General features: G+C 71.7%; 50 protein-coding genes and 1 tRNA gene (1 of these 51 cut by a window edge). 15 read left to right on the forward strand and 36 right to left on the reverse strand.

Annotated elements, in window-relative coordinates; genetic code table 11:
• Positions 1–24 precede the first annotated feature (24 nt).
• A complete protein-coding gene (locus ACFO0B_RS17485) occupies positions 25–231 on the reverse strand; it encodes a hypothetical protein (RefSeq protein ID WP_378613526.1) in 207 nt (68 codons plus the stop codon).
• A gap of 120 nt (positions 232–351) precedes the next feature.
• Here ACFO0B_RS17485 and ACFO0B_RS17490 point away from each other — a divergent pair, with 120 nt between their 5' ends.
• Entirely contained in the window at positions 352–1,218 is an 867-nt protein-coding gene (locus ACFO0B_RS17490) for a rhomboid family intramembrane serine protease (protein WP_378613527.1), read from the forward strand.
• On the opposite strand, the gene ACFO0B_RS17495 is transcribed toward ACFO0B_RS17490, so the two are convergent.
• Together ACFO0B_RS17495 and crgA are read right to left on the reverse strand one after the other, a co-directional pair.
• Complete coding sequence (locus tag ACFO0B_RS17495; RefSeq protein WP_378613528.1) at positions 1,219–1,677, reverse strand: PH domain-containing protein; 459 nt, start codon at positions 1,675–1,677, stop codon at positions 1,219–1,221.
• Positions 1,678–1,768: 91 nt separating this feature from the next.
• Positions 1,769–2,035 carry a cell division protein CrgA gene (crgA, locus tag ACFO0B_RS17500; protein WP_233015383.1) on the reverse strand — a complete coding sequence of 89 codons (267 nt, stop codon included), beginning with the start codon at positions 2,033–2,035 and terminating at the stop codon, positions 1,769–1,771.
• A 120-nt stretch (positions 2,036–2,155) separates the two neighbouring features.
• Between crgA and ACFO0B_RS17505 the strand changes: the two genes are divergently transcribed.
• A complete protein-coding gene (locus ACFO0B_RS17505) occupies positions 2,156–2,800 on the forward strand; it encodes an aminodeoxychorismate/anthranilate synthase component II (RefSeq protein WP_378613529.1) in 645 nt (214 codons plus the stop codon).
• Positions 2,797–3,483, forward strand: a complete 687-nt coding sequence (locus ACFO0B_RS17510) for a RibD family protein (RefSeq protein ID WP_378613530.1) — start codon at positions 2,797–2,799, stop codon at positions 3,481–3,483. Before ACFO0B_RS17505 ends, ACFO0B_RS17510 begins: the two co-directional genes overlap by 4 nt.
• A 257-nt stretch (positions 3,484–3,740) precedes the next feature.
• Here the strand turns inward: ACFO0B_RS17510 and pknB are convergent, their stop codons facing one another.
• The 7 genes from pknB to ACFO0B_RS17545 all read right to left on the reverse strand — a co-directional run bounded on the left by pknB (position 3,741) and on the right by ACFO0B_RS17545 (position 13,919).
• On the reverse strand, positions 3,741–5,648 hold the full coding sequence (pknB, locus tag ACFO0B_RS17515) for a Stk1 family PASTA domain-containing Ser/Thr kinase (RefSeq protein WP_378613531.1): 1,908 nt from the start codon (positions 5,646–5,648) through the stop codon (positions 3,741–3,743).
• On the reverse strand, positions 5,645–7,144 hold the full coding sequence (locus ACFO0B_RS17520) for a protein kinase domain-containing protein (RefSeq protein ID WP_378613532.1): 1,500 nt from the start codon (positions 7,142–7,144) through the stop codon (positions 5,645–5,647). The genes pknB and ACFO0B_RS17520 overlap by 4 nt, the downstream gene beginning before the upstream one ends.
• Positions 7,145–7,198: 54 nt before the next feature.
• Complete coding sequence (locus tag ACFO0B_RS17525) at positions 7,199–8,665, reverse strand: peptidoglycan D,D-transpeptidase FtsI family protein (protein WP_378613533.1); 1,467 nt, start codon at positions 8,663–8,665, stop codon at positions 7,199–7,201.
• The gene (locus ACFO0B_RS17530) at positions 8,662–10,140 is read right to left on the reverse strand and encodes an FtsW/RodA/SpoVE family cell cycle protein (protein WP_378613534.1); all 1,479 of its coding nucleotides are present in this window, start codon (positions 10,138–10,140) and stop codon (positions 8,662–8,664) included. Before ACFO0B_RS17530 ends, ACFO0B_RS17525 begins: the two co-directional genes overlap by 4 nt.
• On the reverse strand, positions 10,140–11,621 hold the full coding sequence (locus tag ACFO0B_RS17535) for a PP2C family protein-serine/threonine phosphatase (RefSeq protein ID WP_378613535.1): 1,482 nt from the start codon (positions 11,619–11,621) through the stop codon (positions 10,140–10,142). Before ACFO0B_RS17535 ends, ACFO0B_RS17530 begins: the two co-directional genes overlap by 1 nt.
• On the reverse strand, positions 11,618–12,085 hold the full coding sequence (locus tag ACFO0B_RS17540) for an FHA domain-containing protein FhaB/FipA (protein WP_233015391.1): 468 nt from the start codon (positions 12,083–12,085) through the stop codon (positions 11,618–11,620). The genes ACFO0B_RS17535 and ACFO0B_RS17540 overlap by 4 nt, the downstream gene beginning before the upstream one ends.
• 208 nt (positions 12,086–12,293) lie before the next feature.
• Positions 12,294–13,919 carry a DUF3662 and FHA domain-containing protein gene (locus ACFO0B_RS17545; protein ID WP_378613536.1) on the reverse strand — a complete coding sequence of 542 codons (1,626 nt, stop codon included), beginning with the start codon at positions 13,917–13,919 and terminating at the stop codon, positions 12,294–12,296.
• A gap of 225 nt (positions 13,920–14,144) precedes the next feature.
• Between ACFO0B_RS17545 and ACFO0B_RS17550 the strand changes: the two genes are divergently transcribed.
• Positions 14,145–14,227: transfer RNA gene (locus ACFO0B_RS17550), tRNA-Leu, on the forward strand.
• A gap of 50 nt (positions 14,228–14,277) precedes the next feature.
• Here the strand turns inward: ACFO0B_RS17550 and ACFO0B_RS17555 are convergent.
• Positions 14,278–14,922, reverse strand: a complete 645-nt coding sequence (locus ACFO0B_RS17555) for a class I SAM-dependent methyltransferase (protein ID WP_378613537.1) — start codon at positions 14,920–14,922, stop codon at positions 14,278–14,280.
• A 65-nt stretch (positions 14,923–14,987) separates the two neighbouring features.
• Entirely contained in the window at positions 14,988–15,590 is a 603-nt protein-coding gene (locus ACFO0B_RS17560) for a TetR/AcrR family transcriptional regulator (RefSeq protein WP_378613538.1), read from the reverse strand.
• A 91-nt stretch (positions 15,591–15,681) separates the two neighbouring features.
• Here ACFO0B_RS17560 and ACFO0B_RS17565 point away from each other — a divergent pair, with 91 nt between their 5' ends.
• Positions 15,682–17,844, forward strand: coding sequence for an MMPL family transporter (locus tag ACFO0B_RS17565; RefSeq protein WP_378613539.1), 2,163 nt, complete (start codon positions 15,682–15,684; stop codon positions 17,842–17,844).
• Positions 17,845–18,851: 1,007 nt separating this feature from the next.
• Here the strand turns inward: ACFO0B_RS17565 and ACFO0B_RS17570 are convergent.
• Complete coding sequence (locus ACFO0B_RS17570; protein ID WP_378613540.1) at positions 18,852–19,820, reverse strand: stage II sporulation protein M; 969 nt, start codon at positions 19,818–19,820, stop codon at positions 18,852–18,854.
• A gap of 44 nt (positions 19,821–19,864) precedes the next feature.
• On the opposite strand from ACFO0B_RS17570, the gene ACFO0B_RS17575 reads away from it, so the two are divergent.
• On the forward strand, positions 19,865–20,710 hold the full coding sequence (locus tag ACFO0B_RS17575; protein WP_378613541.1) for an RDD family protein: 846 nt from the start codon (positions 19,865–19,867) through the stop codon (positions 20,708–20,710).
• A gap of 4 nt (positions 20,711–20,714) precedes the next feature.
• Here the strand turns inward: ACFO0B_RS17575 and ACFO0B_RS17580 are convergent, their stop codons facing one another.
• The 6 genes from ACFO0B_RS17580 to ACFO0B_RS17605 form a co-directional block, all read right to left on the reverse strand.
• The gene (locus tag ACFO0B_RS17580; RefSeq protein WP_378613542.1) at positions 20,715–22,004 is read right to left on the reverse strand and encodes a DUF58 domain-containing protein; all 1,290 of its coding nucleotides are present in this window, start codon (positions 22,002–22,004) and stop codon (positions 20,715–20,717) included.
• A 3-nt stretch (positions 22,005–22,007) separates the two neighbouring features.
• Complete coding sequence (locus ACFO0B_RS17585; RefSeq protein ID WP_378613543.1) at positions 22,008–22,991, reverse strand: AAA family ATPase; 984 nt, start codon at positions 22,989–22,991, stop codon at positions 22,008–22,010.
• Positions 22,988–24,037 (reverse strand): DUF4129 domain-containing protein, encoded by a 1,050-nt coding sequence (locus ACFO0B_RS17590; RefSeq protein WP_378613544.1) that lies wholly within the window; start codon positions 24,035–24,037, stop codon positions 22,988–22,990. The genes ACFO0B_RS17585 and ACFO0B_RS17590 overlap by 4 nt, the downstream gene beginning before the upstream one ends.
• A complete protein-coding gene (locus ACFO0B_RS17595; RefSeq protein WP_378613545.1) occupies positions 24,034–24,897 on the reverse strand; it encodes a hypothetical protein in 864 nt (287 codons plus the stop codon). The genes ACFO0B_RS17590 and ACFO0B_RS17595 overlap by 4 nt, the downstream gene beginning before the upstream one ends.
• Before the next feature lie 9 nt (positions 24,898–24,906).
• Complete coding sequence (locus tag ACFO0B_RS17600) at positions 24,907–26,484, reverse strand: adenylate/guanylate cyclase domain-containing protein (RefSeq protein WP_378613546.1); 1,578 nt, start codon at positions 26,482–26,484, stop codon at positions 24,907–24,909.
• 107 nt (positions 26,485–26,591) lie between these two features.
• Positions 26,592–28,127 (reverse strand): DUF4407 domain-containing protein, encoded by a 1,536-nt coding sequence (locus ACFO0B_RS17605; RefSeq protein ID WP_378613547.1) that lies wholly within the window; start codon positions 28,125–28,127, stop codon positions 26,592–26,594.
• Between the two features lie 868 nt (positions 28,128–28,995).
• On the opposite strand from ACFO0B_RS17605, the gene gltB reads away from it, so the two are divergent.
• The 3 genes from gltB to ACFO0B_RS17620 all read left to right on the forward strand — a co-directional run bounded on the left by gltB (position 28,996) and on the right by ACFO0B_RS17620 (position 36,556).
• On the forward strand, positions 28,996–33,648 hold the full coding sequence (gene gltB / locus ACFO0B_RS17610; protein WP_378613548.1) for a glutamate synthase large subunit: 4,653 nt from the start codon (positions 28,996–28,998) through the stop codon (positions 33,646–33,648).
• Positions 33,641–35,107 (forward strand): glutamate synthase subunit beta, encoded by a 1,467-nt coding sequence (locus ACFO0B_RS17615; protein ID WP_378613549.1) that lies wholly within the window; start codon positions 33,641–33,643, stop codon positions 35,105–35,107. The genes gltB and ACFO0B_RS17615 overlap by 8 nt, the downstream gene beginning before the upstream one ends.
• A gap of 546 nt (positions 35,108–35,653) precedes the next feature.
• On the forward strand, positions 35,654–36,556 hold the full coding sequence (locus ACFO0B_RS17620) for a cutinase family protein (protein ID WP_378613550.1): 903 nt from the start codon (positions 35,654–35,656) through the stop codon (positions 36,554–36,556).
• Between the two features lie 173 nt (positions 36,557–36,729).
• On the opposite strand, the gene ACFO0B_RS17625 is transcribed toward ACFO0B_RS17620, so the two are convergent.
• From ACFO0B_RS17625 to lysX, 4 genes are all read right to left on the reverse strand, one after another.
• Positions 36,730–37,344: a histidine phosphatase family protein gene (locus ACFO0B_RS17625; RefSeq protein ID WP_378613551.1), complete on the reverse strand. Its 615-nt coding sequence runs from the start codon at positions 37,342–37,344 to the stop codon at positions 36,730–36,732.
• A 19-nt stretch (positions 37,345–37,363) separates the two neighbouring features.
• Positions 37,364–37,576, reverse strand: a complete 213-nt coding sequence (locus ACFO0B_RS17630; protein WP_378613552.1) for a hypothetical protein — start codon at positions 37,574–37,576, stop codon at positions 37,364–37,366.
• Positions 37,577–37,731: 155 nt separating this feature from the next.
• Positions 37,732–38,418, reverse strand: coding sequence for a hypothetical protein (locus ACFO0B_RS17635; RefSeq protein WP_378613553.1), 687 nt, complete (start codon positions 38,416–38,418; stop codon positions 37,732–37,734).
• A 108-nt stretch (positions 38,419–38,526) separates the two neighbouring features.
• The gene (gene lysX, locus ACFO0B_RS17640) at positions 38,527–41,850 is read right to left on the reverse strand and encodes a bifunctional lysylphosphatidylglycerol synthetase/lysine--tRNA ligase LysX (protein WP_378613554.1); all 3,324 of its coding nucleotides are present in this window, start codon (positions 41,848–41,850) and stop codon (positions 38,527–38,529) included.
• Positions 41,851–42,002: 152 nt separating this feature from the next.
• Between lysX and ACFO0B_RS17645 the strand changes: the two genes are divergently transcribed.
• Positions 42,003–42,233, forward strand: a complete 231-nt coding sequence (locus ACFO0B_RS17645; protein WP_378613555.1) for an RNA-binding S4 domain-containing protein — start codon at positions 42,003–42,005, stop codon at positions 42,231–42,233.
• Here the strand turns inward: ACFO0B_RS17645 and rraA are convergent.
• The 8 genes from rraA to ACFO0B_RS17685 are packed head-to-tail and all read right to left on the reverse strand — an operon-like array spanning position 42,230 to position 46,897.
• The gene (gene rraA / locus ACFO0B_RS17650) at positions 42,230–42,724 is read right to left on the reverse strand and encodes a ribonuclease E activity regulator RraA (RefSeq protein WP_378613556.1); all 495 of its coding nucleotides are present in this window, start codon (positions 42,722–42,724) and stop codon (positions 42,230–42,232) included. The genes ACFO0B_RS17645 and rraA overlap by 4 nt on opposite strands.
• Before the next feature lie 18 nt (positions 42,725–42,742).
• Complete coding sequence (locus ACFO0B_RS17655) at positions 42,743–43,129, reverse strand: DUF5313 family protein (RefSeq protein ID WP_378613557.1); 387 nt, start codon at positions 43,127–43,129, stop codon at positions 42,743–42,745.
• On the reverse strand, positions 43,126–43,584 hold the full coding sequence (locus tag ACFO0B_RS17660; RefSeq protein WP_378613558.1) for an SRPBCC family protein: 459 nt from the start codon (positions 43,582–43,584) through the stop codon (positions 43,126–43,128). Before ACFO0B_RS17660 ends, ACFO0B_RS17655 begins: the two co-directional genes overlap by 4 nt.
• Positions 43,585–43,610: 26 nt before the next feature.
• Positions 43,611–44,528 (reverse strand): CopD family protein, encoded by a 918-nt coding sequence (locus ACFO0B_RS17665; protein WP_378613559.1) that lies wholly within the window; start codon positions 44,526–44,528, stop codon positions 43,611–43,613.
• Positions 44,525–45,022, reverse strand: a complete 498-nt coding sequence (locus tag ACFO0B_RS17670) for a copper resistance CopC family protein (RefSeq protein ID WP_378613842.1) — start codon at positions 45,020–45,022, stop codon at positions 44,525–44,527. Before ACFO0B_RS17670 ends, ACFO0B_RS17665 begins: the two co-directional genes overlap by 4 nt.
• Before the next feature lie 20 nt (positions 45,023–45,042).
• Positions 45,043–45,696 (reverse strand): YcnI family copper-binding membrane protein, encoded by a 654-nt coding sequence (locus ACFO0B_RS17675; protein ID WP_378613560.1) that lies wholly within the window; start codon positions 45,694–45,696, stop codon positions 45,043–45,045.
• 39 nt (positions 45,697–45,735) lie between these two features.
• Complete coding sequence (locus ACFO0B_RS17680; protein ID WP_378613561.1) at positions 45,736–46,251, reverse strand: hypothetical protein; 516 nt, start codon at positions 46,249–46,251, stop codon at positions 45,736–45,738.
• A 7-nt stretch (positions 46,252–46,258) separates the two neighbouring features.
• Positions 46,259–46,897, reverse strand: a complete 639-nt coding sequence (locus ACFO0B_RS17685; protein ID WP_378613562.1) for a DUF6474 family protein — start codon at positions 46,895–46,897, stop codon at positions 46,259–46,261.
• A gap of 126 nt (positions 46,898–47,023) precedes the next feature.
• On the opposite strand from ACFO0B_RS17685, the gene ACFO0B_RS17690 reads away from it, so the two are divergent.
• From ACFO0B_RS17690 to ACFO0B_RS17700, 3 genes are all read left to right on the forward strand, one after another.
• Positions 47,024–48,691 (forward strand): TM0106 family RecB-like putative nuclease, encoded by a 1,668-nt coding sequence (locus ACFO0B_RS17690; RefSeq protein ID WP_378613843.1) that lies wholly within the window; start codon positions 47,024–47,026, stop codon positions 48,689–48,691.
• Positions 48,688–50,643: a molecular chaperone HtpG gene (htpG, locus tag ACFO0B_RS17695; RefSeq protein ID WP_378613563.1), complete on the forward strand. Its 1,956-nt coding sequence runs from the start codon at positions 48,688–48,690 to the stop codon at positions 50,641–50,643. Before ACFO0B_RS17690 ends, htpG begins: the two co-directional genes overlap by 4 nt.
• Before the next feature lie 125 nt (positions 50,644–50,768).
• On the forward strand, positions 50,769–51,590 hold the full coding sequence (locus ACFO0B_RS17700) for a class I SAM-dependent methyltransferase (RefSeq protein ID WP_378613564.1): 822 nt from the start codon (positions 50,769–50,771) through the stop codon (positions 51,588–51,590).
• A 53-nt stretch (positions 51,591–51,643) separates the two neighbouring features.
• Here ACFO0B_RS17700 and ACFO0B_RS17705 read toward each other — a convergent pair whose 3' ends face one another.
• Positions 51,644–52,411, reverse strand: a complete 768-nt coding sequence (locus tag ACFO0B_RS17705; RefSeq protein ID WP_378613565.1) for an SDR family NAD(P)-dependent oxidoreductase — start codon at positions 52,409–52,411, stop codon at positions 51,644–51,646.
• Between the two features lie 136 nt (positions 52,412–52,547).
• On the opposite strand from ACFO0B_RS17705, the gene ACFO0B_RS17710 reads away from it, so the two are divergent.
• Both ACFO0B_RS17710 and ACFO0B_RS17715 read left to right on the forward strand, forming a co-directional pair.
• Positions 52,548–53,426 (forward strand): SDR family NAD(P)-dependent oxidoreductase, encoded by an 879-nt coding sequence (locus ACFO0B_RS17710; protein ID WP_378613566.1) that lies wholly within the window; start codon positions 52,548–52,550, stop codon positions 53,424–53,426.
• Positions 53,427–53,523: 97 nt separating this feature from the next.
• Positions 53,524–54,189: a TetR/AcrR family transcriptional regulator gene (locus ACFO0B_RS17715; RefSeq protein WP_378613567.1), complete on the forward strand. Its 666-nt coding sequence runs from the start codon at positions 53,524–53,526 to the stop codon at positions 54,187–54,189.
• A 4-nt stretch (positions 54,190–54,193) separates the two neighbouring features.
• Here ACFO0B_RS17715 and ACFO0B_RS17720 read toward each other — a convergent pair whose 3' ends face one another.
• The 4 genes from ACFO0B_RS17720 to ACFO0B_RS17735 all read right to left on the reverse strand — a co-directional run.
• On the reverse strand, positions 54,194–54,889 hold the full coding sequence (locus ACFO0B_RS17720) for a TMEM165/GDT1 family protein (RefSeq protein WP_378613568.1): 696 nt from the start codon (positions 54,887–54,889) through the stop codon (positions 54,194–54,196).
• Between the two features lie 106 nt (positions 54,890–54,995).
• On the reverse strand, positions 54,996–55,523 hold the full coding sequence (locus ACFO0B_RS17725; RefSeq protein ID WP_357016605.1) for a peptidase: 528 nt from the start codon (positions 55,521–55,523) through the stop codon (positions 54,996–54,998).
• A 151-nt stretch (positions 55,524–55,674) separates the two neighbouring features.
• Complete coding sequence (locus tag ACFO0B_RS17730) at positions 55,675–56,298, reverse strand: superoxide dismutase (protein WP_378613569.1); 624 nt, start codon at positions 56,296–56,298, stop codon at positions 55,675–55,677.
• A gap of 117 nt (positions 56,299–56,415) precedes the next feature.
• Positions 56,416–56,879 carry the 3' portion of a hypothetical protein gene (locus tag ACFO0B_RS17735; protein ID WP_378613570.1) on the reverse strand. 262 nt of this gene lie beyond the right edge of the window, so 464 of the gene's 726 nt are visible here — the last part of the coding sequence; its start codon lies beyond the right edge, outside the window; it ends in the stop codon at positions 56,416–56,418.

The following is a 56,879-nucleotide window of genomic DNA, read 5'->3' on the forward strand; positions in this document are numbered from 1 at the left end:
CTGGGCCCAGGGGTGGGGAGCGGGTCAGACGGTTTGGCCCGGCTCCGGCTCGCCGGTGCCCGCGCTGCGCGAGTAGCCGATGCGCGGCGGCGCGGGTGCGGGGGCGGGCGGCTGCGGCCGGCGGCTGCGGGCCACAGCGGCGGCGGCGCCCGCCGCGGTGACGGCGGCCGCGGCGATCAGGCGATTGCGCGTGCGGGAGCGGGTGGAGACCCGCCGGGAAGCCGAGCTCATGGCACCACTGTGGCACACCGGCGGGAACCGCGCCGAATCCGTCGCCGACCTGCGCGATCGGCCGGAGATGGCAGGATGGCCGGTGGTACCGCCGCGCGGCGGGAACGGAGCGAGGAGACGATGCAACCACAACCGCCCGCCCCCGTCTGCGTTCGGCACCCGGATCGGGCGACCGGTCTCGCCTGCACCCGCTGTGGCCGCCCCGCCTGCGCGGACTGCCTGCGCCCCGCCGCGGTCGGACAGCACTGCGTCGACTGCCTGCAGCAGGATCGGCGCTCGGTGCCGCAGGTGCGCACGGTCGCGGGCGCGCCGGCAGGCGCCGCGCCGCGCCCGCTGGTCACCTACGCGCTCATCGCGCTCAACCTGCTGGTCTTCGGCATCACCGCGGCCGAGGCGGGCAGCGTGGTCGACAACCAGCGCTCCGGGCTCTTCCTGGACTGGGTGCTCTACCCGCCCGCGGTGGCGGACGGCGAGTGGTGGCGGGTGCTCGGCTCCGGCTTCCTGCACTACGGCCCGCTGCACCTGCTGGTCAACATGTTCGCGCTGTACGTGGTCGGCCGCGATTGCGAACTGGTGCTCGGGCGGGTGCGGTACCTGCTGGTCTACCTGGTCGCGCTGCTCGGCGGCTCGGCGGGCGTGATGCTCTTCTCCCAGGACAGCCTGACGGCGGGGGCGTCCGGGGCCGTGTACGGCCTCTTCGGCGCGGTCACCGTGGTGCTGATCCGGCTGCGGCAGAGCCCGAATCAGATGCTCATCGTGATCGGCATCAATGTGATCATCAGCCTCTCGCTGCCCGGCATCTCGCTCTGGGGGCACCTGGGCGGGCTGACGGCGGGCACGCTCGCCACGCTCGGGGTGCTCTTCCTGCCGCAGTGGACGGGCGCGAAATCGCCGGAGGCGGCGCGCACCATCGGCTGGGTGAGTCTGGCAGCGGTCGGGCTCGGGGCGCTCGCGGTGATCGGCCTCGCCGGGATGAGCCTGGTCTGATCAGCCCCGGTGCACCAGGCTGTGCCGGAGCATGGCCTCGAACAGCTCCTCCGGGTTCGCGCCGAGATCCCAGCGGCCGAAGATGAGCAGGCGGTCGTCGTCGTGATCCGGTCGCTCGACGTCGAGCTCCAGCATCGGCGTCTTCCGGCCGAGCCTGCGGTAGTGCGTGATCCGCGCGCGCAGGATCTGCGGGCGGGTGTAACTCACCGGCCCGGTGAGCCCGCGCACCACCAGCCGCGGCTCGGCGCCGGGAACGATGGTCACCCGGGGGCGCTGGCGCAGGCCGAGCCCGGCCAGCCCGAGCAGCCCGAGCGCGGCCACCCCGACCAGGACCATGCTCGGGGCATCGGCGGCGAAGATCGCCGCGATGCCGAGCGCGACCCCGCCCGCGGCCACGGCGGCCAGGGCGGGTGCGGGGGTGGTCCAGGTGGTGCGATCGTCGGTGTCACCGGCGTTCACGGGTGTTCTCCCCAGGTTGTCCTCGAGTTGTCCACAGAATCATCCACAGGTGTGCATGAAACACACTGGTGTGATTCGGGTGCGGACCAGGTCAGCGCCACCGCATGGTCATGATCAGCCCGACCACCATGAGCCCGAAGCCGATCAGGAAGTTCCAGGCATTGAGATCGGCCATCCACTGGATCTGCTCGGCGGCCAGGTAGTAGACGAGCAGCCAGACCAGGCCGGCCAGCATGAAACCGAGCATGATGGCGACGTACCAGACCGGCGACGGCCCCACCGCCTTCACCTTCACGGGGGTGCGGCTGGCCGGGTTGATGGTGTAGTCGGTCTTCTTGCGGACCTTCGACTTCGGCATGGTGTCCTCGCGTTCGGCGTCCGGGCGGGGTACCGGCCGCCCGCGTGGTCTCGGGTTCCAGGCTAGCCCACCAGGTCACGGCCCCGAATACCGGTTTGCGCGGGCCAGTACCCTCGTGTCATGCGCGTTCTGGTCGTCGACAACTACGACAGCTTCGTCTTCAACCTGGTCCAGTACCTGGGCCAGCTCGGAGTCGAGGCCGTGGTGTGGCGCAACGACGACCCGGAGTTGGCCGATCCGGCCGGAATCGCGACCGAGTACGACGGGGTGCTGATCAGCCCGGGCCCCGGCACCCCGGACCGCGCCGGTGTCAGCATGGAGCTGGTCCGCGCCTGCGCCGACGCCGCCACCCCGCTGCTCGGCGTCTGCCTCGGCCACCAGGCGATCGGCGCGGTCTTCGGCGGCACCGTCACCCGCGCCCCCGAGCTGCTGCACGGCAAGACCAGCGAGGTGTACCACCTCGGCGCCGGAGTGCTGGCCGGGCTGCCCGACCCCTTCACCGCGACCCGCTACCACTCGCTGACCGTGCTGGAGGAGACGCTGCCGCCGGAGATCGAGGTGCTCGGCCGCACCGAGAGCGGGATCGTGATGGCCATGCGGCACCGCACGCTGCCGATCCACGGCGTGCAGTTCCACCCGGAGTCGGTGCTCACCCGCGGCGGCCACCGGATGCTCGCGAACTGGCTGGAGGTGTGCGGGCAGCGCCCCGCCGAGGGGCTGGTCGCGACGCTGGAAGCGGAGGTCGCCGCGCTGGTGCCGCAGTGAGCGCGCGGCCCCACGTGCTGCTCTCCGTCGCGGTCAGCGTTGACGGCTATATCGACGACGCGAGCCCGCAGCGTCTGCTGCTCTCGAACACCGCGGATTTCGATCGGGTCGATCAGGTGCGGGCCGAGTCGGACGCCGTCCTGATCGGCGCCGAGACGCTGCGCCGGGACAATCCGCGGCTGCTGGTGAACAGCGCCGAGCGGCGCGCCGCTCGGGCGGCGGCGGGCAAGCCGGAGTACCCGCTCAAGATCACGGTGACGGCGCTGGGCGACCTCGATGCCGGGCTGCGATTCTGGCACCACGGCGATGCCAAACTCGTCTACACCACCGACGCGGGCCGGACCAGGCTCGGCGACCGGCTGACCGGGCTGGCCGAGGTGCGCAGCCTCGGCCCCGAGCTCGCCCTGGGCGCCCTGCTCGACGATCTCGGCGCGCGGGGGATCGGCAGGCTCATGGTCGAGGGCGGCACCCGGATGCACACCGCCTTCCTGGCAGCGGGGCTCGCCGACGAGCTGCACGTGGCGGTGGCGCCACTCCTGGTCGGCGACGCGGCGGCGCCGCGCTTCGTCGGGCAGGCCGCATTCCCCGGTGGCCCTGCGCACCGCATGCGGCTCGCGGGGGTGGAAGCCGTCGGCGACGTGGCCGTACTGCGCTACCTGCCGCGCGTCGAAGCGGAGAACTGATGCCCGGCGACGACCACCGGTTCCTGGAACGCGCCATCGCCCTGGCCCAGCTCAGCCCGCCCAGCGCCCTGCTCCCAGCGCGCGACGGCGAGCAGGCGGCCGTGCGCCCAGCGGGTACTCGACGCGGGGATCCCGCGCGTGGTGAATCGCCTGGGGCGAACCGGCCACCTTCGTGGCCGACTGCGTCGGCGTCGAGCTGCCCGAGCCGGCCGAGGCGGCACGCGCGGTGAACCGCCACCTCGGCCTCTGCCGAGCGATCAGGGCGGCCCGAGCACCCCGACCGTGAGCGAGACGGTGCCGTTCTTCGCCACCGACGAGCCCGCGCTGGGCTGCTGGCCGATCACCTTGCCGACCGCGAGCGTGTCGAAGGTGCCCTGGGTGCTCTGGTCGATCTGCCCGGCCCCGCCGGACCAGCCCTCGGCACGCAGCCGGTCGACCGCCTGCGCCACCGTCAGCCCGACCAGTGACGGCATCCTGACCTGCTCACCGCTGGAGACCTGCACGGTGACGGTGGAGCCCTTCTCCGCGCTGGTGCCGCCGGACGGCGTGGTCGCGACCACCTCGCCCTTCGGCTTGCTGGACTGGACCTCCTGGATCACGATCTCGAACCCGGCGCCGTCCACCAGGTTCGGCTGCGCGACGTTGATGTCCTGACCCACCACGTTCGGCACCCGCACCTGCTCAGGGCCGGTGCCGATGGTCAGCAGGACGGCGCCGTCCACGTCGATCCTCGACCCGGCCGAGGGCTCCTGCGCGATCACCTTGTCGCGCTCGGCGTCGCCGGAGGGTTGCCTGCGGACGTTCGGGTCGAGCCGCAGCCCCTTGGAGTTCAGCTCCTGCTCGGCCTGCTGCTGGGTGAGGCCGTCCAGCCGGGGCACCTGCACCTGCTGCGGGCCGGTGGAGACCTGCACGGTGATGGTGCTTCCCTCGTCCGCCCGCGAGCCGCCGAGCGGCTGGGTGGCGATCACGTTGCCCGCCGCCACCCGCGCGTCCGGCTTCTCCTGCACGGCGACGCTGAACCCGAGCTGCTGCAGCGAGGTCTGCGCCTGCGCGGCCGGCTTGCCGGAGAGATCGGGAACGGCCCGCTGGTCCGGCTTGCTTCCCGGGCCGAGGAACACCCAGAACAGCCCGAACGCCACCAGCACCGCGGCCGCGACGCCGAGCGCCAGGTACGCCGAGCGGCGGCGCTCGTTCTGCTCCGGCGGCTCCTCGTCGTCCCGGTCCTCGCGCCGCTCCACCGTGCGGTAGCTGCGCGGGGCAGGCTCGTCGGAGTCGAGGATGGTGGTGCGGTCCTCGTCGGTCATCACCATGGGCGCGCTCGGCTTCTGCCCGCCGAGCACCCGGATCAGGTCGGCGCGCATCTCGGCGGCGCTCTGGTACCGGTTGGCCGGGTTCTTGCTCATCGCCTTGAGCACGACGGAGTCCAGCTCGCGCGGCACGCCCGAGTGCACGTGCGACGGCAGCCGGGGATCCTCCCTGACGTGCTGGTAGGCGACCGCGATCGGCGAGTCGCCGGTGAAGGGCGGCTCGGCGGTGAGGATCTCGAAGAGGACGCAGCCGACCGAGTAGACATCCGAGCGGGCGTCGACGGTCTCGCCGCGGGCCTGCTCGGGGGAGAGGTACTGGGCGGTGCCGATCACCGCGGCGGTCTGCGTCATGGGGTTGGCGCTGTCCGCGATGGCGCGGGCGATGCCGAAGTCCATGACCTTCACCGCGCCGGCGCGGTTGATCATGATGTTGGCCGGCTTCATGTCGCGGTGCACGATGCCGGCGTTGTGGCTGAAGTCGAGCGCGGCGCAGACGTCGGCGATGACCTCCATCGCGCGTCGCGGCGGCAGCGGGCCCTTGCCGCGCACCAGGTCGCGCAGGGTGTCGCCGTCGACGTACTCCATCACGATGTACGGCAGCGGGCCGCCGTCGATCTCGGTCTCGCCGGTGTCGTAGACCGCGACGATGGCCGGGTGGTTCAGCGCCGCGGCGTTCTGCGCCTCGCGCTTGAAGCGCAGGTAGAAGGTGGGGTCGCGGGCCAGGTCGGCGCGCAGCACCTTGATCGCCACATCCCGGCTGAGCCGGACGTCGCGGGCCTTGTGCACCTCGGACATCCCGCCGAACCCGATGATCTCGCCCAGCTCGTACCGGGAGCCGAGATTCTTCGGCGTCGTCATTGTTGTCCTTGCCACGGGGTGAAGGGCGCGCGGGAAGTGGAGTCCGCCCCCTGGGCACCGGGGGCGTCGGGGAACGGCAGGTCGAGCGTCGGGAAGCGGGAGCGCGTCGTCGTGCTGCCCGCGGTGGTGGTCGGCTTGGTGGTGCTCGGCGCGCTGCTCGGCGGCACCGTCGTCGTGGTGGGGGCCTGCGTCGTCGTGGGGGCCTCCGTCGTGGTCGGCGGCGGCTCGTAGCTCGGCTCCGGCTGCGGCGGGGGCGCCTGCCTGGTGGTGGTGATCGGCGCGGGCGGTGGCGGCGGGGGCACCGGTGCCTGCGTCGTGGTCGGCGCCGGGGTGTTCTCCGGGTTGGTGTCGCCGCCGAAGAGCAGGTAGAGCACGGCGCCGCCGAGCAGCACCGCGCCGATGCCGAGCGCGATCAGCCAGTTCCGGGTGGACTTGTTGTCGTCCCTGCGGTCCGGGGTGCCGCCCGCGGGCGGGATCCGCTGCGCGTGCGCGGTGGCCGGGGCGTGGCCGTGCGTCGGCGGACCCGCGTTCGCGACCGCGTTGGCTGCCGGGGCCGAGTAGCGCACGGTGGCGCCCTCGTAGGTCTGCTGACCGGACGGGATCATGGCGGTCGGGCCGGGCGGGAGCACCCGGGTCGCGCCGGTCATCGAACCGGCGGCGCCGACGCGCGGTGGCGGCGGGCGGCGCCCGGCCTTGACCGCGGCGACGGCGTCGGCGAACTCGCCGCCGCTGCCGTAGCGCTGGTTCGGGTCCTTGGCCATGACGATCTCGATCAGCTCGCGCACATTGGCGGGCAGATCGGCGGGCATCGGCGGCGGCGCCTCGCGGACGTGCTTCATGGCGACGGTGATGGCGCCGTCGCCGGTGAACGGCCGCTGCCCGGCCAGCGCCTCGTAGCCGACCACGCCGAGCGAGTAGACGTCGGAGGCGGACGTGGCGTCCTCGCCGATCGCCTGCTCGGGCGCGATGTACTGGGCGGTGCCCATCACCATGCCGGTCTTGGTCACCGGCGAGGCGTCGACCGCCTTCGCGATGCCGAAGTCGGTGATCTTGACCTGCCCGGTCGGCGTCACCAGGATGTTGCCCGGCTTGACGTCGCGGTGCACCACACCGGCGACGTGCGCCGCCTCCAGCGCCCGGCCGGTCTGCTCCAGCAGGTCGAGGCCCTGCACGACGGAGAGCCTGCCGAGCCGGTTCAGCACGGCGTTCAGCGGCTCACCCTGCACCAGCTCCATGACCAGGTAGGCCATCTCGCCGCCGGAGGGGTCGAGCGTCTCGCCGTAGTCGTAGATGCCCGCGATGCCGGAGTGGTTCAGCTGCGCGGTGGTCTTCGCCTCGGTGCGGAAACGCTGCCGGAAGGTCGGGTCGGTGGAGAACTCGGACTTGAGCACCTTGACGGCGACCCGGCGGTCGAGCCGGGTGTCGAGGGCTTCCCACACCTGCCCCATGCCACCGGTGGCGATGAGCCGGTGCAGGCGGTATCGGTCGGCGATCATGGCGCCGTTGTTCAGCACTGGGGCCCCCGTACATTCACTCGCACGTCCATCTGTTCAGCCCCCTCGCAGCCCGGCGTCGAGCACCGCGCGCGCCACCGGAGCCGCCACCGAGCCGCCGGTCGCGGCCAGTGCGCGATCGCCGCCGTTCTCGACGATCACCGCGATGGCGATCTTCGGGTTCTGGGCGGGCGCGAAGGCGATGTACCACGCGTGCGGCGGGGTGTTCCGTGGGTCGCTGCCGTGCTCGGCGGTGCCGGTCTTGGAGGCGATCTGGTATCCGGACCGCCCGCTCCCGACGGTGTTGTTCTCCGAGGCGATCATCAGGTTGGTCAGCTGAGACGCTACCTGGGCGCTGACCGCCTGTCCCACCGAGACCGGCTCGGTGCGGGAGAGCTCGCTGAGGTCGGAGCCCTGGGTCTGGTCGACCAGGTACGGCTCCATCCGGACGCCGCCGTTGGCGACGGTGGCGGCGACCACGGCGTTGTCCAGCGGGGTCAGCGCGACATCGCGCTGGCCGATGCTGGACTGGCCGAGCGCGGCCGCGTCCGGGATGCTGCCGACGGTGCTCTCCGCCACCGGGATCGGGATGCCGCGGTGCGGGCCGATGCCGAAGGCCGCGGCCTCGTCCTTGAGCGCGGCGCCGCCGACCCGCTGGCTCAGCTCGACGAAGGCGGTGTTGCAGGAGAGCCGGAACGCGTCGAACAGCGAGGCGGTGCCGCCCCCGCCGCAGGTGTTGCCGTTGTAGTTCTCCAGTGTGGTGCTCGTGCCGGGCAGCGTGATCGTCGGCGCGGCGGTGAGCTGGTCCTCCGGCCTGGCGACGTTGGCCGAGAGCGCCGCGGCGGTGGTGATCACCTTGAAGGTGGAGCCGGGCGGGTAGGTCTGCGAGACGGCCCGGTTCAGCATGGGCTGGTCCGGGTCGGTGCTGAGCTCGTCGTAGGCCTGGGAGACCGCGGCGCCGTCGTGCCCGGAGAGCCGGTTCGGGTCGTAGCTCGGGGTGGACACCATGGTCAGGATCTTGCCGGAGGACGGCTCGATCGCGACCACCGAACCGGTGTAGCCCTTGCTGGTCAGCTGGTCGTAGGCGACCTGCTGCATGGCCGGGTTCAGCGTGGTGACGACGTTCGCGCCGCGCGGGTCGCGGCCGGCGATCATGTCGATCAGCCTGCGCCCGAAGAGCTGGCTGTCCGAGCCGTTGAGCAGCGAGTCCTCCGCGCGCTCCAGCCCGGTGCTGCCGTAGTTCATCGAGTAGAAGCCGGTCACCGGGGCGTAGGCGGCCGGCTCGGTGGGGTAGGTGCGCAGGTACTTGTACCGGTCGTCGGTCGCCACCGAGCTGGCCAGCACCGTCCCGCCCGCGGCGATCTGGCCGCGCTGGCGGGAGTACTCGTCCAGCAGGACGCGCGAGTTGCGCGGGTCGGTGCGGTAGTCGTCGGCCTTGATGACCTGCACGTAGGTCGCGTTCATCAGCAGCGCCACGATCATGACCATCACCGCGACCGCGACGCGGCGCAGGGGGGTGTTCATTCCTGGGGCCTCGCTTCCCGTCGACGCCCGATCATCTCGGTCTGGGCCTCCGCGAGCGGAGCGGCGGGCTCCCTGCGCGCCACCGGCGCCGGGGCGCGGGCGGCGTCCGAGATCCGGATCAGCAGCGCGAGCAGCGCGTAGTTGGCCAGCAGCGACGAACCGCCGTAGGAGACGAACGGCGTGGTGAGGCCGGTCAGCGGGATCAGCTTGGTGACACCGCCGACCACGACGAAGACCTGCACCGCGATGGTGAAGGCGAGCCCGGCCGCGAGCAGCTTGCCGAAGCTGTCGCGCACCGCGAGCGCGGTACGCAGCCCGCGCACCACCAGCATCAGGAACAGGATCAGCACGGCGGCCAGCCCGATCAGCCCGAGCTCCTCGCCGATGGTGGTGACGATGAAGTCGGTCTTGGCGAACGGAACCTGCGAGGGGCGGCCGCTGCCGAGCCCGGTGCCTGCCAGCCCGCCGGTGGCGAGGCCGAAGAGCGACTGGGAGATCTGGTAGCCGGTGTTGCTGTAGTCCTCGAACGGGTGCAGCCAGGTGTCCACCCGCACCCGGACGTGGCCGAAGAGCTGGTAGGCGAAGACGAAGCCGACCCCGAGCAGCGAGAAGCCGATCAGCAGCCAGCCGACCCGCTCGGTGGCGATGTAGAGCATCACCAGCACGGTGCTGAAGATCAGCAGCGAGGTGCCGAGATCCTTCTCGAAGACCAGCACGCCGATGCAGACGATCCAGACCACCAGGATCGGCCCGAGGTCGCGGGCGCGCGGGAACTCCATGCCGAGGAAGCGCTTACCCGCGACGGTGAAGAGATCGCGCCTGGCCACGAGCACCGAGGCGAAGAAGATGATCAGCAGGATCTTGGCGAACTCGCCCGGCTGCAGGCTGATGCCGGGCAGCCGGATCCAGATCTTGGCGCCGTTGGCCTCGGAGAAGCGGCCGGGAAGCAGCGCCGGGATGGCCAGCGCGACCAGCCCGACCAGCCCGAGGGTGTAGCTGTAGCGGGCGAGCGTGCGGTAATCGCGCAGCACGACGAGCACGCCGACGAAGACGATCATGCCGAGCGCGGTCCAGAGCACCTGCGAGTTGGCGTCCGGCGACGGCGCCTCGGAGCCGTTGTAGGCGGCGCTCTGCGCGGCGGCCAGGTCGAGCCGGTGGATGAGGACCAGCCCGAGGCCGTTGAGCAGCGCGGCGATCGGCAGCAGCAGCGGGTCGGCGAACGGGGCGAAGCGCCGCACCGCGAGGTGCGCGATGCCGAACAGCGCCAGGTAGGCCAATCCGTACTTGGCGATGTCCCAGGTGATCGACTGTTCCTGGCTGGCCTCGACGAGGACGAGCGACGCGGTGGTGATCACCGCGGCGAAGCCGAGCAGAAGCAGCTCCGCGTTCCGCCTGGTGGCGGGCGGGGGCGCGGGCGCGAAGCCGCCGGGCGGGCTGGGGTATCCCCCGGCCTGCGGCGGTGCCGGAGCGGACATCAGTCCGTCACCCGGCAGTTCTCCCCCGCGATCTGGGGGGTGGACGGCTGCGCCTGCTCCGGCTTCGGCGCCGCGGGCTGCCCCTCCCGGTTCTCCGGCTGCGGCTCGCCCGGCTGCGGGGCGGGCGCAGGCTCCGGCGCGGGGGCACCCGGCTCGGGCGAGGCGGCCGGCTGCGGCGCGGGGGTGCTCGGCTGCGGCGCGGGCGTGCTGGCCTTGACGCAGGCAGGCAGCAGTTCCCGCTGTGCCAGCACCTCCATCTGGTCCCTCGCCTTCTCCAGCGAGCCCGGCGGCAGCCCCCTCTCCACCTGGTCGCGGCCGGTCTGCTCCAGGTCGTCGACCTTCAGCGGCAGGCAGCCCGCCGGCTGGTCGGAGCCGGGGTCGGCCAGCGTCAGCTGCCCGGTCCTGCTCACGCAGCCGACCAGGTCGACATCGTGCACGGACCAGCCGAGCACGGTGCCGGGCAGCCCGCGCAGGATCACCACCGAGCCGTTGTCGGCCCCGACGTAGTAGTTGCTGCGGATCATCTTGTAGCCGACGATCAGCCCGATCCCGACCGCGATCACCAGCGCGACCGCGAGCGCGATCCAGCGCAGCTTCTTCGACTTGGCAGGCGGCTCCGGCTCGGGGCTCGCCGCGGTGCGGCGCGGCGTGCTCTGCCTGGGCGGCCGGATGGCGGCGGCCCGGCCCGCCGCGGTGTTCGGCGGCGGGGTGTCGTCGTCGACCCCGGAGGCGGCGCCCGCCACGATCGGGTGGCTCTGGCCGTAGTCCAGGTCGATCACGTCGGCGACGACGACGGTCACGTTGTCCGGCCCGCCGCTGCGCAGCGCCAGCTCGATGAGCCGGTCGGCGCACTCGTCGGTATTGCCCTCGCGCATGGTGTTCGCGATGGTCTCGTCGCTGACCACGTCGGAGAGGCCGTCCGAGCAGAGCAGGTACCGGTCGCCGGCCTTGGCCTCGCGCATGACCAGCGTCGGGTCGATCTCGTTGCCGGTGAGCGCCCGCATGATCAGCGAGCGCTGCGGGTGCGTGTGCGCCTGCTCCGGGGTGATCCGGCCCTCGTCCACCAGCGACTGCACGAAGGTGTCGTCCCTGGTGATCTGGGCCAGCTCGGCGTCGCGGAGCATGTACGCCCGCGAGTCGCCGATGTGCACCATGCCGAGCTTCTTGCCCGCGAAGAGGATCGCGGTCAGCGTGGTGCCCATGCCGTCGAGCTCGGGCTCCTCCTCGACCTGATCGGCGATCGCGGCGTTGCCCTCGCGGGTGGCATGGTCGAGCTTGCCGAGCAGGTCGGGGCCGGGTTCGTCGTCGTCGAGGTGGGCCAGCGCGGCGATCATCAGCTGCGAGGCGACCTCGCCTGCCGCGTGGCCGCCCATTCCGTCCGCCAGAGCGAGCAGGCGTGCGCCCGCGTAGACGGAGTCCTCGTTGTTGGCCCGGACGAGACCGCGGTCGCTGCGCGCTGCATAGCGGAGAACAAGTGTCACGATCGGAGCTCGATCACTGTTTTGCCGACCCGCACCGGGGTGCCGAGCGGAACACGAACGGGGGTGGTGACTTTCGCACGGTCGAGATACGTGCCGTTGGTGGAGCCGAGATCCTCGACGTACCAGTCCTCACCGCGCGGTGAGATCCTCGCATGCCGGGTGGAGGCGTAGTCGTCGGTGAGTACCAGCGTCGAGTCGTCCGCACGCCCGATCAGCACCGGCTGGGTGCTGAGCGTGATGCGGGTGCCGGCGAGTGAACCATGAGTCACCACAAGGAATTTGGCGCCCTTCTGGCCTCGGCTGAAGGAAGGCAGCACCGTCGACCCGCGTGTGGCCCTGGGCTGTATCCGGATGCCGGATGCCGCGTAGATGTCGCTGCGCAAGGTCCGCAGGATAGCCCACACGAACAGCCACAGCAGTAGCAGGAACCCCGCACGGGTCACTTGCAGAATCAGTCCCTGCACGGCGTTCCACCTCCTGTTCACCGTCTGCGCGGACGACGATGGCGGCTCGAGAGCCCCCACCGGCTTGCTGACCTCACCCGGCTCGAATTCGTCCGACGAGCCGCGCGTGGATTGGCAGCATCATAGGGCCGAAGGCCGGGTGTGAACACGGTACGACGGCGCCCAGGGCTGCCGTCGTACCTGTGATCTGGTTGGCGAGCTTACGGGATCAGACGATTCGGATCAGGATCTCGGAGTGTCCGGCCCGGATCACATCGCCGTCCGCGAGTTGCCAGTCCTGCACCGGAGACCCGTTGACCAGCGTCCCGTTGGTCGAACCGAGATCCGAGAGCATCGCGGTCTGGCCGTCCCAGCGAACCTCGATGTGCCTGCGCGAGACGCCGGTGTCCGGCAGCCGGAAGTGCGCGTCCTGGCCGCGGCCGATGATGTTGCTCCCCTCCCGGAGCTGGTAGGTCCGGCCGCTGCCGTCGTCCAGCTGGAGGGTCGCCTGGAAACCGGAGCCTGCCGCGGGGGCCGCGTAGCCCGGCTGTGCCGCGGGCGCCGCCGCGCCGCCCGCGTAGCCGCCGCGGTCGCCGTAGCCGGCCTGCTGGCCCGCGTAGCCGCCGCGCTCCTCGGCGCCGTAGCCGCCGCCCTGGCCGTAGCCGGGCTGCTCGCCGTAGCCGGGATCGCGGTACTCCTGCTCCTGGCCGTAGCCAGGGGCGGCGCCCGGCGCCTGGCCGTAACCGGCCGGGGCCGCAGGGGCGGCGCCGTAGCCGGCACGATCGCCGTAGCCCGCACCCGCCTGGCCGTAGCCCTGCTCGCCGTAGCCGGCCTGCCCGCCCGCGCCGTACCCGGCCTGGCCGTAGCCCTGCTGCTGCTCCGCGCCGTAGCCTGCACCCGGCTGCTCGGCGCCGTAGCCCGGCTCGCCGTACCCGGGCTGGGCCGCGCCGTAGCCCGGCTGCTCGGCGCCGTAGCCGCCGCCCTGCTGGCCGTAGCCGCGCTCGGCGCCGTATCCGGGCGGTTGCCCGCCGTAGCCACCCGGCTGCTGCTGCTCGTAGCCCGGCTCGGAGTAGGCCTGCGGCGCGCCACCGGCAGCGCCGTATCCGCCCTGCTGGCCGTATCCGGGCGGCTGCTCGCCGTAGGCCCTGCCCGCGCCGTACCCGGGCTGCTCGGCGCCGTAACCCGGCTGGCCGTAGCCGTTCTGGTAGTCGCCACCGGCCTGGTAGTCGCTGTAGCCCTCCGGCGCGGCGGCGCCGCGGCCGTAATCGTCGCCGTAGGCGCCGTTCTGCGGCCGACCGGCGGGCGGCGGTGCGTACCCGCGGTTGCGTGGATCGGACTCCGCGGGCTCACGGCTCGGGTCGTAGCCAGAGTTCTGCGTCATGGGGCCAGCTCCTGGTTGCGGGTTTGCGGGTCGTTGTTGCGCAGCTCCTGGCGACGGAGCGGACGCCCCCGATCGGCCAGGAGCCGGAGCTCCGCGGCCGACGTCGGGATCCACCCGGCCGCTCGCCCTGAACTGTCCGGTGTGCAGCGTAGGGGATGCCTCGAATGCCACGTGTACTTCGCCGTACGTCTGCCACCCCTGATCGCGGATGTAGTCGTGCAGGTACTTGGCGAACGCCTTGCTGGTGAGCTCGGGATCTGCGGCGAGTTGCGCGTGATCGGACGCGGCGACGGTGATCACATAACTGTTCGGCGCGAGCAGGTGCCCGCCGCCGACGTCCTGGACCCGATCGGACGCCTCACGCTGCAGCGCCGCCTCCACTTCCTTGGGGACGACGCTGCCACCGAAAACGCGAGCGGCCGCATCACCGACGGCGCCTTGCAGACGCCGTTCGAATCGATCGACGATGCCCATCTCAGCCTCCCTCCGGTGTGTGGACTCCTACCGATCCATAACAACGACACAACTGGTTGGCGTGTCGTGGTTCGAGCACGTTCACTGCATGATATCCACGATCCTCCACCCCTGTAACTCCCGGAAAGCCCAGGAGGTTCCCGGGGTGGTCAAGGACTGGTCACAGCTTGTCAACAGGCGATTTCGGTTTCGCCGACGGTGCGTGATACGGTCTTCCAGTCGCTCGGGCGAGTGGCGGAATGGCAGACGCGCTGGCTTCAGGTGCCAGTGTCCGTAAGGACGTGGGGGTTCAAGTCCCCCTTCGCCCACAGTAGGAGAGCCCGGTCCATCGGACCGGGCTTCTCGCGTTTCCGAGACGTCAGTCGAGGCCGCGGCGGCCGGCGAGCACGTGGAACGGAATCCGGGTGCCCCCGGGGCTGCTGCGCTGCACAACGAAGCCGCTCCGCTCCAGCGCGGCGGCCACCTCGTCGGCGGGGCGCAGCCGGAAACCGTGCGCGGTGAAGGGCAGCTTCACCATCGCGTCGGGGTCGCCGATGCCGACCACAGCGACGCCGCCGGGCCGGATCGTCCTGGCGAGTTCGGCGAAGGCTGCGGGCAGGTCGTCGACGAAGTAGACCGTGTTGACGGTGATCGCGGCGTCCAGCACGCCGTCCCGCAGCGGCAGCGCGGTGAGCGAGCCCGCAGCCACCTGCAGGGTGCCGGAGCGCACCTGCGGGGCGTACCGCTTGCGCGCGCTCGCGATCATGTCCGGGGAGATCTCGACGCCGTGCACGATGCCGCTGGAGCCGACCTTGTCCAGCAGCATGGCCAGCCCGGCCCCGCCGCCGAAGCCGAGATCGGCGACGGTGGCGCCGGGGGTGATGCCCGCCGCGGCGACGGCGGCCGCCACCGCGGGGCGATTGCCCCGGTTCAGCATCCCGGCCACCACCGTGCCGAGGATTCCGTGCGGATTGCCGAGCTGCCCGGCCATGGTGCCGAGGGCGCGAGCGCGCAGACCTGCCATACCGTCAATGCTAGCGAGCCCGGCGCCGCGGTGAATTGCGCTCTGCGCGGATCGAACTCGCCGGGTCAGTGCGCGGCGGGGCCGGTCGCGAGGCCGCGCGCGACGACCCCGACGACGGCCTCGATCGCCGCGTCCCGCTGCATCCAGGAGAACACCCCGTCCAGCAGCAGCGCGGCGACGCCGTGCACCGCCGACCAGGCGGCGATCTCGGCGTCGGGACGGTCCTCCGGCGCGGTGTACCCGGTCTCGACCAGCTCGTCCAGGAGGGTGGAGAGCAGCGTGAAGGCGGGTTCGTCGCCGGCCAGCGCGCCGGTGTTGGCCGGGGCGCAGAAGGCGGTGCGGAAGAGGCCGGGCTCGCGCAGCGCGAAGGTGATGTAGCCGCGGCCCGCGGCGCGCAGCCGCTCGATGGCGGGCGCGTCCGCGTCGACCTCGGCGGACATGACGGTGAAGAGCGTGTGCTGAGCCTGCTGCTGAGCCGCCCGCAGCAGTGCCTCCTGATTGGTGAAGTGCCGGTACGCCGCCGTCGGCGTCACCCCGGCCTCGCGCGCCGCGGCCCGCACCGTCACCGCGCCCGGCCCGCCGCGCACCGCCAGCGCGCCCGCCGCCTGCACCAGCGCATTGCGCAGGTCGCCGTGGTGGTAGACGCCCGCCGGCTTTTTCTTCGTCATCCGCTCGATGTTGACGCCCGTGCACATCGTGTGGCAAGTTAACGCCCATAAAGTTTATGGATGTACACATTGAAGGAGCGGGGAGTCGGGGATGTTCGAGAAACTGGGTGGGCTCGTCGTCCGCCACGCACGGCTGGTGTTGATCGCAGGCGTGCTCGCGCTGATCGGCGGTGGGCTGCTCGGCGCCACCGCCTTCGGCAAGATGCAATCCGGCGGCCAGACCGATCCCGGCGCCGAGTCGAGCCTGGCCGCGAGCAGGCTCGCCGCGGAGTTCGGGGCCGACAGCGACTACGTCTTCCTGGTCACCGCGGACGGGGGAATCGACGCACCGGAGGCCGCGGCGGCGGGCCGGGCGCTGGCCGCGCGGCTGGCCGCCGACGACCGGCTGGTGAACGTGGTCTCGTACTGGGACACCGGCGCGCCTGCCATGCGCGCCGCCGACGGCGGCGCCGCGGTGGTGCTGGCGGGCAACGCCGCCACCGACCCTGCCGAGCAGGATCGCGTCGCCGCGAAGATCGTGGCCACCTACCAGGCCGACGGGCCACCGGTGCGGGTGCTCGTCGGCGGCGGCTCCGCCGTCTTCCACGCGGTCTCCGAGCAGATCGGCGGGGATCTCGCGCTGGCCGAGGCGATCGCGGTGCCGCTCATCCTGATCCTGCTGGTCCTCGCCTACGGCAATGTGGTCGCCGCGCTGCTCACCCTCGTCGTCGGCGGGATCGCCATCCTCGGCACCTTCGCCGAGCTGTCGATCCTCGGCTCGATCACCGACGTCTCGATCTACGCGGTCAACCTGACCACCGGGCTCGGCCTCGGCCTCGCCGTCGACTACGGGCTGCTCATGGTCGCGCGGTTCCGGGAGCACCGGGCGGCGGGCCGGAGCCCGGACGAGGCGGTGGTCGGTGCGGTCGCCACCGCGGGCCGCACCATCGCGTTCAGCGCCGCGACGGTGGTGGCCGCGCTGGCCGCGCTGGTGATCTTCCCGCAGTACTTCCTGCGCTCCTTCGCCTACGGCGGCATCGGCGTGGTCGCCATCGCCGCGGTGGCGGGCGTCGTGGTGCTGCCCGCGCTGCTCGCGCTGCTCGGCGAGCGGGCGGACGCCTGGAAGGTGCCCGGCGTGCGCGGCATCCGCGGCGCGGCGGCGCCGTTCTGGCAGCGGCTGGCCGGCTTCGCGCTGCGCCGCCCGGTGCTGGCCGGGCTGCCGGTGCTCGCGCTGCTCCTGCTGGCCGCCGCGCCGCTGCTCGACGTGCGGTTCGGCACACCGGACGACCGGGTGCTCCCGGCGAGCACCGAGGTGCGGCAGGTCGGCGACGCCATGCGCGCGGACTTCGGCGGTGGCGACCTCAACTCGCTCACCGTGGTGACCACCGGCGCGGTCGCCCCCGACGTGCTGGCCGGGTACGCGACGGCGCTCTCCGCGGTGCCGGGCGTGACCCAGGTCGACTCCGCCGCGGGCACCTTCGCGGACGGCGCGCTCCGGGCGAGCTCGCCCGCCGACGCCCGCTTCGCCCGGCCGGAGGCGCAGCGGCTGACCGTGCGCACCGAGCTGGACCGGGAGACGCCGCAGGCCCGCGAGCTCGTGGACCGGGTGCGTGCGGTGCCTGGCCCGGCGGGGAGCACCGCGCTGGTCGGCGGCCAGGTGGCCGAGCTGCGGGACAGCCTCGCCTCGATCGGGTCGCGGCTGCCGTACGCCGTCGGCTGGATCGTGCTCTCCACCTTCGTGCTGCTCTTCCTCTTCACCGGGAGCGTGGTGCAGCCGCTGCGCGCGCTGCTCTCCAACGCGCTGAGCCTCGCCGCCACGCTCGGGCTCATGGTCTGGGTGTTCCAGCAGGGGCACTTCGCCGGGCTGCTCGGCTTCACCCCGGCGCCGCTGGACGTCTCGATGCTGCTGCTGCTCTTCTGCATCACCTTCGGGCTCTCCATGGACTATGAGGTCTTCGTGATCAGCCGGATCATGGAGCTGCGCGACAGCGGCCTCGGCGACGAGGAGGCGGTGGTCGAGGGGCTGGCGCGGACCGGGCGGCTGGTCACGACGGCCGCGGCGCTGATCTCGATCAGCTTCCTCGCCTTCGTGGTGAGCGACGTGCGCTTCATCCAGTTCTTCGGTCTCGGTGCCGGGCTCGCGATCCTGATCGACGCCACCCTGGTGCGCGGCGTGCTGGTGCCGGTGACCATGCGGCTGCTCGGCCGGGCGGCCTGGTACGCGCCGCAGCCGCTGCGCCGGGCGCACCGCCGCTTCGGGCTGGCGGAGGCGTGACGCGGGGTACCAGAAGCTGATCTTGATTTCTGCCCGCATAACCGGACTTCGGGTCTGTTATGCGGGCAGAATCGCGTGGTTACCGGGGGTTGTGCGGCTCTGAACTGCTAGATCTTGGGCCATGGCAGACCGATATGCCGATGCTCGCTAACTGTGAGCGATCGTGAGGCTGCCCGGTGGCCCCTGAATCTCACAGGATGTCCACCCCGGCGTCCGTCAATCGTTCGCGTTAACGACGGTTCATATCGTTTCCGCAGGTCGAGGTCTGGATGAGGCGAAGATCACACTGCGATTTCGGGTTGCGGTGGTGGTGCTCAGGAGCCCCTCCGGAGGGGGTCTCTCGGGGTGTTTCACAGGCGGTGAAAATGGCGATCGCACAAATGCAAGTACATCTGTATGTGCCGACGTGGACGCGGCATGTAGTGAATTGCAGGTGGAACCAACCTGAGGTTTTTTTCTGCGTGTCCAACCGATGGCTATCTCCGTGAACTTCCGGAAAACCCCTGGTGAAGCTAGGTGGCATGGAAACATTCCGATTCCTTCGGTCCGGGTCCGCAAACGGCCGCGGAGCGCCCCGGGAAGTGGGGGCGGGCGCTCCGCGAGGCTCGGCGGCGGGGTTCCGAAACGGAGGTCCCGGGGGTCGTCGGGCTTAGCCATCGATGCGAAGAAACGGGTCGCTCGCGGGGGTTGCCGAGGGGCTGCCGCACCCCTGCTGACCTCGAAGGAGAGGGTTGCGTCCCGATAACGACTGTGTAGAGTTGTCGGTAACGCTGGCCGCAGTTGAGCGGCGACTCGCTGCGGCCAGCGGAACTCAATGGGGGAGTAGGGAATTCATCCCGACGAGAACCTCGGTGCAGACCGCTTTCCGGCCCCGTGGTAGCCCTCCTCGCACCCTCGCTCTCCACCTCGTTCACCGGTATGGCTGCTCGAAGTTGGCTGGGTTGCGGTATTCGGTTCGCGGGATGGTGTCGCGAGGTGTGCTGGATGCGGATTCGGAAACGAGTTCCTCAGCGCGCGAGCGCTTTCCGGTCGGCCTCCGCCGCCGCCCTGCGGCCCGGGCCGAAGACGTAGGCGAGAAAGGCGATCTCGGCGGCCAGCCCCACCCCGATCCGGATCGGGGCCGGCCAGCCGCTCGGCGTCACGAACCCCTCCAGCAGGCCGGAGACGAGCAGCACCACCACCAGCCCGAGCGCGATCGCCGCGGTGGCCCTTCCCTGCCTGGCGGCGGCCTCGATCCGGCTCAGCCTGCCCGGGTCGATGATGGTCCAGCCCAGCTTCAGCCCGGCGCCGCCCGCCACGAAGACCGCGGTCAGCTCGAGCATGCCGTGCGGCAGGATGAAGCCGAAGAAGGCGTCCAGCCTGCCCGCGTCGGCCATCAGCCCGGCGCTCACCCCCACGTTCACCGCATTCATCACCAGCACGTAGACCGCGGGCAGGATGAGCGCACCGGTGAAGAGCGCGACCGCGGCAACCAGGGCATTGTTGGTCCACACCTGGGCCGCGAAGGCGTCGTTCGGGTGCTCGGAGTAGTACGACTCGAAAGCGCCGCCCGCCTCGGTGAGGTGCGAGGTGTCCGCGGGCAGGCCGAGCGCCGAGCGCGCGGAGCCGGACCCGGCCACCCAGCCGGCCACGCCCGTCGCGACGGCGAGGAAGAGCAGCGTCACCGCGACCCACCACGGCCACGCGCGGTAGACCGCGGCGGGGAAGCGGTGCGTGAAGAAGCGGCCGAACTGCGACCAGTTGTCCGAGCGGGTGCGCAGCACCCGGACCCGGGCCCTGGTCAGTACCGCGCTCAGCCCGGCGACCAGTTCGGGGTCGGGGCTGTGCTGCTGCAGCCGGGCCAGCTGCTGCGAGGTGAGGCGGTACCGGGCGAGCAGTTCGTCCACCTCCTGGCCGGTCAGGCGGCGTTTGGTGGCCAGCTCGTCGAGCCGGGCCCAGGACCGGCGATGGGTGTAGCCGTACGCGTCGACGTCCATTCGGTTGCCTCCCACTCCCGCCGGTAGCAAGAATGCTAGGCGACATGGCTGCCTTCACCACGGGCGAAGCGGTCGCGCTCGAACTGCCGATCGCCCGCATCCCCACCCGCGCCACCGCGTTTCTCGTCGACGTGGTGCTCCAAGTCGTGCTCGCGCTCATCGCCGCGGGCGGGCTGCTGGTGCTCGGCACCAGGTACGACCTCGACTCCGCCTGGTTCGAAGCACTCGTCGTCGTGCTGATCGTCGGCGTCCTGATCGGCTACCCGGTGCTCTGGGAGACGCTGACCACCGGCCGCACCCCCGGCAAGTTCGTGCTCGGGCTGCGGGTGGTGCGAGCCGACGGCGGGCCGGTCGACCTGCGGCACACGCTGACCCGCGGGCTGGCCGGGGCCATCGTCGACTTCTGGCTGCTCGGGGTCTTCGGGGCGGTCGCGGTGGTCACCTCGCTCTGCTCGCCGAACGCGCGGCGGGTCGGGGATGTGCTGGCCGGTACCGTCGTCGTGCACGCGCAGCGGCGGTTGCCGCTGCCCGCGCTCGCGGTGCCGCCGCCGTGGCTGGCCGAGTGGGTAGCGCGCACCGACCCGACCGCGCTACCGGACGATCTGGCGCTCTCCGTGCGCCGCTACCTCACCCGGCTGCCCGATCTCACCCCCGCCGCCGCGCATGAACTCGGGGTCGCGCTGGTGCGCGCGGTCTGCGCCGCGCTCGGCGTCCCCGCGCCGGGGGAGCTTCCGCCGGTGCAGATCCTCGGCGCCGTCGTCGCCGAGCGGCAGCGCCGGGCGCTGCCTGCCCTGCGCGGGCCGGTGCTGGTTCCGGGGGCCGGAAACGGATTCGGGCCCGCGGCGCCCCCATACCGCGGGAACGGTTTCCTGCCGCCGCAGGCGGGCTGAGCCCCTACAGCGTCCCGGACTGCTTGAGCTCCAGGTACTCGTCGGCGAGCGCCTCGGGGAGCCGCTCCGGCCCGGCCGCGACGACGGCGTAGCCACCGCGCCGCAGCGCCTCGGTGACGACGGCGCGCTCCGCCAGCACCTGCTCGGCGGCTGCCGCGGCGTACGGATCGGCGCCGCGGCCGGCGACCGCGGCGGCGACCTCCGGATCGGTCACCGAGACCAGCAGCACCCGGTGCCTGCGGGCGAGCACCGGGAGCACCGGAAGCAGGTTCTCCCGGACGGCGGCGCCGTCCAGCGCGGTGAACAGCACCATCAGGCTGCGCCGCCTGCTGCGCCGGATGGCGGCGCGCACCAGCCCGGCGCAGTCGGTCTCCACCAGCGCGGGGGTGATCCCCGCGGTGGCGTGCAGCAGCCGCTGCTGCAGCTTGTTCCCGGTGACCCCGCGCACCTCGGCGCGCACCTCGCGGTCGAAGGCGAGCAGGTCGACGGTGTCGCCGGCCGCCGCGGCCAGCCCGCCGAGCAGCAGCGCCGCCTCGATGGCGGCATCCAGCCTCGTTCCCTCGCCGACCCGCCCCGCGGCCTGCCGCCCGGTGTCCATGAGCAGCACGACGTGCCGGTTGCGCTCCGGCCGCCAGGTGCGGACGACCACGTCGGTGGCGCGGGCGGTGGCACGCCAGTCGATGGCGCGCACGTCGTCCCCGGCCACGTACTCCCGGAAGGAGTCGAACTCGGTCCCCTGGCCACGCATGTTCGCGACATTGCGGCCTTCGAGGTGCTGCAGTCGCTTGACCGCCGAGCGCAGCAGCTGTTCCGCCCGGAAGGCGGGCAGCGCCCGCACCCGCGCCGCGGCCGCGTAGCGGAACTGCCTGCCTGCGAGGCCCAGCGGCCCGCGCAGCCGCACCGTGACCGGCCCGGCGGCGCGGTCGCCGCGGTAGGTGGGGGTGAGCGTGGTGTGCAGCCGGGTGGTGGTGCCGGCGGGCAGCTCGAGCTGGTGTTCGCGGCCGGTGGCGCGCGCGCTGTCCGGCCAGTCGTCCCAGAGCGTGCCGCGTGCCGCGCGGCCACCGGTATTGGTGACGACGAGCTCGACGCTCGCCTCCCGGCCGAGCCGGACCGTGGTGATCGGCGCCCGGCGCAGCGTCAGCTCGTCGCGCCGCGGCAGCGCGAGCACGTCGGCCAGCACCGCGAAGGCCAGCGCCGCGGTGGCGCCGACGACGCCGATCCAGGAGGGAAGCACCAGCGCGACGAGCAGCCCGAGCACCGCCGCCGCGGCCGCCGCTCGGCCGGTGACGACCATCGGCTAGACCGGGACCGGGACGGCGTGCAGCAGCGCCGCCATCACCGCCTCGGTGCTCGCGCCGTCCAGCTCGGCCTCCGGCTTCAGCTGCAGCCGGTGCCGCAGCACCGCGACGGCGACCACCTTGACGTCGTCCGGGGTGACGAAGCCGCGGCCGTTCAGCCAGGCGAAGGCGCGGGCCGCCGCCATCAGCGCGGTGGCACCGCGGGTGGAGGCGCCGTGCTGCACGGCGGGCGCGGTCCTGGTGGCCCGGCACAGATCGACGATGTAGGCGAGCACCTCGGGGGCGAGCGTCACCCGGGCGATCGCGGCGCGCCCCGCGGCCACGTGCGCGGCGCCTGCCACCGGGCGCAGCCCGGCGGCGTTCAGATCGCGCGGGTCGAAGCCGCTCGCGTGCCGGTGCAGGATGCGGAACTCGTCGTCGCGGCCGGGCAGCAGGATGTCGACCTTGAACAGGAAGCGGTCGAGCTGCGCCTCCGGCAGCGGGTAGGTGCCCTCCTGCTCGATCGGGTTCTGCGTGGCGACCACGACGAACGGGTCGGGCAGCGGCCGCGGCGTCCCGTCCACTGACACCTGCCGCTCCTCCATCGACTCCAGCAGCGAGGACTGGGTCTTCGGCGGGGTGCGGTTGATCTCGTCGGCGAGCAGCAGGTTGGTGAAGACCGGGCCCTGCCGGAAGGTGAACTCGGCCGAGTGCGGGTCGTAGATCTGCGACCCGGTGACGTCGCCCGGCATCAGGTCGGGGGTGAACTGCACCCGGGTGTGCGTCAGGTCGAGCGCGGTGGCCAGCGCCCGGACCAGCAGCGTCTTCGCCACGCCGGGGACCCCCTCGAGCAGCACGTGCCCACGGCAGAGCAGGGCGAGCACCAGGTACATGACGGCGTCGTCGTTGCCGACCACCGCCTTCCCGATCTCGGCGCGCAGCGCGGTGAACGCGGCGTGCGCGTCCGCCGCGGTGGGGGTGTGCGTGGTGTCCGTGCTGGTCATCCGACCTCCGCTTCGATCAGATCAAGGTGGGTGGCGACGTGGTCGATGGTGTCGGCATCCGGCACCGGGCCGTAGAGCACGCCGTGCAGCAGCGCGGGCTCGACGCGCAGCCGGGTGGCGAGCACCGCGACCACCCGCTCCGGCCCGTCCTGGGGGTGCAGTCCGAGCCGCGGCCGGACCCGGCGCAGGGTGGCGCGGCGCAGCGTGGCCGCGATGTGCTCGTGGTCGCCGGAGCGGCGGTACAGCGCGGCCTGCCCGGCGAGCAGCTCGTCGGCCCGCACCTCGATCGGGCGCGGCTCGCCGACCAGCGCGCCGCGCCGCCGGGCCCGCCACCAGACCAGCACCGCCGCGGCGATGAGCAGCTGCAGCCCGCCGAAGGCGAGCGGGGCGGGGAGACGGCTGAAGATGGAGTCCGAGCCAGGGCCGAAACCGGGGAAGTCGATGTCGTCCGGGTAGTCGGGTGGCGGTGGCGGCAGCTCGGGCGGTGGCGGTTGCGGCGGGGCCGAGGGGGCGCCGCAGCCCTGGAGCAGGGCGTAGAGCAGGAAGCCGCTGGCGATCGCGGCGGCGAGCATTCCCCAGAATCGCGGGTTGCGCAACAGCTGCGGCAGTTCCGGCCGGGCGCGGCGGCGTTTGCGCCCCTGGCTCTCCACCTCGGGGCGCTCCTCGAGCTCCGGGGCCGGGGCCGGTGCGCCCGCGGAGTAGCGATCGGCGTACTCGAGCCTGCGGTACTCGTCCTCGGTGGCGTGCCTACCGCCGTAGACGACCTCGTCGAATGAACCGGCCGCCGGGTGCAGCGGGGTAGCGGATTCCAGGGGGAGCGTGGTGGAGGCGTCGTCCGCGGTCTCCTGCGCGGTGCGCGAGCGGCGGACCTCGAGCGTGCCGTTCTGCTCCAGGCCGCGCAGTACCGCGCGGAAGCGCTCGCGCAGCGCGGTGTCGTAGTCGCGGCGCGCCGCCGCCGCCTCCGACGCGGCCCGGTGCTCGGCCGCGGGGCCGAGCCGGGGGGCGGCGGGCGTCTCCGGGCCGCGCTTGCTCAGGTCGGGGCTCACCGGGCACCGCCGGTGACAACGATGTCCAATCCCTCGCGGCGGCAGCGCCGGTCGACGTAGCAGACGACCCGGCCCGCGGCGTCGATCAGCTCGCCGATCGCGGCGATCACCAGCACACCGCCGGTGATCAGCAGGATCACCGCCCAGCGGCGCGTGCCGGTGTAGTCGGAGAGGTAGAGCGGGATGGCGAACAGCGGCACCGCGAGCACGGTGAGCAGCAGCATCCGGCAGATCCAGAGCCAGGCCAGCGACCAGCTCGCGCGGTCGGCAAGCAGCCGGGAGCGGGCGACGGCCGCCCCGTAGGGCAGCCGCTCCCCGAGCAGCAGCGGGATCACCAGGTAGTACCGCGCGCGCAGGTAGGCGAGCCACAGCACGCCCGCCCCTCCGGTCAGCGGCACCACGACCCCGCCGACCAGTACGCCGACGCCGGTGAACCAGAGCTGGAAGCGCAGCAGCCCACCGAGCCGGGGGCGCAGTGCCGCCAGCGCGGCAACCGGTCCCGGCCGATCGCCGGAGAGCGTCGCCAGACCGAGCGCGACGGTGCAGCCCCGGATCAGGAAGCGCAGCAGCAGGATCGCGAGCGCGCTACCGAGCACGGCCCCCCACGCGATACCGGCGTCCGACCCGCCGCTCAGCTCGGAGCAGAGCGCCGTCACCCCGAAGACCAGCGTCTCGGCCAGCGCGATCCCGGCGCCGGTGAGCACCGCGAGCGCGACGACGTTCGCCTGGATCAGCGCGAACGGCTCGTCGAGCTGTTCGCGGAAGCTGAGCGGGCGCACCGGGACCGTCGTGCCAGGGGAGCCTGGTACCGGATCACCTCCCACCCCGACGGCACCGGCCGGGGCAGCGGCAGGTGACACGCGGCGAGTCTAACCGGACGGGCGGGCCAGCCGCGTCGGCTCCGGACGCCCGCGCAGTGTCACCGATTCGCCGAGTTCCCAGTGCGCGCCCTCGGCCGGGTCGGCGGCGCGCACCGTGCTCTCCGAGCTGAGGACCAGCAGCGGCTCGCGCTTGGCGAGTTCGCAGAGCCGGGCCGCCTGGTTCACCGCGTCGCCGATCACGGTGAACTCGTAGCGCTGCCGCGCGCCGACATTGCCCGCGACCACCCGCCCGGCCGCGACCCCGATGGCGGCGGTGAAATCGCTCGCGCCGACCAGCCTTTCGCGGATGGCGCGGGCACAGGCCAGCGCCGACCCCGCCGCGTCGGCGAGCGGCGCCGGGGTGCCGAAGACCGCGAGCGCGGCATCGCCCTCGAACTTGTTGAGCAGCCCGCCGTGGCGCTCGACCTCGGCCACGACCACGGCGAAGAAGCGGTTGAGTATGGCGACGATCTCCGGCGCAGGCCTGCTCGCGGCCATGGCGGTGGAGCCGACGATGTCGATGAAGAGCGTGGCGGCGTCGGTCTCCATGCCGCCGAGCACCGGGTCGCGCTCCAGCGCCGCCGCGGCGACGTCGCGGCCGACGTGCCTGCCGAACAGGTCCCTGATCTGCTCGCGCTCGCGCAGCCCGGCGACCATGCGGTTGAAGCCGCTCTGCAGCTCGCCGAGCTCGGTGCCGTCGTAGACGACGACGGCGGCGTCCAGGCTGCCGTCTTCGACCTGCCGCAGCGCGCGGCGCACGCCGTTGATCGGCGCGACCGTCGCGGAGAGCGTCTGCGCCAGCAGGACCAGCCCGAAGACCAGGGTGGCGCCACCGAACGAGAGCACGCAGACCGCGAGCCGCGCCGCGCTGACATCGTCCCTGGCCAGCGCCAGGATCGCGACCACCATGGTGCCCGCGACCGGGACGCCGGAGCCGAGCATCCAGACCAGCAGGGTGCGGCCGAAGACGCCGATGCCGCGCCTGCTGCGGGTCGGCGCCGCGTCCAGCACCCGCGCGGTCACCGGCCGCAGCGCGAACTCGATGAGCAGGTAGCTGTTGGCGCACACCACGATCGCGCTGAACGCGATGCCGAGCGAGACCTTGGGGATGAAGCGCGGGTCGGCGAGCCCGGCCAGCACGGTAAGCAGCGTGACCCCGCCCAGCCAGAGCGCCGCCTGGTAGAGCACCAGCGTGCGCGGCACCCGCCCGGCGGCGATCTGCTCGGCCTCGGTCGGCACGTGGTCCGGGTCGATGGCCCAGCGCAGCGCGCGCAGCCCGCCGGTGGTGCCCCACCAGACCCCGATCAGGATCGCGACCAGCGCGTAGACCGGCGCCGCGATCACACTCAGCAGCAGGTCGCCGGTGAAGACCGACGGGCCGGGCAGCACGAAGCCGATCAGCGCGATCGAGACGACGACGCCGACGAAGTTGGCGAGCACGATGGAGACGGTGAGCAGCCCCTGGATCCGGAGCCGGCGCAGCCCGGCCGGCTCCTCGACGGTGCCGAGCAGCGGGGAGCCCCACGGTGCGCCGGCCACCGTCGGCGCGGCGGGGGCAGGCTGCACCGCGGCGTCAGTCTCGGGCATATCGGTCACCGAAGGTCATGGACGCAGCCTAGAGACCGTGGTCGCGCCCGGCTCGGGCTTGTCCGCCGGGCGGCGGGAGGGGTCGGTCGGTGCACCGGAGCCGCGGCCTACCTCGCCGGGGCGATGGCATCCGGCTCCTTCGGCTCGGGCAGAGCGGGGTGCCGACCGGGACCGGCGGGGTCCGGGTCGTACGGCGGTGCCACGGTGGCGACCACCGGATGCTCCGCCCGGCCCTCCAGGACCGCACCGACCCGCACGGCGCGAGTCCGCCGGACGGTGAAGGTGACCTCCTCCATCTCCTCCAGCGCCCGCACCGCGATCCGCAGCGGCTGGGCGGCGGTGCCGATGGCATCGGCGACGACGCCGGGCACGAACGGCCGGACGAGCCGGACGGCGGTGCCGGAGAACGGCACCGTGCCGAGGACGGGCAGGCGCACGGCGTCCGGGTCGGTGCGCGCGGGCAGGCCGGTGACGCGCACCGGCTCGAGCGTCACCCCCGCGGGCAGCGCGGGCGTGCCTTCCCGGTCGCCGGGCAGGGGCCCGGCCTCCCGCGGCGACGGCTCGGTGATCCCGATCTCCAGCCCGCCGATGGCCGCGATCACCCGGGTGCGCTGGCGCTCCCGGTCGATCGCGGTATCGGCGTCGGCGACCAGCCGCACGGCGGTGAGCTCCTGCTCGGCCCGCACCCGCTCGGTCTCGGTTCGGGTCTGCGCGCGGCGCACCGCGATGGCGGCGTCCGCCTCCCGCTCGGCCCGGTCGCGCACCAGATCGGCGGCGATCCTGCGGTCGAAGGTGGTGTCGCCGCGCCAGCGCCGCAGCAGCAGCGGGAGCAGCGCCAGCGCCACGAAGACCAGCAGGCAGAGCAGCCGGGGGAGCAGCGCGGCGCGCTCGTTCATAGCCGAGGCGCGGGCGCCGAGCCCGCGATCGGTGACAGCGGCTTCGGCACTCGTGCCCAGCTCCCGCTCGGCGCTGCGAACTCGCTGGTCCAGCGCGGGTACCCGCTGCTCGGTGGTGGCGAGACGGGCCCTGGCGTCGGCGAGCAACTCGTTGGCGGTCCGCGCCTCGGGGCCGGCGCCGGGCACCCCGGTGATCCTGGTGTCCGGGCAACCGGGGCCGGGATTGAACTCGCAGCGCGCGGTGACGAGGGCGGTGTCGATATCGGCGCGCGCGGTGGCCAAGGCGGCATCCAGCGCGATGCGCTCGGCGCGGGCAAGCTCCAGCTCGGTGCGGGCGGCGATGACCGCGGGTCCGGACTCCGCAGCGGCCTGCGCGCGGTCGTCGAGGGTCCGCTCGACGGTACCGGCGAAGAGCACGGTCGCGGCGAGTTCGGCGAGGACGACGCCGGTCGACACCGCGAGCAGCGCGCGCCCGGCGGTACCGAGCGGGTCCGGCATGCGGCCGGGACGTGCGGTGGCGCAGGCGCGCCCGACCAGCGCGGCGAAGACCGCGGCCGCGGCGCCGACCGCGATGGCACCGGCGAGCGGGAGCGCGGGAACCGCCGCTGCGCCGGTGACACCGCCCGCGACCAGGGCGAATCCGAATACGGCCACACCGGTGGTGACGTAGCCGGAGCGCTCGTGCGGCAGCGCGGGGGCATCGGCCGGTGCACCGCCGAGCCGGATGAACAGTCCGGTCACGGTCATGGATTTCCACATCCTCCGTGTCGGTGGCGGACCGGGGCGTTCACAGAGTGACAGCATCCGGCCGACGCTTCGAGGGGGTGCGCGGCGATGTGGTCGAGTTCACACGGAAGCCGTTGCCCCGCAGCGCCAACGGGGTGCCGGCGCTGGACCGGACGCCCGGTCTGTGGTGAACCCCACTCGACGAGTTAGCCGAAAGTGTGCCGGACTCCGCGCCGGAACAAAGATGCCGGACGGTCGGATCGCGTCACCCGCTTGTCACATCCCTGTCATATCCGTCTCAGCCAGCGCGCACCGGAGTTAGCCGCAGTGCGGCTGGTTTGTTCTCCCCTCCGCCGGGGAAATCTGTATCGACGCAGGTGGGCGCTGCTTCTTCAGTTCCGCACCCGGGTTTCGCCGCCGAAACCCGGGTGCGTCGTGTCGCTGGCACCCGGTGCCAGGGGATCGATCCGCCCGCGAGCCCTGCCTTACACTGGACAACGCGTACAAAGTGGAGGACCGCATGAAGAAGCCCAGCTAGACCCGATTTCCATTGAATCTGAGTTGGTTGGGCTTCGGACCTGACTTATCGTTTGCTCTTACGCCGGACACCGTCCGGCCTGCCGCCCCGCGCGCCGCAGCCCCGAGTCGGTGCTCAGGTAGCGGGCGGCCACCCGCACGGAGGTAGCGATCGCCCCAGCGCTTCGTTACCGCCGAGCAGCCCACACGTAACACCCTGCGGGTGGACAACTGGAGACGTGACTGCACGCCGAGACCATCAGCGCGGCTGGATTCGGAACGTACGGACGCAGTCTTGACCAGGCGTTCGAACGAGATGGCCGCTACTGCGATGGCCCCGCTCCTCGATCGCCTACTTCCTGAAGGCAGAGGCATGACGCAACTTCCCGGCCACCGGTCACCCGGACCCATCGGTCTCTATGATCCGGCGAACGAGCACGACTCCTGTGGCGTCGCGTTCGTCGTCGACATGCACGGCCGCCGCAGCCGCGACATCGTCGACAAGGCTATTACGGCTCTGTTGAATCTGGAGCACCGCGGCGCCGCGGGTGCCGAGCCGAACTCCGGCGACGGCGCAGGCATCCTGATCCAGCTTCCCGACCGCTTCTTCCGTGCCGTGGCCGGCGTCGAGTTGCCCGCCGAAGGCTCCTACGCCTCCGGTATCGCCTTCCTGCCGCAGGCCCGCCGCGAGGCGGCGCGGGCCGCGTACGGCGTGGAGAAGATCGTCAAGGAGGAGGGGCTCGAGGTCATCGGCTGGCGCGAGGTGCCGATCGACGAGAGCTCGCTCGGCGCGCTCGCGCGCGACGCCATGCCGACCTTCCGGCAGATCTTCATCGCCTCCCCGAAGAACGCCGCCGAGCAGCTCTCCGGCATGGATTTGGAGCGCAGGGCCTACGTCATCCGCAAGCGGGTCGAGCACGAGCTCGGCAAGCAGGGCGCGGGCGAGGGCGCGACCGGCAGGGAGACGGTCTACTTCCCCAGCCTGTCCGGGCAGACCTTCGTCTACAAGGGCATGTTCACCACCCCGCAGCTGCGCGCCTTCTACCTGGACCTGCAGGACGACCGGGTGGAGAGCGCGCTCGGCATCGTGCACTCCAGGTTCTCCACCAACACCTTCCCCTCCTGGCCGCTGGCGCACCCGTTCCGCCGGGTCGCGCACAACGGTGAGATCAACACCGTCACCGGCAACGAGAACTGGATGCGCGCGCGCGAGGCGCTGCTGCGCAGCGAGGTCTTCGGCATCGACCAGGCGGGCAAGAACCGGCTGGAGAAGATCTTCCCGGTCTGTACGCCGGGGGCCAGCGACACCGCCCGCTTCGACGAGGTGCTCGAGCTGCTGCACCTCGGCGGCCGCAGCCTCCCGCACGCCGTGCTGATGATGATTCCCGAGGCCTGGGAACGCAACGAGACGATGGACCCGGCCAACCGGGCCTTCTACCAGTACCACTCGATGCTGATGGAGCCGTGGGACGGCCCGGCATCGGTCTGCTTCACCGACGGCTCGGTCGTCGGCGCCGTGCTCGACCGCAACGGCCTGCGCCCCAGCCGGATCTGGGTCACCGACGACGGCCTCGTCGTGATGGCCTCCGAGGTCGGCGTGCTCGACATCGACCCGTCCAAGGTGGTCAGGAAGGTCAGGCTGCAGCCGGGCCGGATGTTCCTGGTCGACACCGCCCAGGGCCGGATCGTCGGCGACGAGGAGATCAAGGCGACGCTGGCCGCCGAGCACCCGTACCAGGAGTGGCTGGACGAGGGCGTCAAGAAGCTCTCCGACCTGCCCGACCGCCCGCACGTGCACATGTCGCACGACCGGGTGCTGATCCGGCAGCAGATCTTCGGCTACACCACCGAGGAGCTGAACCTGCTGCTCTCGCCGATGGCGAAGACCGGCGGCGAGGCGCTCGGCTCGATGGGCACCGACACCCCGATCGCGGTGCTCTCCGCCCGGCCACGGCTGCTCTTCGACTACTTCTCGCAGATCTTCGCGCAGGTCACCAACCCGCCGCTGGACGCGATCCGGGAAGAGGTCGTCACCAGCCTGAAGCGCAACCTCGGCCCCGAGGGCGACCTGCTGCACCCCAGCGTGGAGTCGTGCCGGCAGATCGCCATCGAGGGCCCGATCCTGGACAACGACGAGCTCGCCAAGCTGGTGCACATCAACGACGACGGCTCGCAGCCCGGGCTGCGCTCGGTGGTCGTGCGCGGGCTGTACCCGGTCGCCAAGGGCGGCAAGGGGCTGCGCCAGGCGATGAAGGCGATCAACACCCAGGTCTCGGCCGCGATCGAGGGCGGGGCGCGGATCATCGTGCTCTCCGACCGCGAGTCCAACGAGAAGCTGGCGCCGATCCCGTCGCTGCTGCTCACCGCCGCGGTGCACCACCACCTGGTGCGCGAGCGCACCCGCACCATGGTCGGGCTGATCGTGGAGGCCGGTGACGCCCGCGAGGTGCACCACATGGCCACCCTCGTCGGCTTCGGCGCGGGCGCGGTGAACCCGTACATGGCCTTCGAGTCGCTGGAGGACATGCTGGAGCGCGGCGCGCTCGCCATGCCCGGCAGCACCGGCGACATCAGGGCCGACTACCGCGCGGCCGTCGCCAACTACATCAAGGGCGCGGGCAAGGGCGTGCTCAAGGTGATGTCCAAGATGGGCATCTCCACCCTCGCCTCGTACAACGGCGCGCAGCTCTTCCAGGTCATCGGGTTGTCCCAGGAGCTGGTCGACGAGTACTTCACCGGGCTGCGCTCGCACCTGGACGGCATCGGCCTCGACGAGATCGCCGCCGACGTCGCCGCGCGGCACGGCGTCGCCTTCCTGGAGAACCGCAACGAGCGCGCGCACCGCGAGCTCGAGGTGGGCGGTGAGTACCAGTGGCGCCGCGAGGGCGAGTACCACCTGTTCAACCCGGACACCGTCTTCAAGCTGCAGCACGCCACCCGCAGCGGGCAGTACTCGGTCTTCAAGGAGTACACCAAGCTGGTGGACGACCAGTCCGAGCGGCTGGCCTCGCTGCGCGGGCTCTTCCAGTTCCGCACCGGCGCGCGCTCGCCGATCCCGATCGAGGAGGTCGAGCCGGCCACCGCGATCGTCAAGCGCTTCTCCACCGGCGCGATGAGCTACGGCTCCATCTCGGCCGAGGCGCACGAGACGCTTGCCATCGCCATGAACCGGCTCGGCGGCCGCTCCAACTCCGGCGAGGGCGGCGAGCACCCGGCCCGCTTCGAGGTCGAGGAGAACGGCGACTGGCGGCGCAGCGCGATCAAGCAGGTGGCCTCCGGCCGCTTCGGCGTGACCGCGCACTACCTGACCAACTGCAGCGACATCCAGATCAAGATGGCCCAGGGCGCCAAGCCGGGCGAGGGCGGCCAGCTGCCCGCGCACAAGGTGTACCCGTGGGTCGCCGAGGTGCGGCACTCGACGCCCGGCGTCGGGCTGATCTCGCCCCCGCCGCACCACGACATCTACTCCATCGAGGATCTGGCCCAGCTGATCCACGACCTGAAGAACGCGAACCCGCAGGCTCGGATTCACGTGAAACTTGTCGCCGAGCCCGGCGTCGGCACCGTCGCCGCGGGCGTCTCCAAGGCGCACGCCGACGTGGTGCTGATCTCCGGGCACGACGGCGGCACCGGCGCCTCGCCGCTCACCTCGCTCAAGCACGCGGGCGGCCCCTGGGAGCTCGGCCTGGCCGAGACCCAGCAGACGCTGCTGCTCAACGGGTTGCGCGACCGGATCGTCGTGCAGGTGGACGGTCAGATGAAGACCGGCCGCGATGTGATGATCGGCGCGCTGCTCGGCGCCGAGGAGTACGGCTTCGCGACCGCGCCGCTGGTGGTCTCCGGCTGCATCATGATGCGCGTCTGCCACCTGGACACCTGCCCGGTCGGCGTCGCCACGCAGAACCCGGTGCTGCGCGAGCGCTTCACCGGCAAGCCGGAGTTCGTCGAGAACTTCTTCCTCTTCGTCGCCGAGGAGGTGCGCGAATTGCTGGCCTCGCTCGGCTTCCGCACCCTGGACGAGGCCATCGGCCGGGTCGACCTGCTCGACACCAGCAAGGCCAAGCAGCACTGGAAGGCGAGCAAGCTCGACCTCTCGCCGATCCTGGACGACGTCGAGACGGCGTTCATGTACCAGGACCGCCGCTGCACCAAGACCCAGGATCACGGCCTGGACAAGGCGCTCGACCAGCAGCTCATCACGCAGAGCCGGGACGCGCTGGAGCGCGGCAAGGCGGTGAAGTTCGAGACCAAGATCTCCAACGTGAACCGCACCGTCGGCACCATGCTCGGCCACGAGGTGACCAAGCTCTACGGCGGCGCCGGGCTCCCCGACGACACCATCGACATCACCTTCACCGGCTCCGCGGGCAACAGCTTCGGCGCCTTCGTCCCCGCGGGCATCACGCTGCGGGTGCAGGGCGATGCCAACGACTACGTCGGCAAGGGGCTCTCCGGCGGCCACCTGGTGGTCCGGCCCTCGCCGAACGCACCGGCCGACTTCGTGGCCGCGGAGAACATCATCGCGGGCAACGTGATCCTGTTCGGCGCGACCAACGGCAAGGCGTTCATCAGCGGCGTGGTCGGCGAGCGGTTCGCGGTGCGCAACTCGGGCGCCGTCGCGGTGGTCGAGGGCGTCGGTGACCACGCCTGCGAGTACATGACCGGCGGCCGGGTGGTGATCCTCGGCGAGACCGGGCGCAACTTCGGTGCGGGCATGTCCGGCGGCGTCGCCATCGTCTACGACCCGGACGGCACCTTCGCCGCGAAGGTGAACCCGGAGCAGAGCGAGGCGGTGGAGCAGCTCTCGGGTGACGATTTCACCTGGCTGCGCGACATCATCGCCGAGCACCGCGAGCAGACCGGTTCCGTGGTGGCCGATCGCATTCTCGGCGATTGGTCGCAGCAGGTGAACCACTTCGTGAAGGTCATGCCGCGCGAATACAAGAAGGTCCTGTTGGCGATCTCCGAGGCCGAGAAGGCCGGCCGGGACGTCGACGCTGCGATTATGGAGGCCGCTCGTGGCTGACCCCCAGGGTTTTCTGAAGCACACCGCACGGGAGCTGCCCAAGCGGCGCCCGGTTCCGCTCCGGCTGATGGACTGGAAGGAGGTGTACGAGGATTTCTCGCACGACACCCTCCGCACCCAGGCCAGCCGCTGCATGGACTGCGGTATCCCGTTCTGTCACAACGGCTGTCCGCTCGGGAACCTGATTCCCGACTGGAACGACCTCGTCTACAAGGACAACTGGCGCGACGCCATCGACCGGCTGCACGCCACGAACAACTTCCCGGAGTTCACCGGGCGGCTGTGCCCGGCGCCGTGCGAGGCCTCCTGCGTGCTCGGGATCAACCAGGACCCGGTGACCATCAAGCAGGTCGAGGTCGAGATCATCGAGAACGCCTTCGACGAGGGCTGGGTCGCCCCGGTGTACCCGACCCGGCTCACCGGCAAGAAGATCGCCGTGGTCGGCTCCGGCCCGGCGGGCATGGCCGCCGCGCAGCAGCTGACCCGGGCGGGCCACACCGTCACGGTGTTCGAGCGCGCCGACCGCATCGGCGGGCTGCTCCGCTACGGCATCCCGGAATTCAAGATGGAGAAGCGCTTCATCGACCGCCGGATGGCGCAGATGGAGGCCGAGGGCACCATCTTCCGGACCGGCGTGAACGTCGGCGTCGACATCACCGCCGACGAGCTGCGCGAGCGGTTCGACGCCGTCGTCCTCTCCGGCGGCGCCACCCAGGCCCGCGACCTGCCGATCCCCGGCCGCGAGCTGGCCGGCATCCACCAGGCCATGGAGTTCCTGCCCTGGGCCAACCGGGTTCAGCTCGGCGACGACGTCACCGACGAGCGCGGCCTCCCGCCGATCAACGCGCGGGACAAGAAGGTCGTCATCATCGGCGGCGGCGACACCGGCGCCGACTGCCTCGGCACCTCGCACCGCCAGGGCGCCGCCTCGGTGCACCAGTTCGAGATCATGCCGCGCCCGCCGGAGGAGCGCGCCGGCTCCACCCCGTGGCCGACCTACCCGCTCATGTACCGGGTCTCCTCGGCCCACGAGGAGGGCGGCGAGCGGGTCTTCTCGGTGAACACCGAGCGCTTCGTCGGCGCCGACGGTACCGTCACCGGGCTGCAGGCGCACGAGGTGAAGATGGTCAACGGCCGCTTCGAGAAGGTCGACGGCACCGAGTTCACCCTCGAGGCCGACCTGGTGCTGCTCGCCATGGGCTTCGTCGGCCCGGACAAGGGCGGGCTCCTCACCGATCTCGGCGTCGGCTACGACCAGCGCGGCAACGTCCAGCGCGACAAGGGCTGGGCCACCAACGTCCCCGGCGTCTTCGTCGCCGGCGACATGGGCCGCGGCCAGTCGCTGATCGTCTGGGCCATCGCCGAGGGCCGCGCGGCCGCCGCCGCCGTCGACCGCTACCTGGAGGGCGAGACCGCGCTGCCCGCGCCCATCACCCCCACCATGGTCGCCCAGCGCTGACCTCGATTTTCCCCGGCAGGGGGAAGGCGGGCGCCTGTGGACAACGGAGTCCACAGGCGCCTTTCGCGTCTCCGGGACCGGGCGGGTCGATGCCGATGGGGAGATATGGCGTTGGAACAGCAAGCGTGCCACCGGAATCGTGTTGACCGACCTCGGGGATCAGGTGTGGTTTGCGGGCGGAACTTCTACGACGTCGAGATCGGTGATCGTGCGACCGTCGAATACGTTGTAGCTCAACAGGAATCGCACAGTTTGCGGAGCTGCCCATGCGAGTCGGGACCGCGGCCCTGCACTCGCCGGACCAGCGGGCGGCCGGAGTATCGAGGTAATCGGACAAGTCCGGGGTTCGGATGGCGTTGTCTCGGCGGTACCTCTATTGTGGTCGGCGGTGTGCCGGTGATCTTGGGATGGGGTCCGGTGGCAACGACCCCGGGGTGAGAACTGTTCACCCGCCGTGCACAGGCTTGAAACGCGTCGAGTACAGCATCGAGGCGGCAACTTGTCGGGCTCGCTCCTGCGGGGGCAACGGTTTGGAACTGGAGCGGAATGCAGTTGAAGAAGGTCGTCGCGGCTCTCGGTGCGTCCGCGGCACTCGTTTCCGGCATGGTGCTCGGCGGCACCGGGACCGCGGTCGCGGATCCCGGCTGCCCCAGCCTGTACGTGGTCGCGATCCCCGGCACCTGGGAGACGGGGCGCGACAAGGAGCCGGGGCCGGGGATGCTGGCCGGGGTCACCAACAACCTGCCGCGCTCGGCGAAGGTGGACTACGTCACCTACTCCGCCACCGCGTTCCCGTGGGAGGGCGAGGTTTACGGCAACTCCAAGAAGGAGGCCGTGAACGCCGCTCGCGGGCTGATCGGCGATATGGCGCGGGCCTGCGGGGCCACCCAGATCGCGCTGGTCGGCTACAGCCAGGGCGCGGACGCGGCCGGTGATCTGGCCGCCGATATCGGCACCGGGCTCGGCGTGGTCCCGCCGGAACGCATCGCGGGCGTCGGGCTCATCTCCGACCCGCGCCGCTCCCCGACCGACGTGCAGGTCGGCCCGGTGGCGGGCGGCGCCGGGGCGGGCGGGCCCCGGGTCGGCGGCTTCGGCTGGATCAGCGACCGCACCCGCACCATCTGCGCGGTGGACGACCTCTACTGCGCCACCGCGACCGACGACTTCATCACCCGCTTCGCCGGCTTCCTCGCCATGAGCTCGGAGGCCAACGTCGCCAACATGGGCCGCTACCAGCAGGAAGCCGGCTCCATCATCAACGACCTGATGGCGCACGGCGGCGTGCCGACGCTGCAGGGCCAGCTCAGCGAGTCGGCCAACGAGCAGCGGGTGAAGGATCTGGAGCGGTTCTACAGCTCGCAGGCGCACACCCTGTACGGCAGCTACCGGGTGGACGGCGGCAAGAGCGCGGTCCGCTGGATGCACGACTGGATCGCGGGCATGGCCTGACGGTTCGGTAACCACGACGAAGGCCATCGCCCGATTCGGGCGGTGGCCTTCGTCGTACTCGGCTCAGAGCGTCGAGCCGGTGGGTGGGAGGAACTGCCGGAACCGATCCGGCGCCCGATGGTCGTCGCGGTGGTCGTTGCGACGCGACGCGGCCGGCAGTCTGCTGTGCGGGGTCAGGACTCCAGGTTGCGCGGCAGCAGATCCCAGACGTGCGCGTTCTCGTTCACCGTCGCGACGGTTCGATCGCCGTTGCGCGAGTACAGGATCCGGGTGATCGAGCAGTAGTCGATCGGGAAGGTCAGCGGGCGGGGCAGCCCGAGCACATCCTGCAGCGTCACGTTCACCACGCCGCCGTGCGCGAAGGCGAGCACGGTGTCGGCGGGGTCGGCGGCCTTCACCAGATCGGTGACGACCGCCGCGACCCTTGCCGCGAAGGCGGGGCCGTCGATCTGCTCCGGCAGGTGGCCCGCCTTGATCCGGTCGTAGGCGGCGCGGAACTCGGTCTTCGCGTCTTCGATCGGGATGTAGGCGGGCAGGTCGCGGTCGTACTCGGCGAGGTCGTCGCAGACCTCGACCGCCAGCCCGAGCGCGGCCGCCGCGGGCGCCGCCGTCTCCAGGGCGCGCCGCTGTGGGCTGCTCACGATCCGGGTGATCCGCCGGTGGTGCCGCAGCGCCTCCGGCACCCGCGCGGCCTGGTCGGTCCCGAGCGGGGCCAGTTCCGGGTCGGCGGGGGCCTGCGAGCCCACGATGCGGACCGGCTGGGCATGGCGGACGAAGATGAGCTGCACCCGTCCACCGTATCCGGCGCTACTGCTGCTTCTTGCGCTTGGTGAGCAGGTAGATGCCGACCACGATGAGCACGACGACGAGCAGGCAGCAGATGCCGCCGAAGATCAGGCCGCCGCCGCGGGACTTCTTCTTCTTGGCCGCCTCGTAGTCGATGACCGAGGTCAGGACGTCCGGGCTGGCCCAGATGTGCGGGTCGAGCAGCGGGGCCTGGGTGAGCAGGTCGAGATACATGGTGTTCCCCTCGTCGGCGGGTTCGGCCTCCTCCCGGAGCCGAATATCAAGGCTAGCCGCCGGGTTTGCCCGCGGGTGCGGTTCCGGCCCGGTGGCCTGCTTCAAGATCGCGCTCGGAGCGCGTGGCGTTTACGCGGGGGCGTGCTTTTCTTCGCTCAGTGCGGGGGCCATTGGCCGCCGGGGCGGCCGCGGTCCTGGGTGTTCGGTTGCACCGGGGCGCCGTAGCTCGGCTGGGAGCCGTAGGCGGGCTGGGCACCGGGGCCGGTGCCGTAACCCGGTTGGCCGCCGTAGTTCGGCTGCGCGCCGGGTAGCGTGCCATAACCCGGCTGCGAGCCGTAACTCTGCTGGGCGCCGGGTGCGGTGCCGTAACCCGGCTGTGAGTCGTAGCTCGGCTGGGCGCCGGGTGCGGTGCCGTAACCCGGCTGCGAGCCGTAGTTCGGCTGGGCACCGTAGGCGGGTTGGGCACTCGGGCCGGTGCCGTAACCCGGCGCGGCTCCGTACCCCTGTTGCGGGCCGTACCCGGGCTGTCCACCGCCGGGTCCGCCGGCGAACCCGTGCTGCGCGCCGTGACCCGGTTGGACGCCATGGCCCACCTGCCCCCCGGCCCCCGGCGGGTTCGAGGTTCCCGACTTCCGACTGCGCAGCACCAACCCGATGACGATCGCCGCGACCAGCCCGAGGCAGACGAGCCCGACGGCGAACGCCCCGATCCCCCCGCCTCCGCTCCCGCGGCTTCCCCCGCGCTTGCGCGCCTCGAGCGCGTCGGCGAGCAGGACCGGATCTGGTCGAGCGGACAGCAGCGGATCGAGCAACCCCGATGTGACGAGCAGGCCGACAGGCACGACGAATTTCCCTCCGAGATGTGAGCGGCGTCCTCCCTGGCGCCGAATGTCGAACCCTAACAGGGTGATTCGGCCTTCACCGCCCCCAGTTCGGGGGGCAGGACGCGGTCAGCGCGGCTTGACCAGCGGGAAGGGCAGCGTCTCCCGAATGCTGCGGCCGGTGATCAGCATGACGATCCGGTCGACGCCCATGCCGAGCCCGCCGGTCGGCGGCATGGCGTGCTCCAGCGCCTGCAGGAAGTCCTCGTCCAGCTCCATGGCCTCCGGGTCGCCGTTGGCGGCGAGCAGCGACTGCTCGGTGAGCCGCTGCCGCTGGTCGATCGGGTCGGTGAGCTCGCTGTAGGCGGTGCCGAGCTCGACGCCCCACGCCACCAGGTCCCAGCGCTCGGCGACGCCGGCGATGCTGCGGTGCGACCGGGTGAGCGGGGAGACCGAGGTGGGGAAGTCGCAGTAGAAGGTGGGGCGCTCGGTGCGCGACTCCACCAGGTGCTCGTACATCTCCAGCACGATCTGCCCGGCGTCCCAGTTGTGCTGGAACGGGATGTCGGCGGCATCGCAGAGCTCGCGCAGCCTGGTCACCCCGGTCGCGGGCGTGATGTCGGTGCCGAGCGCCTCGGAGACCGCGCCGTGCACCGTCTTCACGGTCCACTCGCCGGAGATGTCGACCTCGGAGTACCCGCCGCCGTCGGTGGGGCGCAGCGCCACCTCGGCGCCGTTGGCGGCGACCGCGGCCTCCTGGATCAGGCGCCGGCAGAGGTGCATCATGCGCTGGTAGTCGCTGTGCGCCTCGTAGGCCTCCAGGATGGTGAACTCGGGGTTGTGGCTGAAGTCGACGCCCTCGTTGCGGAAGGTACGGCCCAGTTCGAAGACCTTCTCCATGCCGCCGACGCAGAGCCGCTTGAGGTACAGCTCGGGCGCGATGCGCAGGTAGAGGTCGAGGTCGTAGGCGTTGATGTGGGTGCGGAACGGGGTGGCGTTGGCGCCGCCGTGCACCTGCTGCAGGATCGGCGTCTCCACCTCGAGGAAGCCGGCGCCGTGCAGGGAGTCGCGCAGCGAGTGCAGCACCGCGCTGCGCTTGGCCATCACCTCGCGGGTGTCGGCGTTGATCGCCATGTCCACGTAGCGCTGGCGGACCTTGGCCTCGGGGTCGGCGAGCCCCTTCCACTTGTCCGGCAGCGGGTGCAGGCACTTGCCGAGCATCCGCCAGTCGGCCGCGAGCAGCGAGAGCTCCTCGCGCCTGCTGACCCCGAGCTGGCCGCTCACCTCGATCAGGTCGCCGAGGTCGAAGTACTCGGTGAACTCGGCGCTGCGCTCGGCCCCGACCCGGTCGCGGTCGATGAGCAGCTGAATCTCGCCGGACCAGTCGCGCAGCAGCGCGAAGATCACCCCGCCGTAGTCACGAATCCGCAGCAGCCGCCCGCAGACCCGGACCGTCGTGCCGCGCGGGGTGCGGCGCGCGGCCGCGATGCTGTGCGTCGGCGGGTAGGCGACCGGGTACGCCTCGATGCCCTGGTCGGCGAGTTTGCGGAGCTTCTCCAGCCGCACCCGGACCTGCTCGGGGCGCCGGGAGCGGACCTCATTGTCCTCGTCCTCCGGCCAGTCCGGTGCGCTGCCGTCGGCGTGCAGCCCGGCGACGCTCGCAGGCACGGCGCTGTGCAGCCCGGTGTGCACGGCGGTGTCGCTCTCCGCGCCGAAGCGGGGCAGGAAGCCCTCGGCGAGCGCGCTGGCCAGCGCGACCCGCGGCAGCTGCCTGCGCTCCTCGAAGAGGAAGAAGCGCGGCACCCAGGTCGGCTGGTACTTCACGTTCGAGCGGTACAGCGCCTCGAGCTGCCACCAGCGGGAGAAGAAGAGCAGCACGCCGCGCCACATCCGCAGCACCGGCCCCGCGCCGATCCGGCCGCCCTCCTCGAAGACCGAGCGGAACACCGCGAAGTTCAGCGAGACCCGGGTGATCCCGTACTGCTCGGAGTTCAGCGCGAGCTGCGAGATCATCAGCTCCATCACGCCGTTCGGCGCGCCCGGGTCGCGGCGCATGAGCTCCAGCGAGGCGCCGGTGCGGCCCCAGGGGACGAGGGAGAGCATGCCGAGCACCCGCTCCTGCGGGTTGACCGCCTCGACCAGCAGGCAGTCGGCGTCCTGCGGGTCGCCGAGCCGGCCTAGCGCCATGGAGAAGCCGCGCTCCTCCGCGGTGTCCCGCCAGGCGTCGGCGCGCGCGGTGATGCTCTCGAAATCCCGCGCCGGAATGTCGCCGTGCCGCCGGATGCGCACCGTGACGCCCTGCTTGCGCAGCCGGTTGGCGGCCTGGCGCACCTGCTTGAGCTCCGGCCCGGCCAGCGAGAAGGAGCGGGTGTCCAGGATCGCCTCGTCGCCGAGGCGGAGCGCGGCGAGCCCGGCCCGCCGGTACGCGGTGGCCCCCGGTTCGCTGGCGCCCATCACCGCGGGCGCCCAGCCGAAGCGATCGGCCAGCCGCAGCCACTCGTCGATCGCCTGCGGCCAGGATTCGCGCCTGCCGATGGGGTCGCCGCTGGCCAGGCAGGTGCCGAGCTCGACGCGGTAGGTGATGGCCGCCTTGCCGTTCGGCGCGAAGACGACGGCCTTGTCCCGCCTGGTGGCGAAGTAGCCGAGCGAATCCTCGATGTCGGAGTGCGCGAGCAGGCCGCGGATCGCCGACTCGTCCACGCCGGTCATGGCGTTGGCGGCGCGCTGCGAGCGCAGCAGCACCAGCACCGCGGCGAGCAGCGCGAGCGCGCCGAAGAGCCCGAGCAGGAAGTTCACGAAGGGGTGCGGGTGCCCGTCGAAGTGTTCGTTGTCGGCGAGCACCGCCGCGGTGACCCGGTACAGCGACCAGCCGGGGCGCTGCCAGCCACCGGGCAGCGAACCGGGGAAGAGTTCGAGCAGCCCCCAGCCGACCAGGAACCCGAGCGTCAGCCCGCCGAGCAGCACGCCGAGCGCCTTCAACCCCGCGCCGCGCCTGACCCGGGTGTAGAACTCGCCCCACGAGGCCAGTAGCACGCCGATCACCGCCAGGTGCAGCACCATGGCCACCAGCGCGTTGACATCGCCCTGCGTGGTGAAGGTGACGACATTGATGATCGTGTACAGCGCCAGGTAACCGACCAGCAACCACCAGGCGATGCGCTTGCGGCTGGCCAGCGCACCGGCGAGCAGCCCGACCAGCAGCGCCCACATGAGGTTGGTGTCGGGCGCGTCGAAGTAGTAGTCGTCGATGTACCGGCGCGGGGCCGCGGTGATCCAGCGCAGGGTCGGCGAGAGACTCCACAGGAAGATCAGCACGGCGAAGACGCCGAGCACGGTCGCTGCGATGTGCGGAACCTCGCGCAGCCTGCCGTGGCCGCGGTGCGGAACCGGCGGTGTCGGCCGATCCGGTGGTAGCTCGGTGTCGGCGTGTGGAGCGGCCTGCGTGGAAGTCACCGGACCAGTGTGCGTGCCGATCGGGCGGAATGCCGCGCCTTTCGCCCGCCGCGTGTCCGACCGTTCGCCGGATGGTAACTGAATCGGAACGCCGCGCTCAGCTGCCCGGCCCGGTGCCCCACCCGTTCCGACGGGGGAGTATGCATAGTGGCATGGCGGATACAGTCGACGTCCCGATTCAGGACGAGGCCATCAAACTCGGCCAATTCCTCAAGCTCGCCGATCTCATCGAGTCCGGCGCCGAGGCCAAGACGGTGATCGCGGCGGGGCTCGTCCGGGTGAACGACGAGGTCGAGACGCGCCGCGGCAGGCAGCTCGAGGTCGGTGACACCGTCGCCCTCGCGGGCAGGCAGGTCCGGGTGACCGCGCCCCGCCGCCGCTAGTCCTCGGCGCGCACCACGACGCCGTCGTGGTCGCTGTAGAGCACCTCGCCGGGCACGAAGGTGACGCCGCCGAACTCCACCGGCACGTCCTTCTCGCCGGACCCGGTCTGGGTGCTCTTGCGCGGGTTGGTGCCGAGCGCCTTCACGCCGATGTCGAGGGTGCGCAGGATCGCGGAGTCGCGGACGGCGCCGTTCACGATCACCCCGGCCCAGCCGTTGTCGACGCCGCGCCCGGCGATGATGTCGCCGACCAGGGCGGTGTGCACGCTCGCACCGCCGTCCACCACCAGCACCCTGCCCGCGCCCGGCTCACTCAGGGTCTGCTTGACCAGCAGGTTGTCCTGGAAGCAGCGGATGGTGGTGATCCGCCCGGAGAACGCGGCCCTGCCACCGAACTGCGTGAACTGGGTATCGCAGCTGCGGATCTCGGGGCCGATCTCGTCGGCCAGGTCGGCGGTCGCAACGGAATCGACGTTCGAAGTATCGGTCACGCCCCCGATTGTGCCCGCTCACCCGGTGTGACCGGCGCCTCCCCGGCCGTGTCTGCGCTCGTACTCGGCGCGCTCGGCGGCACCCCTGGCGCGGGTCTCGGCGTCGGCGAGCGCGGGGTCGAGGCCGTGCTGGACCAGCCGGTGCCGCCGGTAGACGTACATCAGCGCGACGGTGAAGTAGACGAGCGGGATGTAGAGCAGCGCCATCATGGCGGCGCCCATCCAGAGCGGGCCGGGCAGCAGCAGGAAGAGCAGCAGCGGCGGAATCACCGGAATCAGGATGCGCAGCAGGTACCTGCGGGTGGCGCCGGGGCCGGTGAGGTCGCGCAGCACCCAGTCCGACATCGAGGCGGGGAGGGTGCGGCCGAACAGGTAGCCGAGGCGCTGGGTGAGCGAGGGCGTCACGGCTCGCGGGTCAGGTGGAAGGCGGCGATCTGCGCGACGAGGTTGTCGGTGGTGTGCTTCACCGCGAGCTTGACGAAGGGCTCGATGGTGCGGCCGAGCGCCTTCCCGGCGAGCCCGCCGGGCACCCGGTACTCCACGATGGCGTCGATGGTGCAGAGCGCGGCGCCCTTCGGGTGGAAGACGAAGGTGGAGGCGATCTCGAAGCCCTTGATCGAGGTCACCTCGATGAGGGCGTTCTCGGTCCAGCGGGTCACCTCGACCCGGGAGGTCAGCGCGACCGGGCCGAGCTTCATCCTGCCGTCGAAGACCGCGCCGAGCCCCTCGTCCTTCGCGCCGACCGGCGTGAAGGACTCGAGGCCGTGCAGGATGGTCGGCAGATTCCGGTAGTCGTTCACGTAGGCGAAGGCGGATTCGGCCGACGCCACGCAGTCCTCCACGATCGTCACCACGGTCACGCCGCCACTGTAATCCCCGATTCCGGCTACGCGGTGACGGCGAGGGTGGCGGCGAGGCCGAAGGCGAGCGCCATGATCAGCGTCTCGGTGATCGCCCGGCGCAGCGAATCCTCGGCGCGCACCCGGTGGTCGGCCGCGCGCGGCACCCAGCTGCGCCGCCACCACCAGCCGAGCCCGGCCAGCACCAGCAGCACCGCCGCCTTGGCGAGCATGATCCGGCCGTACCCGGTGTCGACCAGCCCGCTCACCCCGCCGAGCCGGACCAGCCCGTTCAGCACCCCGGTCAGCGCGACCACGGCGATCAGCGGCCCGGCGAGCGCGGAGTAGCGCGGCAGCGCGGCGGCCCACTCGCCGCGCCCGCGCAGCACCAGCGCGAGCGCGACGAGCAGCCCGAACCAGAGCCCGGCGGCCAGCGCGTGCGCGGCGGCGAGCACCGAACCGAAGGGCTGCTGCGACATGTGCCCGGTGATCGGGCGCAGCGCGAGTGCCACCGCGGCGAAGACCAGCACCAGGTCCGGCGAGCCGTCCCCGGCCCGGAAGGAGTACGCGCCGTAGCAGGCGATCAGCGCGGTGGCGGCGAGGACCGCCACCGCGACCTGGCCGCCGCTGGTGTCCCGGACGAAGGCACCGAACGCGCCTGCCCCGAGCTCGCCGACCGGCACGTCGACCACCTCCGCCGCCTCCAGGACGAGCACCGCGAACTCGGCCGCGCACCAGCCGCCCGCCACCGCGGCGAGCGGCCGCCACGGCGGGCGCAGCCGCTCGCCGAGCCGGGGCAGCGCCGCCAGCCCGAGCACGGTGGCGCCGAGGCCGTCGGCGAGCAACCGGACCGGCGCCTCGGCCGGGGCGCCGCGGCCGAGCAGCCACGCCACCCCGACCCCGAGCAGCCCGGCCACCGGGAGCAGCCACAGCGCGCGGCGCCGTGCGGTGGAGGGCGGGGTCACGCGCGCTTTCCGCGGCCCCTGCCGCCTGCCAGCGCGATCGCGAGACCGCCTGCGAAGATCAGCACGCCGCCTGCGACGAAGATCCAGACCGGGATGCCGCCCGGCCCCTCGCCTGCCGCCGACACCTCGGCGCCGGGCGTTCCGCTGCCCGCCCTGGTCAGGGTGAAGGTGCGGGTGCCGTTCACCGCGTGGCCGTCGGCGGAGGTGACCCGGAAGGCGATCGTGTAGGTGCCTGCCGGGCCGAGTTCGCCGACCGGGACGCTCACCGTCGCGCCGTCGACCACCGGGTCACCCTGCTGCCAGAAGTGGTTGTCCGGGCCGACGACGGTGAGCGCGGGGAAGCTCGGCTGCAGCGGCTCGTTGAAGGTGACGCTGACCCGCTCCGGGCCGGCTTCCACCGACGAGCCGTCCGTCGGCACGCTGCCGACCACGATCGAGTGCGCGGCCGCGGTGCCGGTGCCCATGGTGACGAGCAGCCCGGCCAGCGCGGTCATGGCGAGCGCGCGCAGCGGCCTCACGGCCTGCGCCCGCGGAACACGGAGCCGAGCCCGAGTGCCACCGCGAAGAGCCCGAAGGCGAGGCCGATGCCTGCGAGCCAGCGCGCGGTCTGGTCGGTGCTCTCCGGGGCGGCGGCCTCGGTGTCGCTCCCGCCGTGCGAGTGGCCGTCGGCGGACGCCTCGGCGAGGTGCAGGCTCGGCGCCGGGCGCTCCGGCTCGGAGCCGTCCGCCGCGGCGGGCTGGTCCCAGCGGACCACGCTGCCGTCGCTGTAGCTCTGCGTGGCGGGGAAGCTCACCTCGTGCTCCTTCGGCAGCGGGCCGATGGAGACGACGAAGCGCTGGAACTGGCCGGGCCCGACGCCGGCGTTGCCGGGGTCGGCGGTCCAGGTGACGGCGGTGACCTCGCCCGCCGGGTTCTTCTCCACCTTGGCCGTCCAGCCCGGCAGCGGCTCGGTGCGCACACTGCGCACGCCGGGGATGGTGACGGTGAGCGCGGTGGTGCTCGCGGTATCGGATTCGGTGGGCACCCGGAAGGTGGCGACGGAGTAGCCGCCCTGGGCGGCACCGGGGGCATCCACGGTGACGTGCGCGGCGGCGCTGCCACAGGCGGTGAGAATCAGGCCGGCGGCGGCAGCGGCCGTGACGGAGGCGCGGGTGAGCGTCGAGTACATGGGGATTCGCTTTCGGTCGGTGCGAGAGTCGGTCGGGGTTCAGCGCCCGACCGGCGGGGCGCGCGGACCGATCGCACCGAGCGGTCCGGCCGCGCGGAGCAGGGGAGTGCCGGGGAACCCGGCGGGGCGCGTGGGCAGCGGCTGCGCGCGGGGCGGGCCGAGCAGCGCCCGCAGCGTGGTGGCGGCGAGCGCCGTGAACCGCTCCGCCGCCGGAATCGCCACTGCGACCAGGAGGGTCGCCAACACGTGCGCACCGACCATCAGAGCTGTGCTCGGGGTCGAGGTGCCGTGTTCGTGCGCGGTGAGCAGCAGGTGCGTCGCGTACTGACCGCCGGCGAGCACCGCGAGCAGCCCCGCCGCGTCGGCGAACCGCCCCGACCGCCTGACCAGCACCGCGACCGCCCCGGTCAGTACCGAAACAGCCTGCAGCAGCGCGAAATCCGCCCCGCCGGGAAACCCCCCGCCCGCGATGCCGTGCGCCGCGACGGCGAGCGCCGCCACCAACCCCCCGGCCACCGGGCCGCGGAGCCCCGCGGGATCGGGGGTGGCGCGCACGGGACGGTCAGCGCACGCCGAGGCGCGCGAGCACGTCGGCTTCGAGCCCGGCCAGCTCGCTGGAGACGGCGGTGTGCACCGCGCGGCGGCGCGCGGCAGGCATCTGGTCGGCGGTGCGCACGGCGGCGCTCAGGCTCTCCAGCCGCTCCTTGGTGGTGCCGACGAAGGAGCGGGTGTCGTCGGCCTTGCCCTCGCCGCTCACCTTCTCCAGCGCCGCTTCGGTATTCGCGATCCGCGCCTGCAGCCTGCCGCCGTGGCCCGCGTAGTCACCGAGCTGGTCGATGCCGATCCCGAGCTGCTGCGCACGCCGCACGTCGAGCTGCCCGCGCACGTAGGTGGCGGCCCGGTAGGCGAGCGGCGCGAGCACCGGGATCAGGATCCGCGCGACGCCGAGGTACTTCTTCACCTGGCCGGGGCTGAACGGATCGCGCTCGGCCTTTGCGGCCAGCTTGTCGGCGGCCTTCTCCTCGGCCTGGTAGGCGGCGATCTGCGCCTTGGCCACCTTGCGCTGGGTGCGCGCTTCTGCCCGCCGCGACTTCCGGTCGTTCCTGGCAACCAGCTTGGCCTCCAGCCCGGCCTTGTGCTTGAGAGCCTTGGCCTCGGCCCGCCGGCTCGGACGCCGCTTGCGCTTGGTGAACAACCCCATCGAAGGCCCTCCGTCATGCCATGGTCACGAGCACGCAATTCGCGCCCAACCCTACTTGCTCGGGAGCGGGCCGCCACCGTCGGATTCGCGGAACTGTCGGGGGTAGGGCTCATACTGCTTCACGTGATCACGGGTGATGACGGGGGCGCTGCCTCCGGGGCCGACGAACCGGGCGAGCGCGTGCCCGCGTTCATCGATGCCCGCTCCCTGATCGGATGCAGGCACCGGCTGCACCTGGACGCGGCGTTCGGGCAGCAGATCGCGGGCGTTCGGGAGGACGCGGGGGTCATCGAGCGCCGCGAGGCGGCCGCGCTGCACCGGCAGCAGGTGCGCACGGCGCTGGTCGGCGCGGCGCCGGAGCAGTGGGTGGTGATCGACCCGAAGGGGCGCGCCGCCGATCGGGCCGCGGCAACGCTGCGCGCCTGCGCGAACGCCGCGCCGCGGATCTGGGGCGCGCTGCTGCCGCAGGAGCCGGACACCGGCCGCCGCGGTGGCGTGGAGATCCTGCTCCGCGACGCCGAGCGTGGCGGCTACATCCCGGTGCTCGTGGTCAACCACAAGGTCACCGACCCGCGCAGGCCGGAGCCCGCCGACTTCCACCCGACCACCACCGACCCCCACGTCTGGAATCCCGCGCCCGACCCGCACCGCAAGCTGCGCCAGCAGCCGCGCGACCAGCAGCGCCTCGCGCACCTGTACCGGATGCTGCAGCGCCACGGCCTCGCCTCGCCCGCCCTGGTCGGCGGCGTGATCGGCTACGAGGGGAGCCGCATCCTCGTGCACGACCTCGGCCCGCTGCTCGCCGAGTACGACCGGCGCTACGCGGATCGGATCGCGGTGGTCCGCGGCGAGCTGCCGACGCTGCCGTCGAAGATCCCGGAGTGCAGGCAGTGCCCGTGGTGGAGCCGCGGCCCCGAGGCCGGGCCGGGCTGCGAGGGCGTGCTGATCGAGCGCAGGGATGTCAGCCTGGTGGCGCCCGGGTCGCGGGCCGAGGTGCTGCGCGGGCACGGCGTGCAGACCATCGACGACCTGGCCGCCTGGTCCGGCCCGGAGCCGGAGGACTGGCAGCACGGCCCGTTCGTCGAGGCGGTCGTCACCGCGCGGGCCTGGATCGCGGGCGCGCCGCTGGTGCGCCGGGTGCAGCCGGTGCGGGTGCAGCGCGCCGACGTCGAGGTCGACGTCGACCTGGAGAGCTTCCAGGAGTTCGGAGCCTACCTGTGGGGCACCCTGCTGGACGGCGTCTACCGCCCCTTCGTCACCTGGGATCCGCTGCCGACGGTGGACGAGGCGCGCTCCTTCGGCGAGTTCTGGAGCTGGCTCATGCGCACCCGCGCGCAGGCGCACGCCGCGGGCCGCACCTTCGCCGCCTACTGCTACTCGCGCACCGCCGAGGACAAGTGGCTCTACGAGTCCGCGCGGCGCTTCGCGGGCAAGCCGGGGGTGCCGAGCGTCGAGCAGGTGCGCGCCTTCGTGGACGGGCCGGAGTGGGTGGACATGTTCCAGGCCGTCTCTGAGCAGTTCATCTGCCCGAACGGCAAGGGGCTCAAGAAGATCGCGCCGGTGGCCGGGTTCTCCTGGCGCGACCCGGAGGCAGGCGGCGAGGCATCGATGAGCTGGTACCGGCGGGCCGTCGGGTACGAGGCCGAGCCCGCCCTGAGCCAGCGCACCCGGCTGCTGGAGTACAACGAGGACGACGTCCGCGCCACCCGGGTGCTGCGCGAATGGATGACCGAGCGGGCAGACCTGGAGGTTCCGGCACTCGACGATTTCGCCCGTCGTACTATCGCGACGTGACAGAGCACGTCGAACAACTCGAGTTCCGGGCGGAAACCCATCAGCTCCTCGACCTGATGATCCACTCGGTCTACTCCAACAAGGACACCTTCCTTCGCGAGCTGATCTCGAACTCCTCCGACGCGCTGGACAAGCTACGGCTGGAGTCCTACCGCGACAAGGATCTCGAGGTCGACACCTCGGATCTGCACATCGAGCTGGAGACCGACACCGAGGCCCGCACGCTCACCGTGCGCGACAACGGCATCGGGATGTCCCGCGCGGAGGTCGTGGATCTGATCGGGACGCTCGCCAAGTCCGGCACCGCGGAGCTGCGCAAACAGCTCGCCGAGGCGCAGAGCACGGACGCGGGCGAGCTGATCGGCCAGTTCGGTATCGGCTTCTACTCGACCTTCATGGTCGCGGACAAGGTCGTGCTGACCACGCGGAAGGCCGGAGAGACCGAGGGGACGCGGTGGGAAGCCGCCGCGGGCAGCTCCACCTACACCATCGAAAGCGTCCCGGACGCCCCGCAGGGCACCTCGGTCGGGCTGCACCTGAAGCCCGCCGACACCGACGACCACCTCTTCGACTACACCCTGGAGTGGAAGCTCAGGGAGATCGTCAAGAAGTACTCCGACTTCATCGCCTGGCCGATCCGGATGCGGGTCGAGCGCACCGTCACCGAGGGCGAGGGCGAGGAGAAGACCGAGAACACGGTCGTCGAGGAGCAGACCCTCAACTCCCGCAAGGCACTCTGGACCCGCCCCCGCTCGGAGGTCTCCGACGAGGAGTACACCGAGTTCTACAAGCACGTCAGCCACGCCTGGGACGATCCGCTGGAGATCATCCCGCTCAAGGCCGAGGGCACCTTCGAGTACCAGGCGCTGCTGTTCATCCCCTCGACCGCGCCGTTCGACCTGTTCACCAGGGAGAACAAGCGCGGGGTTCAGCTCTACGTCAAGCGGGTGTTCATCATGGACAACTGCGAAGAGCTGATGCCGGAGTACCTGCGTTTCGTCAAGGGCGTGGTGGACGCGCAGGACCTGTCGCTGAACGTCTCGCGCGAGATCCTGCAGCAGGACCGGCAGATCCAGATGATCCGCAAGCGGCTGGTGCGCAAGGTGCTCTCCACCGTCAAGGACCTGCAGGGGGCCGAGGACCAGGGCAAGTACCAGACCTTCTGGCGCGAGTTCGGCCGCGTGCTCAAGGAGGGGCTGCTCAACGACTTCGACAACCGGGAGACGCTGCTCCAGGTGTCGTCGTTCGCCTCGACGCACTCCGACTCCGAGCTGACCACGCTGGCGCAGTACGTGGAGCGGATGCCGGAGGGCCAGGACGCGATCTACTACATGACCGGCGAGAGCCGGCACCAGGTGGAGAGCTCACCGCACCTGGAGGCGTTCCGCGCCAAGGATCGCGAGGTGCTGATCCTCACCGACCCGGTCGACGAGATGTGGGTCGGCTCGGTGCCGGAGTTCGACGGCAAGCCGTTCACCTCGATCGCCAAGGGCGAGGTCGACCTGGAGACCGAGGAGGAGAAGCAGGCCTCCGAGGCGCTGCGCGAACAGCAGGACAAGGAATTCGCCGAGCTGCTCGGCTGGCTCGGCAGCACCCTCTCCGAGCAGGTCAAGGAGGTCAGGCTGTCGTCGCGGCTGACCTCGTCGCCCGCCTGCCTTGTCGGTGACGTCTTCGACTTCACCCCCATGCTGGAGCGGATGTACCGCGCCTCCGGGCAGGAGCTGCCGGAATCCAAGCGAATCCTGGAGCTCAACCCGGCGCACCCGCTGGTCACCGGGTTGCGCGACGCCTACGACACCCGCCGCGACGACGCCGACGCGGGCAAGGTGCCGGAGCTGGCCGAGACCGCGGAGCTGCTCTACGGCACCGCGGTGCTGGCCGAGGGCGGCGAGCTGAAGGACCCGGCGCGGTTCGCGCACCTGCTCACCGATCGGCTCACCCGGACGGTGTGACCGCCCGCCGGGGACCGGTCGGATCCGGTCCCCGGCGGCACGTCCGTTTCCGCACGATTCCGCGGACCGCGGTTTGCCGGCGGGATGCGGACGTAGTCTGGTGCGGTCGAGAGGATCGTCGGAACATGTCGGGGAGTCCGCTGGAGACCGCGGAGGTCTGGGACGCGGTCGCGGTCGGGTACGGGGAATTCGCCACCGCGGTCATGCGTCCCTTCGCCGCGCTCGCGCTGGAGTTCGCCGCGCTGACCGGGGAGTCGGCGGTGGTCGACGTGGCAGCGGGCACCGGCGCGCTGACCCTGCCTGCCGCCGAGCGGGCCGGCCGGGTCTGCGCGGTGGACATCTCGCCGCGGATGCTGCGTCTGCTGGAAGACGCGGCGGCCGCCGCCGGGCTGGACAACATCGTCACCGACGTGGCCGACGCCAGGGTGCTGCCGTACGCGAACCGTAGCTTCGACGCCGCCTTCTCCATGTTCGGGCTGATGTTCTTCCCCGACCGCTACCGCGCGCTCGGCGAGCTGTACCGGGTGCTCCGCCCCGGCGGCACCGTCGTGATCTCGAACTGGGCGCCGATCTGCGAATCCCCGCTGCTGACGCTGCTCTACGAGGCGTTCCGGGAGGCGGTGCCCGAGCTCGGCGAGCCGCAGCAGGACTTCCTCAGCCTGGAGAACCCCGAGGTGTTCCAGAGCGAGCTGCGCCAGGCCGGATTCCACGGGGTGGTGATCCAGCGGCACTCCATCGTCACCAGGTTCGCCGACGGCGTCGAGCTCTGGGAGACCATGGTGGCAAGCAGCGCCGCGCTGCAGCTGCTGCGGACGATGTGGGGCGAGGAGCAGTGGAGCGAGCGCTCCGATCGGGTCCGCGAGTACCTGGACCGGCGGTATCGCCCGAATCAGCCACTGCCCGCCATCGCGCTGCTCGGCATCGGGCACAAGCCGCAGCCGGCCTGAGACGGGCGAACCCCCCGCGACCGGAGCCGAGGGGGGTTCGCCGTATGCGGAGACTAGCGCGGGGCCATGCGCAGCGCACCGTCCATCCGGATGGTCTCGCCGTTCAGGTAGTCGTGCTCGACGATGTACTGCGAGAGCTGCGCGTACTCGTCCGGGCGGCCGAGCCGGGACGGGAACGGCACGCCTGCCTCCAGGCCCTTGCGGTACTCCTCGGTGACACCGGCCAGCATGGGGGTGTCGATGATGCCGGGGGCGATGGTGTTCACCCGGATGCCGAACTGGGCGAGGTCGCGCGCGGCCGGGACGGTCATGCCGTGCACGCCGCCCTTGGAGGCGGAGTAGGCGATCTGGCCGATCTGGCCCTCGAACGCAGCGACCGACGCTGTGTTGATGACCACACCGCGCTGGCCGAACTCGTCCACCGGATCGGTCTTCGAGATGGCGTCGGCGGCCAGCCGCATGACGTTGAACGAGCCGAGCAGGTTCACCGTGATGACCTGACGGAACAGCTCCAGATCGTGCGGGCCGTTCTTGGACAGGATGCGCCCGGCCCAGCCGACCCCGGCGCAGTTCACCACGATGCGCAGCGGGACGCCGGACTCGACGACCTTCGCGACCGCGGCGGCGACATCGTCACCGCTGGTGACATCGGCGGCCAGCAGCGTGACGCCGTCGGGTACGTTGTCGCCTGCGCGCTCGATCGACTGCGGGATGTCCAGCCCGAACACGGTCGCACCCAGGTCGGCGAAGCGCTTGGCGGTGGCGGCACCCAGGCCGGATGCCCCTCCGGTGACGATGGCGGCGGAACCCGAAATCTCCACGATGGTCCTCTCGTTCGTGACAGCCCAATGGCTCTCTGGGTCATTCGCACCCTAACCGGTCGGTACTACCGGTTCGCCCGCGTCCCTGTTCGAAAACTCACGAACACCATTGTTCGTGAGGTGGTACCGTCGAACCATGAAGCTGTCCGCCGGTGCTTCGCTCGCCGGTCGCAAGATTCTGATCACCGGCGCGGCCCGCGGTATCGGCGCCGCCCTCGCCAGGCAATTGCACGCGCGCGGCGCCGCGGTGGCGCTGCTCGGGCTGGAGCCGGACCTGCTCGCCGATGTCGCCGCCGACTGCGGCGATGCCCCCTGGCGCTACTGCGACGTCGGTGACCAGGCCCAGGTGGAGCGGGTGGTCCGGACCTTGGTCGGGGAGCTCGGCGGGCTCGACGTCGCCGTCGCGAACGCGGGAATCGCCAAGCAGTTCCCGCTGCTCGGCGGGGATGCGGGGGTGCTGGAGGAGACGCTCGCGGTGAACGTGCTCGGCGTCTACTACACGCTGCGCGCCACCGGCCCGCACATCGCGCACCCCGATGGCTACGTGCTGCTGGTCTCCTCGCTCGCCGGCGCGGTGAACCTTCCGCTCGCGGGGGCGTACAGCGTCTCCAAGGCGGGGGTCGAGGTGCTCGGCAACACCCTGCGCAACGAGATCAGGCACACCGGCGCCAAGGTCGGGATCGCCTATTTCGCCGAGTTGGACACCGATATGACTTCGCGCGGCTTCGGCACCGCGGCCGCGCGCGCCATCCTCGGCCGGGCTACGGTGTCTGGCGTCGCCCCGCTCGGCCCGGCGATCGATACGCTCGAACGCGCCATTCTGCGGCGCAGGCGGCAGGTGGTCTCGCCCTGGTGGGTGGCCGGGGTGCTTCCGTTCCGCGGGATCGCCCAGCGCGTGATCGACCTGGCCCTGCGGCACGGCGTCGAGCAGGCGGTGGAGATCGCGCGCACCGAGCGCGCCGGCTTCACCACCGACCAGCCGACGCGGGCACGCAGGATCGAGCGATCGGCCTGACACCGGGTTGTGCACAATGGAAAGGCCCGGTGGCCCGTCCAGGATCCGGCGGCGGCGCTACCCCCGAGCAACGGAGCCGAGCCACATGACCGAACCGGTGCCAAGCGTCCGTCACCTGCCGCGCGGGCGGCACGGCCTGCCCCGCGAGCAGGTGGTGGCGTCCCAGCGCGAACGCATCCTGAGCGCGATGGCGGACGCGATGGTGGACTACGGCTACATCGGGACATCGGTGGCCGCCATCCTGAAGCGCGCCGGGGTGTCCAGGGAGACCTTCTACGAGCAGTTCCGCTCCAAGGAGCACTGCTTCGAGGCCACCTACGAGCGCGCGGTGACCCTGCTGCTGGAGAAGATCGAGCGGGCCGCGGCGACCGTGGACGACCCCGAAACGACGGACGAATGGACCATCCGCAGCAACCGGATGGACCGGATCTTCGACGCCTACCTCGACCACCTGGTCGAGGATCCGGCCAGTGCGCGGGTCTTCCTGGTCGAGGTGTTCGCGGTCGGCTCGCCCGCGGTGGCCCGCAGGGCCGAGTTGCAGCGGCTCTTCGTCGAGCTGATCGCCGAGGTGCTCGATGTGCAGACCGACGCGCAGATGTTCGCCTGCGCCTCGCTGGCGGCCGGGATCGGCGGCATGGTGACCGGGCGGATCGCCGCGGGCGACATGGCGGGGGTGCGCGCGCTGCGCGCGCCGCTGCTGGATCTGGTGCACCGCGGCGGGGCGCTCTACGGCAACGCCTTCGCCGAGCCCGCGCGGCGCTGAGAAGTCAGCGCTCGACCCGCACCGGCGGTTCGGCGGGCTGCTCCGCGCGGTTGCGGCGCACCAGCAGCACCGCACCGGCCAGTGCGGGCGCGAGGAGCGCGAGCAGCGCGGCGACCGGTGTGCTGAGCACGGTGCCGAGCCCGGTCAGCGAGCCGAAGTAGAGGAAGAGCAGCCCGGAGCCGACGCCGATGGCGTGCTCGGGCAGGTGCTTGCCGAGCAGGATGCCGAGCGCGATGGCGAGCGCGTCGGCGGCGACCATGCCGATGGTCGAGCCGATCCACACCCCGAGCCAGTCGTAGTCGGTGGCGAGCGCCGCGGTGGCGAACATCGTGCGATCACCCAGCTCCGCGAGCAGGAAGGCCGAGCTGACCACGAAGAACGGCGCCGCCCGCGTCCGGAGCTTCGGCTCCTCCTCTGGCTCGTCTTCGGCACCGCCCGCGTGCTCGCGCAGCGTCCAGACGCCGACCGTGAGGAAGATCACCGCGGCGAGCAGCGCGATGGCGGTGGTCGGCAGCGCCGAGCCGAGGAAGTGGCCGACGCCGACCGAGATCAGGTGCACGCCCGCGGCGGCGACGGCGATGCCGCTCAGCACCACCCACCAGCGGTACTTGAGCGCGAATGTCAGCGCCATCAGCTGCGACTTGTCGCCGAGCTCGGCGAGGAAGACGATGCCGACGGCCAGCATTGCGGTGGTGAACACGAAACCGAACCTACCTGCGGAAACGCCGGTAGGGCAATAGTATTCTCGTCAAAAGGCAACCGCCACAATAAGTTTGGGAATCCCCGTTCCGAAAGTTAGGGAACCCTCAAGCGGCGAGCAGCATGGCCAGAACCGCGGTGTCGGGATCGCTGATCGGGTCCAGCCCGACCCGGCTGACCAGCGACGTCACCGTTCCGTCCGACTCCGCCTCGGCCCACGCCGCGCGGTGCTGGAGGCCGAGGTGCGGCACTCCGGGCAGCAGTACGCAGCCGGAGGCGGCGCCCGCGCACTCCGGAAGTGTGGGCTTCGTCTCCGACGGCGGGTGCAGCATGATCAGCGCGGGCGGCACCGGATCGGCGAACCGGCCGGGCGGCAGCGCCTCCGCGCCGAGTACCGGCCCCTCGGCGAGCACCATGCCGATGGTGCCCGGCGCCGGGTCGTCGGGCAGGTCCTCGCGCACCCCGAAGACGGTGGTGGTGGCGAGCAGCCCCGGCATGGAGGCCACCCGGACGGCCAGGATCAGGAACTGGGCCCACTCCTTGGTGCTGTCCGGCCAGCGGCCGGAGATCACGAAGCCGCGCAGTACCCCGCTGGAGTGGAACGGTGTGATGCCGATGGGTTCGTTAGCGCGCATTGCTGCCTCCCGTGCCGTGGGAGTTCCGAGAATGACGCAGAGATCATCTGGCACACAAGTACCAACGACTGCCAGCGACGAACGCTTTACCCGCCCGAAACACACAACGGCCCGCGGACATTCGTCCGCGGGCCGCCGGAGCGGGGTCGGCTCAGCCGAAGATCAGGCCCTTGGCCTGCCCGGTCGCCTTGGCGAAGCGGTCCTGGACGTCGGCCCAGTTGACCACGTTCCAGAACGCGGTCACGTAATCCGCCTTCACGTTCTTGTACTGCAGGTAGAAGGCGTGCTCCCACATGTCCACCTGGAGCAGTGGGATGATGCCGAGCGGCACGTTGGCCTGCTGGTCGTAGAGCTGGAAGGTGAGCAGCTTCTGGCCGAGGGTGTCGTAGCCGAGCACGGCCCAGCCGGAGCCCTGCAGGCCGTTGGCCGCGGCGGTGAACTGCGCGCGGAACTTGTCGAACGAGCCGAAGTTGTCGTCGATCGCGGCGGCCAGCTCGCCGACCGGCTTGTCGCCGCCGTTCGGGGAGAGATTCTTCCACCAGATGGAGTGGTTGACGTGGCCGCCGAGGTGGAAGGCGAGGTTCTTCTCGTGCAGGAAGATAGCGCCGTGGTCACCCGCCTCGCGGGCACCCTCCAGCTTCTCCAGCGCGGTGTTCACGCCTGCCACGTAGGCGGCGTGGTGCTTGGAATGGTGAATCTCGTTGATCTGCCCGGAGATGTGGGGCTCCAGGGCGCTGTAGTCGTAATCCAGATCCGGCAGCGTGTACTCAGCCACGTTGTCCCTTCCTGTGTCGGGCCGGGGCGCGTTCCGGCGCGGAACCACCCCCGACCATCATTCGTACACTTGCTCGGTATCAACCGGCGTCTCGGCACGGTATTCCGCGCACGTCGATCACAATGGCGGCGCGATGCCGGGCCGGACCGCGCGCGGATCGCCCGCGTCGTGCGCCGCCCACCAGCGCCTGCCGTCCGCGACGAAGTGCGCCGCCGAGATCTCCGCGCCGGTGGCGTCCTGCACGGAGAGCTCATCGAACCACACCCGGACGTCCAGCTCGCGCGGGTCGACGCCTTCCTCCTGGGAGAATTCGAAGACGTGCGCGCCCGGTCGCTCCGGATCGAGCACCGCGTCGAAGCTGAGCAGTTCGCGCCAGAGCGACCAGCCGCTGTCGTCCACGTCGACGAATTCCCAGCCGTGCAGCCTGCCGCCGCCGAAGCTCTTGATCGCCTGGTCGATGGTGTCCGGGGTGAGCGGGAGGATGTCGGCGTCGACGTGGTTCCAGCGCTGGGCGCGCAGCGAGGCGGCCACCCGGCCCACCCCGCGCAGCGTCAGCCGCACCCGGCCGTCCCTGCCGTCCG

It is taken from the genome of Nocardia jiangsuensis (genome assembly GCF_042650385.1).
In the GTDB taxonomy this organism is placed as follows: Bacteria; Actinomycetota; Actinomycetes; order Mycobacteriales; family Mycobacteriaceae; genus Nocardia; species Nocardia jiangsuensis.

Coding starts and splice junctions, on each gene's coding strand:
- ACFO0B_RS17485 (WP_378613526.1), bottom strand. CDS start 231: ATGAGCTCGGCTTCCCGGCGGGTCTCCACCCGCTCCCGCACGCGCAAT.
- ACFO0B_RS17490 (WP_378613527.1), top strand. CDS start 352: ATGCAACCACAACCGCCCGCCCCCGTCTGCGTTCGGCACCCGGATCGG.
- crgA (WP_233015383.1), bottom strand. CDS start 2,035: ATGCCGAAGTCGAAGGTCCGCAAGAAGACCGACTACACCATCAACCCG.
- ACFO0B_RS17505 (WP_378613529.1), top strand. CDS start 2,156: ATGCGCGTTCTGGTCGTCGACAACTACGACAGCTTCGTCTTCAACCTG.
- pknB (WP_378613531.1), bottom strand. CDS start 5,648: ATGACGACGCCGAAGAATCTCGGCTCCCGGTACGAGCTGGGCGAGATC.
- ACFO0B_RS17520 (WP_378613532.1), bottom strand. CDS start 7,144: ATGATCGCCGACCGATACCGCCTGCACCGGCTCATCGCCACCGGTGGC.
- ACFO0B_RS17525 (WP_378613533.1), bottom strand. CDS start 8,665: ATGAACACCCCCCTGCGCCGCGTCGCGGTCGCGGTGATGGTCATGATC.
- ACFO0B_RS17530 (WP_378613534.1), bottom strand. CDS start 10,140: ATGTCCGCTCCGGCACCGCCGCAGGCCGGGGGATACCCCAGCCCGCCC.
- ACFO0B_RS17545 (WP_378613536.1), bottom strand. CDS start 13,919: ATGGGCATCGTCGATCGATTCGAACGGCGTCTGCAAGGCGCCGTCGGT.
- ACFO0B_RS17555 (WP_378613537.1), bottom strand. CDS start 14,922: ATGGCAGGTCTGCGCGCTCGCGCCCTCGGCACCATGGCCGGGCAGCTC.
- ACFO0B_RS17560 (WP_378613538.1), bottom strand. CDS start 15,590: ATGACGAAGAAAAAGCCGGCGGGCGTCTACCACCACGGCGACCTGCGC.
- ACFO0B_RS17565 (WP_378613539.1), top strand. CDS start 15,682: ATGTTCGAGAAACTGGGTGGGCTCGTCGTCCGCCACGCACGGCTGGTG.
- ACFO0B_RS17570 (WP_378613540.1), bottom strand. CDS start 19,820: ATGGACGTCGACGCGTACGGCTACACCCATCGCCGGTCCTGGGCCCGG.
- ACFO0B_RS17575 (WP_378613541.1), top strand. CDS start 19,865: ATGGCTGCCTTCACCACGGGCGAAGCGGTCGCGCTCGAACTGCCGATC.
- ACFO0B_RS17580 (WP_378613542.1), bottom strand. CDS start 22,004: ATGGTCGTCACCGGCCGAGCGGCGGCCGCGGCGGCGGTGCTCGGGCTG.
- ACFO0B_RS17585 (WP_378613543.1), bottom strand. CDS start 22,991: ATGACCAGCACGGACACCACGCACACCCCCACCGCGGCGGACGCGCAC.
- ACFO0B_RS17600 (WP_378613546.1), bottom strand. CDS start 26,484: ATGCCCGAGACTGACGCCGCGGTGCAGCCTGCCCCCGCCGCGCCGACG.
- ACFO0B_RS17605 (WP_378613547.1), bottom strand. CDS start 28,127: ATGACCGTGACCGGACTGTTCATCCGGCTCGGCGGTGCACCGGCCGAT.
- gltB (WP_378613548.1), top strand. CDS start 28,996: ATGACGCAACTTCCCGGCCACCGGTCACCCGGACCCATCGGTCTCTAT.
- ACFO0B_RS17620 (WP_378613550.1), top strand. CDS start 35,654: ATGCAGTTGAAGAAGGTCGTCGCGGCTCTCGGTGCGTCCGCGGCACTC.
- ACFO0B_RS17630 (WP_378613552.1), bottom strand. CDS start 37,576: ATGTATCTCGACCTGCTCACCCAGGCCCCGCTGCTCGACCCGCACATC.
- ACFO0B_RS17645 (WP_378613555.1), top strand. CDS start 42,003: ATGGCGGATACAGTCGACGTCCCGATTCAGGACGAGGCCATCAAACTC.
- ACFO0B_RS17670 (WP_378613842.1), bottom strand. CDS start 45,022: ATGACCGCGCTGGCCGGGCTGCTCGTCACCATGGGCACCGGCACCGCG.
- ACFO0B_RS17675 (WP_378613560.1), bottom strand. CDS start 45,696: ATGTACTCGACGCTCACCCGCGCCTCCGTCACGGCCGCTGCCGCCGCC.
- ACFO0B_RS17685 (WP_378613562.1), bottom strand. CDS start 46,897: ATGGGGTTGTTCACCAAGCGCAAGCGGCGTCCGAGCCGGCGGGCCGAG.
- ACFO0B_RS17700 (WP_378613564.1), top strand. CDS start 50,769: ATGTCGGGGAGTCCGCTGGAGACCGCGGAGGTCTGGGACGCGGTCGCG.
- ACFO0B_RS17710 (WP_378613566.1), top strand. CDS start 52,548: ATGAAGCTGTCCGCCGGTGCTTCGCTCGCCGGTCGCAAGATTCTGATC.
- ACFO0B_RS17725 (WP_357016605.1), bottom strand. CDS start 55,523: ATGCGCGCTAACGAACCCATCGGCATCACACCGTTCCACTCCAGCGGG.